Annotated in this window: 69 protein-coding genes and 2 other annotated features (1 of these 71 running past the window's edge); all 69 genes read right to left on the bottom strand. The window is 36.7% G+C overall.

The features are described 5' to 3' along the window. On the bottom strand, positions 1-669 hold the 5' portion of the coding sequence (locus CN946_RS19010; protein ID WP_098862531.1) for a sensor histidine kinase. It extends 585 nt beyond the left edge of the window; only the first 669 of its 1,254 coding nucleotides appear in the window; its start codon is at positions 667-669; its stop codon lies beyond the left edge, outside the window. A 174-nt stretch (positions 670-843) separates the two neighbouring features. Beyond that, on the bottom strand, positions 844-2,538 hold the full coding sequence (locus CN946_RS19005; protein ID WP_141546943.1) for an NAD-dependent malic enzyme: 1,695 nt from the start codon (positions 2,536-2,538) through the stop codon (positions 844-846). 226 nt (positions 2,539-2,764) lie between these two features. Continuing rightward, the gene (gene aspA, locus CN946_RS19000; protein WP_098862521.1) at positions 2,765-4,201 is read right to left on the bottom strand and encodes an aspartate ammonia-lyase; all 1,437 of its coding nucleotides are present in this window, start codon (positions 4,199-4,201) and stop codon (positions 2,765-2,767) included. 18 nt (positions 4,202-4,219) lie between these two features. Further along, positions 4,220-5,491 (bottom strand): cation:dicarboxylate symporter family transporter, encoded by a 1,272-nt coding sequence (locus CN946_RS18995; RefSeq protein ID WP_098862520.1) that lies wholly within the window; start codon positions 5,489-5,491, stop codon positions 4,220-4,222. Positions 5,492-5,871: 380 nt separating this feature from the next. Next, entirely contained in the window at positions 5,872-6,264 is a 393-nt protein-coding gene (gene rpsI / locus CN946_RS18990) for a 30S ribosomal protein S9 (RefSeq protein WP_056467505.1), read from the bottom strand. Positions 6,265-6,285: 21 nt separating this feature from the next. Beyond that, entirely contained in the window at positions 6,286-6,723 is a 438-nt protein-coding gene (gene rplM, locus CN946_RS18985) for a 50S ribosomal protein L13 (RefSeq protein WP_098428732.1), read from the bottom strand. A gap of 157 nt (positions 6,724-6,880) precedes the next feature. Continuing rightward, positions 6,881-7,624, bottom strand: a complete 744-nt coding sequence (gene truA / locus CN946_RS18980) for a tRNA pseudouridine(38-40) synthase TruA (RefSeq protein ID WP_098862519.1) — start codon at positions 7,622-7,624, stop codon at positions 6,881-6,883. 12 nt (positions 7,625-7,636) lie between these two features. Then, entirely contained in the window at positions 7,637-8,431 is a 795-nt protein-coding gene (gene cbiQ / locus CN946_RS18975) for a cobalt ECF transporter T component CbiQ (RefSeq protein WP_098862518.1), read from the bottom strand. Beyond that, the gene (locus CN946_RS18970; RefSeq protein ID WP_098862517.1) at positions 8,428-9,294 is read right to left on the bottom strand and encodes an energy-coupling factor ABC transporter ATP-binding protein; all 867 of its coding nucleotides are present in this window, start codon (positions 9,292-9,294) and stop codon (positions 8,428-8,430) included. Before CN946_RS18970 ends, cbiQ begins: the two co-directional genes overlap by 4 nt. Beyond that, complete coding sequence (locus CN946_RS18965; protein WP_098428736.1) at positions 9,270-10,112, bottom strand: energy-coupling factor ABC transporter ATP-binding protein; 843 nt, start codon at positions 10,110-10,112, stop codon at positions 9,270-9,272. The genes CN946_RS18970 and CN946_RS18965 overlap by 25 nt, the downstream gene beginning before the upstream one ends. A gap of 113 nt (positions 10,113-10,225) precedes the next feature. Further along, positions 10,226-10,588 (bottom strand): 50S ribosomal protein L17, encoded by a 363-nt coding sequence (gene rplQ / locus CN946_RS18960; RefSeq protein ID WP_056467487.1) that lies wholly within the window; start codon positions 10,586-10,588, stop codon positions 10,226-10,228. Between the two features lie 84 nt (positions 10,589-10,672). Then, entirely contained in the window at positions 10,673-11,617 is a 945-nt protein-coding gene (locus CN946_RS18955) for a DNA-directed RNA polymerase subunit alpha (RefSeq protein WP_056467484.1), read from the bottom strand. Positions 11,618-11,783: 166 nt separating this feature from the next. Beyond that, a complete protein-coding gene (rpsK, locus tag CN946_RS18950) occupies positions 11,784-12,173 on the bottom strand; it encodes a 30S ribosomal protein S11 (RefSeq protein ID WP_056467481.1) in 390 nt (129 codons plus the stop codon). Positions 12,174-12,202: 29 nt separating this feature from the next. Beyond that, the gene (rpsM, locus tag CN946_RS18945) at positions 12,203-12,568 is read right to left on the bottom strand and encodes a 30S ribosomal protein S13 (protein ID WP_098232302.1); all 366 of its coding nucleotides are present in this window, start codon (positions 12,566-12,568) and stop codon (positions 12,203-12,205) included. Between the two features lie 21 nt (positions 12,569-12,589). Continuing rightward, positions 12,590-12,703 (bottom strand): 50S ribosomal protein L36, encoded by a 114-nt coding sequence (rpmJ, locus tag CN946_RS18940; RefSeq protein ID WP_000868344.1) that lies wholly within the window; start codon positions 12,701-12,703, stop codon positions 12,590-12,592. Between the two features lie 38 nt (positions 12,704-12,741). Continuing rightward, the gene (gene infA / locus CN946_RS18935) at positions 12,742-12,960 is read right to left on the bottom strand and encodes a translation initiation factor IF-1 (RefSeq protein WP_056467475.1); all 219 of its coding nucleotides are present in this window, start codon (positions 12,958-12,960) and stop codon (positions 12,742-12,744) included. A gap of 226 nt (positions 12,961-13,186) precedes the next feature. Next, positions 13,187-13,837, bottom strand: coding sequence for an adenylate kinase (locus CN946_RS18930; protein WP_098862516.1), 651 nt, complete (start codon positions 13,835-13,837; stop codon positions 13,187-13,189). A gap of 49 nt (positions 13,838-13,886) precedes the next feature. Beyond that, positions 13,887-15,191: a preprotein translocase subunit SecY gene (gene secY / locus CN946_RS18925; RefSeq protein WP_098862515.1), complete on the bottom strand. Its 1,305-nt coding sequence runs from the start codon at positions 15,189-15,191 to the stop codon at positions 13,887-13,889. Between the two features lies 1 nt (position 15,192). Further along, a complete protein-coding gene (gene rplO, locus CN946_RS18920) occupies positions 15,193-15,633 on the bottom strand; it encodes a 50S ribosomal protein L15 (protein ID WP_056467467.1) in 441 nt (146 codons plus the stop codon). A 30-nt stretch (positions 15,634-15,663) separates the two neighbouring features. After that, entirely contained in the window at positions 15,664-15,846 is a 183-nt protein-coding gene (gene rpmD / locus CN946_RS18915; protein WP_056467464.1) for a 50S ribosomal protein L30, read from the bottom strand. A gap of 15 nt (positions 15,847-15,861) precedes the next feature. Next, positions 15,862-16,362 carry a 30S ribosomal protein S5 gene (rpsE, locus tag CN946_RS18910; protein WP_056467462.1) on the bottom strand — a complete coding sequence of 167 codons (501 nt, stop codon included), beginning with the start codon at positions 16,360-16,362 and terminating at the stop codon, positions 15,862-15,864. Between the two features lie 20 nt (positions 16,363-16,382). Next, positions 16,383-16,745, bottom strand: a complete 363-nt coding sequence (gene rplR / locus CN946_RS18905) for a 50S ribosomal protein L18 (protein WP_069033615.1) — start codon at positions 16,743-16,745, stop codon at positions 16,383-16,385. A gap of 33 nt (positions 16,746-16,778) precedes the next feature. Continuing rightward, on the bottom strand, positions 16,779-17,315 hold the full coding sequence (gene rplF / locus CN946_RS18900) for a 50S ribosomal protein L6 (protein WP_088014601.1): 537 nt from the start codon (positions 17,313-17,315) through the stop codon (positions 16,779-16,781). Between the two features lie 30 nt (positions 17,316-17,345). Then, positions 17,346-17,744 carry a 30S ribosomal protein S8 gene (gene rpsH / locus CN946_RS18895; protein ID WP_056467453.1) on the bottom strand — a complete coding sequence of 133 codons (399 nt, stop codon included), beginning with the start codon at positions 17,742-17,744 and terminating at the stop codon, positions 17,346-17,348. Between the two features lie 33 nt (positions 17,745-17,777). Next, positions 17,778-17,963, bottom strand: a complete 186-nt coding sequence (locus CN946_RS18890) for a type Z 30S ribosomal protein S14 (RefSeq protein ID WP_056467450.1) — start codon at positions 17,961-17,963, stop codon at positions 17,778-17,780. Positions 17,964-17,997: 34 nt separating this feature from the next. Further along, positions 17,998-18,537 (bottom strand): 50S ribosomal protein L5, encoded by a 540-nt coding sequence (gene rplE, locus CN946_RS18885; protein ID WP_069033613.1) that lies wholly within the window; start codon positions 18,535-18,537, stop codon positions 17,998-18,000. A 28-nt stretch (positions 18,538-18,565) separates the two neighbouring features. Continuing rightward, entirely contained in the window at positions 18,566-18,877 is a 312-nt protein-coding gene (rplX, locus tag CN946_RS18880; RefSeq protein ID WP_056467443.1) for a 50S ribosomal protein L24, read from the bottom strand. A gap of 56 nt (positions 18,878-18,933) precedes the next feature. Then, positions 18,934-19,302, bottom strand: a complete 369-nt coding sequence (rplN, locus tag CN946_RS18875; protein WP_056467440.1) for a 50S ribosomal protein L14 — start codon at positions 19,300-19,302, stop codon at positions 18,934-18,936. A gap of 46 nt (positions 19,303-19,348) precedes the next feature. Then, positions 19,349-19,612 carry a 30S ribosomal protein S17 gene (gene rpsQ, locus CN946_RS18870; RefSeq protein WP_098862514.1) on the bottom strand — a complete coding sequence of 88 codons (264 nt, stop codon included), beginning with the start codon at positions 19,610-19,612 and terminating at the stop codon, positions 19,349-19,351. A 21-nt stretch (positions 19,613-19,633) separates the two neighbouring features. Then, entirely contained in the window at positions 19,634-19,834 is a 201-nt protein-coding gene (gene rpmC, locus CN946_RS18865) for a 50S ribosomal protein L29 (RefSeq protein ID WP_056467434.1), read from the bottom strand. Continuing rightward, positions 19,824-20,258, bottom strand: a complete 435-nt coding sequence (gene rplP, locus CN946_RS18860; RefSeq protein WP_056467431.1) for a 50S ribosomal protein L16 — start codon at positions 20,256-20,258, stop codon at positions 19,824-19,826. Before rplP ends, rpmC begins: the two co-directional genes overlap by 11 nt. Positions 20,259-20,260: 2 nt before the next feature. Next, complete coding sequence (gene rpsC, locus CN946_RS18855) at positions 20,261-20,920, bottom strand: 30S ribosomal protein S3 (RefSeq protein WP_056467428.1); 660 nt, start codon at positions 20,918-20,920, stop codon at positions 20,261-20,263. Positions 20,921-20,923: 3 nt separating this feature from the next. Beyond that, complete coding sequence (gene rplV, locus CN946_RS18850; protein WP_056467425.1) at positions 20,924-21,265, bottom strand: 50S ribosomal protein L22; 342 nt, start codon at positions 21,263-21,265, stop codon at positions 20,924-20,926. 17 nt (positions 21,266-21,282) lie between these two features. Continuing rightward, on the bottom strand, positions 21,283-21,561 hold the full coding sequence (rpsS, locus tag CN946_RS18845) for a 30S ribosomal protein S19 (RefSeq protein WP_069033610.1): 279 nt from the start codon (positions 21,559-21,561) through the stop codon (positions 21,283-21,285). A gap of 57 nt (positions 21,562-21,618) precedes the next feature. Then, the gene (gene rplB, locus CN946_RS18840) at positions 21,619-22,449 is read right to left on the bottom strand and encodes a 50S ribosomal protein L2 (protein WP_056467419.1); all 831 of its coding nucleotides are present in this window, start codon (positions 22,447-22,449) and stop codon (positions 21,619-21,621) included. Positions 22,450-22,480: 31 nt separating this feature from the next. Then, positions 22,481-22,771, bottom strand: a complete 291-nt coding sequence (gene rplW, locus CN946_RS18835; protein WP_056467416.1) for a 50S ribosomal protein L23 — start codon at positions 22,769-22,771, stop codon at positions 22,481-22,483. Continuing rightward, entirely contained in the window at positions 22,771-23,394 is a 624-nt protein-coding gene (gene rplD, locus CN946_RS18830; protein ID WP_056467413.1) for a 50S ribosomal protein L4, read from the bottom strand. The genes rplW and rplD overlap by 1 nt, the downstream gene beginning before the upstream one ends. 27 nt (positions 23,395-23,421) lie before the next feature. Continuing rightward, on the bottom strand, positions 23,422-24,051 hold the full coding sequence (gene rplC, locus CN946_RS18825) for a 50S ribosomal protein L3 (RefSeq protein ID WP_098862513.1): 630 nt from the start codon (positions 24,049-24,051) through the stop codon (positions 23,422-23,424). Between the two features lie 33 nt (positions 24,052-24,084). Continuing rightward, positions 24,085-24,393, bottom strand: a complete 309-nt coding sequence (gene rpsJ / locus CN946_RS18820; protein WP_088003795.1) for a 30S ribosomal protein S10 — start codon at positions 24,391-24,393, stop codon at positions 24,085-24,087. A gap of 337 nt (positions 24,394-24,730) precedes the next feature. Continuing rightward, positions 24,731-25,918: an elongation factor Tu gene (gene tuf / locus CN946_RS18815; RefSeq protein ID WP_097978201.1), complete on the bottom strand. Its 1,188-nt coding sequence runs from the start codon at positions 25,916-25,918 to the stop codon at positions 24,731-24,733. Between the two features lie 121 nt (positions 25,919-26,039). Beyond that, entirely contained in the window at positions 26,040-28,118 is a 2,079-nt protein-coding gene (gene fusA / locus CN946_RS18810; protein ID WP_098862512.1) for an elongation factor G, read from the bottom strand. 235 nt (positions 28,119-28,353) lie between these two features. Continuing rightward, positions 28,354-28,824 carry a 30S ribosomal protein S7 gene (rpsG, locus tag CN946_RS18805; RefSeq protein ID WP_056467395.1) on the bottom strand — a complete coding sequence of 157 codons (471 nt, stop codon included), beginning with the start codon at positions 28,822-28,824 and terminating at the stop codon, positions 28,354-28,356. A gap of 32 nt (positions 28,825-28,856) precedes the next feature. Then, positions 28,857-29,279 (bottom strand): 30S ribosomal protein S12, encoded by a 423-nt coding sequence (rpsL, locus tag CN946_RS18800; protein WP_056467392.1) that lies wholly within the window; start codon positions 29,277-29,279, stop codon positions 28,857-28,859. A 246-nt stretch (positions 29,280-29,525) separates the two neighbouring features. After that, positions 29,526-33,134: a DNA-directed RNA polymerase subunit beta' gene (rpoC, locus tag CN946_RS18795; protein WP_098862511.1), complete on the bottom strand. Its 3,609-nt coding sequence runs from the start codon at positions 33,132-33,134 to the stop codon at positions 29,526-29,528. 46 nt (positions 33,135-33,180) lie between these two features. Continuing rightward, positions 33,181-36,711: a DNA-directed RNA polymerase subunit beta gene (gene rpoB / locus CN946_RS18790; protein WP_098862510.1), complete on the bottom strand. Its 3,531-nt coding sequence runs from the start codon at positions 36,709-36,711 to the stop codon at positions 33,181-33,183. Between the two features lie 244 nt (positions 36,712-36,955). Next, positions 36,956-37,555, bottom strand: a complete 600-nt coding sequence (locus tag CN946_RS18785; RefSeq protein WP_098862509.1) for a class I SAM-dependent methyltransferase — start codon at positions 37,553-37,555, stop codon at positions 36,956-36,958. Positions 37,556-37,664: 109 nt separating this feature from the next. Next, entirely contained in the window at positions 37,665-38,024 is a 360-nt protein-coding gene (gene rplL / locus CN946_RS18780; RefSeq protein WP_069033604.1) for a 50S ribosomal protein L7/L12, read from the bottom strand. 56 nt (positions 38,025-38,080) lie between these two features. Then, positions 38,081-38,581 carry a 50S ribosomal protein L10 gene (rplJ, locus tag CN946_RS18775; RefSeq protein ID WP_069033603.1) on the bottom strand — a complete coding sequence of 167 codons (501 nt, stop codon included), beginning with the start codon at positions 38,579-38,581 and terminating at the stop codon, positions 38,081-38,083. A gap of 43 nt (positions 38,582-38,624) precedes the next feature. Beyond that, positions 38,625-38,760: a sequence feature (ribosomal protein L10 leader region), on the bottom strand. A 54-nt stretch (positions 38,761-38,814) separates the two neighbouring features. Then, entirely contained in the window at positions 38,815-39,504 is a 690-nt protein-coding gene (gene rplA, locus CN946_RS18770; protein WP_056467376.1) for a 50S ribosomal protein L1, read from the bottom strand. Between the two features lie 115 nt (positions 39,505-39,619). Beyond that, positions 39,620-40,045, bottom strand: a complete 426-nt coding sequence (gene rplK / locus CN946_RS18765; RefSeq protein ID WP_056467373.1) for a 50S ribosomal protein L11 — start codon at positions 40,043-40,045, stop codon at positions 39,620-39,622. A gap of 169 nt (positions 40,046-40,214) precedes the next feature. Next, positions 40,215-40,748: a transcription termination/antitermination protein NusG gene (gene nusG, locus CN946_RS18760; RefSeq protein WP_097978206.1), complete on the bottom strand. Its 534-nt coding sequence runs from the start codon at positions 40,746-40,748 to the stop codon at positions 40,215-40,217. A 114-nt stretch (positions 40,749-40,862) separates the two neighbouring features. Further along, the gene (gene secE, locus CN946_RS18755) at positions 40,863-41,060 is read right to left on the bottom strand and encodes a preprotein translocase subunit SecE (RefSeq protein WP_235832964.1); all 198 of its coding nucleotides are present in this window, start codon (positions 41,058-41,060) and stop codon (positions 40,863-40,865) included. Positions 41,061-41,172: 112 nt separating this feature from the next. After that, the gene (gene rpmG, locus CN946_RS18750; RefSeq protein WP_082459366.1) at positions 41,173-41,319 is read right to left on the bottom strand and encodes a 50S ribosomal protein L33; all 147 of its coding nucleotides are present in this window, start codon (positions 41,317-41,319) and stop codon (positions 41,173-41,175) included. 134 nt (positions 41,320-41,453) lie between these two features. Next, the gene (sigH, locus tag CN946_RS18745; protein ID WP_056467364.1) at positions 41,454-42,104 is read right to left on the bottom strand and encodes an RNA polymerase sporulation sigma factor SigH; all 651 of its coding nucleotides are present in this window, start codon (positions 42,102-42,104) and stop codon (positions 41,454-41,456) included. 65 nt (positions 42,105-42,169) lie between these two features. Then, positions 42,170-42,649, bottom strand: a complete 480-nt coding sequence (locus tag CN946_RS18740; RefSeq protein WP_483295406.1) for an NYN domain-containing protein — start codon at positions 42,647-42,649, stop codon at positions 42,170-42,172. A 34-nt stretch (positions 42,650-42,683) separates the two neighbouring features. Beyond that, positions 42,684-43,427 (bottom strand): 23S rRNA (guanosine(2251)-2'-O)-methyltransferase RlmB, encoded by a 744-nt coding sequence (gene rlmB / locus CN946_RS18735; RefSeq protein ID WP_098428746.1) that lies wholly within the window; start codon positions 43,425-43,427, stop codon positions 42,684-42,686. Between the two features lies 1 nt (position 43,428). Continuing rightward, entirely contained in the window at positions 43,429-43,845 is a 417-nt protein-coding gene (locus tag CN946_RS18730) for a Mini-ribonuclease 3 (RefSeq protein WP_098862506.1), read from the bottom strand. 4 nt (positions 43,846-43,849) lie between these two features. Next, the gene (gene cysS / locus CN946_RS18725) at positions 43,850-45,250 is read right to left on the bottom strand and encodes a cysteine--tRNA ligase (protein ID WP_098862505.1); all 1,401 of its coding nucleotides are present in this window, start codon (positions 45,248-45,250) and stop codon (positions 43,850-43,852) included. 4 nt (positions 45,251-45,254) lie between these two features. Beyond that, entirely contained in the window at positions 45,255-45,893 is a 639-nt protein-coding gene (gene cysE, locus CN946_RS18720; protein ID WP_098862504.1) for a serine O-acetyltransferase, read from the bottom strand. Between the two features lie 83 nt (positions 45,894-45,976). Beyond that, positions 45,977-46,196, bottom strand: a binding site (T-box leader). 42 nt (positions 46,197-46,238) lie between these two features. Continuing rightward, on the bottom strand, positions 46,239-47,699 hold the full coding sequence (gene gltX, locus CN946_RS18715) for a glutamate--tRNA ligase (protein WP_098862503.1): 1,461 nt from the start codon (positions 47,697-47,699) through the stop codon (positions 46,239-46,241). A gap of 42 nt (positions 47,700-47,741) precedes the next feature. Next, positions 47,742-48,221: a 2-C-methyl-D-erythritol 2,4-cyclodiphosphate synthase gene (gene ispF / locus CN946_RS18710; RefSeq protein ID WP_098862502.1), complete on the bottom strand. Its 480-nt coding sequence runs from the start codon at positions 48,219-48,221 to the stop codon at positions 47,742-47,744. Between the two features lie 11 nt (positions 48,222-48,232). After that, on the bottom strand, positions 48,233-48,919 hold the full coding sequence (ispD, locus tag CN946_RS18705; protein WP_098862501.1) for a 2-C-methyl-D-erythritol 4-phosphate cytidylyltransferase: 687 nt from the start codon (positions 48,917-48,919) through the stop codon (positions 48,233-48,235). Between the two features lie 20 nt (positions 48,920-48,939). Continuing rightward, positions 48,940-50,010, bottom strand: a complete 1,071-nt coding sequence (locus tag CN946_RS18700; RefSeq protein WP_098862500.1) for a PIN/TRAM domain-containing protein — start codon at positions 50,008-50,010, stop codon at positions 48,940-48,942. A gap of 49 nt (positions 50,011-50,059) precedes the next feature. Then, a complete protein-coding gene (gene disA / locus CN946_RS18695) occupies positions 50,060-51,133 on the bottom strand; it encodes a DNA integrity scanning diadenylate cyclase DisA (RefSeq protein ID WP_098862499.1) in 1,074 nt (357 codons plus the stop codon). Positions 51,134-51,135: 2 nt separating this feature from the next. Beyond that, positions 51,136-52,515 (bottom strand): DNA repair protein RadA, encoded by a 1,380-nt coding sequence (gene radA / locus CN946_RS18690; protein ID WP_098862498.1) that lies wholly within the window; start codon positions 52,513-52,515, stop codon positions 51,136-51,138. A gap of 179 nt (positions 52,516-52,694) precedes the next feature. After that, positions 52,695-55,136 carry an ATP-dependent protease ATP-binding subunit ClpC gene (gene clpC, locus CN946_RS18685; RefSeq protein ID WP_098862497.1) on the bottom strand — a complete coding sequence of 814 codons (2,442 nt, stop codon included), beginning with the start codon at positions 55,134-55,136 and terminating at the stop codon, positions 52,695-52,697. A gap of 20 nt (positions 55,137-55,156) precedes the next feature. Further along, the gene (mcsB, locus tag CN946_RS18680) at positions 55,157-56,224 is read right to left on the bottom strand and encodes a protein-arginine kinase McsB (RefSeq protein WP_069033590.1); all 1,068 of its coding nucleotides are present in this window, start codon (positions 56,222-56,224) and stop codon (positions 55,157-55,159) included. A gap of 5 nt (positions 56,225-56,229) precedes the next feature. Beyond that, positions 56,230-56,778, bottom strand: a complete 549-nt coding sequence (gene mcsA / locus CN946_RS18675; protein WP_098862496.1) for a protein-arginine kinase activator protein McsA — start codon at positions 56,776-56,778, stop codon at positions 56,230-56,232. Between the two features lie 19 nt (positions 56,779-56,797). Next, entirely contained in the window at positions 56,798-57,259 is a 462-nt protein-coding gene (locus tag CN946_RS18670; RefSeq protein WP_098862495.1) for a CtsR family transcriptional regulator, read from the bottom strand. Positions 57,260-57,671 lie beyond the last annotated feature (412 nt).

Below are 57,671 nucleotides of genomic sequence, written 5' to 3'. Positions count from 1 at the left end.
TTTTTCAATTGGAACTCCTAAATCCTGTTTGTACTTACTCATGTCTCGATATAAATTGTAGGATTCTTTTGTTATTGTTTCGGCATTTTGTAATGTCTTTTTCAAATAAACAGACTCTACATACAAATTGGATAAATGCATAAGCATATTTTCATTTTCTTTACGAGTTTGTGATTCCTTCAGTTTTAGCTCGTAAAGTTTCATCATATTGATAAACGCTAATACAAAGAAGCTTCTAAATACCGCAATAATAATAATTTTGTTTAACTCTTCGACTGTAAGTGAAGAACCCATTCCATATAGTTGAAGTATTAATTCGATTAAACTAGAAGTGATTTCAATCGTAATACCGAAGATTCCTATTAGTAAAGGATGCTGATTTCGATTCACCTTCAGTAAATAGAATAAAACGGAATATGAAAAATAATATAAAAAAGTAGGAAATCTAACCGAAAAAGATGAAGCAAGATTAAAATCGGTCAATACTAACCAATCTAGTCCAACACGGAATACAAAGACAGATATGCCTATTAACAGCCCTATTAAAACAGAATGATAATTCCTAAAATACAATAAAGAAAAGAAAAAAATTGGGGTTCCAAAACTAACGCGAAATATATTATCAAATGGATGAAAGTTCAGTTCACCCGCTATTGGAACTATAACCATAAGTGCAATAACAATCCAGAAATCTTTCCCTTGCAGTCCTTTAGATTTCAAATCCGCCACTTCCTGATTTTTGCTACTAGTATATCGCCTTGTTGTTATTAACACAATGATCCTCCATACTACTAAATTTCATAAGAAAATACAGCTTGATCATACAAGCTGTATTTTTTATTTTTATATAGTGACCAATTCTTTTGTAGCTTTAACCGGTCGATATGCAGGATCCCACATTGCGTTTCGTACTGCTTGCTCAATATCGTCGTGTACAACTCGAGCTACTCCATCAGCTACTGCTGCTTTAGCTACTTCAATCGCAACTACTTCAGAAATAGTTCGTAGATTCTCGATTTGAGGAAGTAAAGGTGCACCTAACTTACTTACATCGATCATTTCCGCTACAGCTTCTGCAGCCGCTGCAAACATTCCATCAGTAATAATACTAGCGCGTGAAACATTTGTTCCAAGTCCTAAGCCTGGGAAAATAAGCGCGTTATTTGATTGACCAATTACATAAACCGTTTTGTTAAATGTTACTGGAGCAAAAGGACTTCCTGTTGCTACCAATGCTCTTCCTTCAGTCCACTTGATTAAATCAGAAGGTTTTGCTTCTGCAAGTGGTGTAGGATTTGACATCGGTAAAATTACAGGTCTTTCAACATGTGCTGCCATATCTTTTATAATCTCTTCTGTGAATGCACCGGCAACAGTTGAAGTACCAATTAAGATCGTAGGATGAACTTGGCTTACAACTTCTGCTAGGCTTGCACCTGAGTTATTTTCCTCGATTGGGCGTGCATACGGTTGTTGGAAGTCGAACAACCCTTCCATATCCTCTGCAAGCAATCCATTTCGGTCAATACACCAGAATCTGCGGTTTGCTAATTCGAATGACAGGCCTTCACGTACCATTGCATCACGTACTTGATCTGCGATTCCAATACCCGCCGCTCCTGCACCGAATACAACTACACGATGTTCACTTAAAGGAATACCAGATGCATTCACTGCTGCTAACACAGCGGCAAGTGATACTGCTCCTGTGCCTTGAATATCATCATTGAAAGTACAAACATGGTGACGATATTTATCTAATATGTTTCGTGCATTTTTAGAGCTGAAATCCTCCCAATGAAGTAAAGCATTTGGGAATTTTTCAACAGCAGTTGTTACAAACTTATCAATGAATGCATCATATCGATTATCGCGAACGCGAGGATGACGGTTTCCAACATAAAATGGATTATTTAGTAGCTCTTCACGATCAGTACCAACATCTAAAACGACTGGTAATACACGTGCTGGATCAATACCTGCCGCAGCTGTATATACCGCTAATTTGCCGATTGCGATATTAATACCACCAACTCCCCAGTCACCAATTCCTAATATTCCTTCACCGTCAGTAATAACGATTAAATCAATTTCATCTGCATTTGCGCCATAATGATCAAATGCTTGTTCAATACCATCTTCTTCATTAATAGAAAGATACAAACCACGAGGTCTTCTATATTCATTACTATAACGTTGAATTGCTAAACCAACTGTTGGTGTATAAACAACTGGAAGCATTTCAGGTAAGTGATCTGTTAGTACTCGATAAAATAATGTTTCATTACGATCATGTAAAGCTGATAATGCAACATTTTTATGCAAATCAGTAGGTTGTGACGAGAATTGCGCGTAAGCCCGTTTAGCTTGCTCCTCCAGCGTCAGTACAGCTGGCGGTAATAATCCTGTTAAACCTAATTCTTTTCGTTCCTCTTGAGTAAATGCAACTCCTTTATTAAGCATTGGTACACCTAATAATTCGGCACCTCGCAAGGTAGTCTCCACTTCTCCATTCGAACCTACCTTGAATTTATGCATATAATCCCATCCCTTATCTATCTTTTTATTTTTATCTTTTTTAGTTAAGCAAAAAAGGGCTTTTCGCCCTTACTTTGTAATAATTAATTATCAGACTGATTGAAAACGAATTTTCTTTCAATGTACATGGCCCGATGCGGTGCTAAAGTTACATACATGGCGGTATAAGCACCGCAAACAGGCTAAGCAACATAGAAAGTGAGCGTTTATCAGCAGACTGACTGTTTTATTGACGTTCTAAAAGAACTGCACCAGCAATACCAGGGTGAGTCATTTCAAATGGATCTAAAATTAAATCAAGCTCTTCTTCAGATAATACGTCATATTTTAAGCAAAGTTCACGAATTGGCTTTCCTGTTAAAATTGCTTCTCTTGCTATTCTCGCAGCAACTTCATAACCGATATGTGGATTAACCGCTGTGATTAGACCAACGCTCTTTTCTACATATTCTTTCATTCTGTCTTCATTTGCTTCAATTCCTTTTAAACAATTATCAGTAAATGCACGGAATCCATTATTCATAATGTTAATTGATTGAAGTAAATTAAATACAAGAACTGGCTCCATAACGTTTAATTCTAATTGTCCCGCTTCAGAAGCTAAACAAATTGTATGATCATTACCGATTACTTGGAATGCAATTTGGTTAATTACTTCAGCCATTACAGGATTTACTTTTCCTGGCATAATAGATGAACCCGGTTGACGCGCTGGTAATGAAATTTCCCCAAGACCTGCACGAGGACCAGAAGCCATTAAACGTAAATCGTTTGCAATTTTAGACATATTCATCATACAAACTTTAAGAGCACCAGATACCTCTGTGTAAGCATCAGTATTTTGAGTAGCATCAACAAGATGCTCAGCTCCAACAAGTGATAATCCGCTTATTTCAGCAAGTTGCTTAACAACTAGTTCAATGTAGCGAGGATCTGCATTTAAACCTGTTCCAACCGCTGTAGCTCCCATATTTACTTCATATAAGTGCTGACGAGATTGTTCGATACGTTTTATATCACGTCCAAGTACTCGAGAATATGCTTCGAATTCTTGTCCTAAACGAATTGGTACTGCATCTTGTAAGTGAGTACGGCCCATCTTAATTACATGGTCAAATTCTTTTGCCTTTAAGTCAAATACATCACGCATATAATTCATTGTGTTTAATAATTTATCTAACATATTTAAAGTCGCGATATGAATTGCAGTTGGGAATGCATCATTTGTAGATTGCGACATATTTACATGAGTATTTGGACTAATGCAGAAATAGTCACCTTTTTCTTTATCTAGTATTTCAAGCGCACGATTTGCAATAACCTCATTTGCATTCATATTCATTGATGTTCCTGCGCCACCTTGAATCGGATCAACAATGAACTGATCATGCCATTTGCCCTCAATAATTTCTTGAGCTGCCTCTGCAATCGCTTTACCATTTCCCTCATAAAGACGTTTTGTTTCCACGTTAGCAAGTGCTGCTGCCTTCTTTACAATCGCTAAAGCTTTAATAAGCTCTTCGTGAATTTTATAACCAGTAATAGGAAAATTCTCAACTGCGCGCAATGTTTGGACACCATAGTAGGCATCTGCTGGAATTTCTTTTTCCCCTAAAAAATCTTTTTCAATGCGTATGTTTGGTTTAATTTCAGTAGCCGCCATTTGTTTTTTCTCCCATCTTTACGCAACTTTTGATTCCTTAATAGAATCAATATATTGTTGCGCCTTCTCTTTATCGTATTCGCCTTCCCATTTCGCCATCGTAATGGCTGCTAACGAGTTTCCTAATACATTTACTGCAGAACGAACCATATCTAAAATACGATCAATACCTGCAATTAATGCGATACCTTCTAAAGGTAATCCCATTGAACCTAGTGTAGCCAGTACAACTACGAACGATGCACCAGGGACACCAGCCATACCCTTTGATGTAAGCATTAGTACAAATAATAATGTTACCTGCTCCATAAATGACATGTGAATATTGTACATCTGAGCAACAAATAATGCAGCAAGCGCTTGGTAAATCGCTGAACCCGTTAAGTTAAACGAGTACCCTGTCGGTATAACAAAAGATACTATTGCTTTTGGACAACCCATCTCTTCCATTTTTTTCATGATATTTGGAAGTACTGCTTCAGAACTTGCTGTTGTAAATGACAGAATCAGTTCTTCCTTTAAGATCTTCATAAGTGTAAAAATATTCGTCCCTGTCATTTTAGCATTAATACCTAAAATAACAATAGCAAAAAATGCCACAGTTATATAAACAGCTAAAACAAGTTTACCAAGTGGTAATAAAGTACTCACACCAAACTTTGCAACTGTTACAGCAATCAATGCAAAAACCCCAAACGGAGCAGTTTTCATAACTTGATTTGTAACCCAAAACATCGCTTCTAATACGCCTTCAAAAAATCCAAGAACTGGCTTTCCTTTATCTCCTATCGCTGCTACTCCTAAACCAAATAGAACAGAGAAGAAAATAATCGGCAATAAATCACCTTGTGCCATTGATTCAAACACATTTTTCGGGAAAATATGAACAATTGTTTCTGCAAAACCACTTTGTTGTGTTGCAGTTGCTGTTTGTTCATATGCAGAAATATCACCTTTTTGCAGATGACTCATATCTACGCCTTTACCTGGGTGGAATAAATTCGCTGCAAGTAATCCAATTCCAAGCGCAATCGTCGTAATGATTTCAAAATAAAGAAGTGTTTTTCCACCAAGTTTTCCTAGCTTCTTTATATCCCCTACACCTGCTACAGCTACTACTAGAGCTGAAATGACAATTGGCATAACGATCATTTTAATTAAATGAATAAAGATATCACCAATCGGTTGAATATAAGATATTGCCTTTTCATTTCCGTATACTAAAGCTCCTACAACAATACCTAATATAAGAGCAACAAAGATTTGCGTAGCTAATCCAAATTTCTTCATATAAATCCCCCTTGTTAACGCTTTCAAACATATAAATGAAATACATAACTAATTCTATATGCAAACCTACAAAACAATACAAAAACCTACAAACACTTTTAAAATAATTATAAAAAGTTTCAAAAACGTTAAATGGTCGAACGGATTGAACAAGGAGTAGGTCAAAAGAAAAAGTAGCTCGTGTAATAAAGCCCCTTCATTTTGAAATAATACCAGACATACAAAAATGTCTGTCCATAATCAAGGGAAAGATAGGAAAAAGGAAGTATAGTATGGGGAAGAATTGAAAATAGAGGAATTTACGCATAATGAAATAAACCCACAAAATAAAAAACTCCTGTCCACAAAGTGGAGAGGAGTTTTGAACGTATAAATAAAAATTAACGTTTTGAGAACTGAGGAGCTCTACGTGCACCTTTAAGACCGTATTTTTTACGTTCTTTCATACGTGCATCACGAGTTAATAATCCAGCGCGTTTTAAAGTTCCGCGGTATTCAGGATCAACTTGTAATAATGCTCTTGAGATACCGTGACGAATTGCACCAGCTTGACCAGTGTATCCACCACCGTTAACGTTTACTAAGATATCATAGCTACCTAATGTTTCAGTTGCAACAAGTGGTTGTTTAACAACTTCTCTTAATGCAGCGAATGGGATGTAATCTTCAAAATCACGACCGTTAATGATAACGCGTCCTTCGCCAGGAACTAAACGTACACGAGCTACTGAGCTTTTACGACGTCCTGTGCCATAGTATTGTACTTGTGCCATGTGAATGCCCTCCTTTTATAATTATCCGCGAAGTTCGAAAACTTCTGGTTTTTGTGCTTGGTGTGGATGCTCGTTACCAGCATACACGTGTAATTTTTTAATTTGAGCACGTCCAAGACGTCCTTTTGGAAGCATACCTTTAACAGCTAACTCAAGCATTTTAACTGGGTAGTTAGTACGCATTTCTAAAGCTGTACGCTCTTTTAAACCACCAGCATACATTGTATGACGGTAGTAAATTTTATCGTTTAATTTGTTTCCTGTTAAATGAACTTTCTCAGCATTGATGATGATTACGTTATCACCTGTATCAACGTGTGGTGTGAAAGTTGGTTTGTGCTTACCGCGAAGTAAAGTAGCTACTTCAGTTGCAAGACGACCTAAAGTTTTTCCTTCAGCGTCTACAACGAACCACTTACGTTCAACTTCGCTAGCTTTTGCCATATAAGTTGTGCGCATTCTATTTTCCTCCTAATACAATATACATAAAGTAAAATTGTTTTTATTGTTTATCTTTAACACGACTGGTTCCGGGGCTAATCGTGGTTCTTAAAACAATACCGTATTTAATATTAAACTTTATACCTTCTAATGTCAAGCAAATGTTACACCAGGATTAGTTGTTATAATCAACTTTCCATAAAAACAGCCCATTAGGCGGTGAAGTCTTGCCAGCCTTGGCTCGATTACGTGCTAATAATGCGTTTTTTACACTTTTTACATCACGCTTTCCTTGCCCTACTTCAATTAATGTTCCAACAATTATTCTTACCATATTATAAAGAAAACCATTTCCTTCAAGAGCAATGACAATCCCCTGATCTGTTTTATTAATACTTCCTTTATAAATCGTTCGTACTTTGTCCTTAATATCCGTATTTGATGCACAAAAGGAACTAAAATCATGTGTACCTAGTAAGCAATCTAATGCTTCTTGCATTTTAACAATATTTAGATCAAAAGGGAAAAAATAATGATGATTTCTAGAAAAAACATTTTCGTCTTTTTCATTCCAAATAAAATAACGGTATTCTTTCCGAACGACGTCAAATCTAGAATGAAAATTATCATCGACGATCTCTACATTTCTCACATTAATATCTTTAGGTAATTGTGCATTTAATGCTCTCTTCCATTGCTCTGGTTGAAGGTCATATTCACTATCAAAATGAATTACTTGTCCTACTGCGTGTACACCTGTATCTGTCCTACCAGATGCATGGATTCTTATTGGATTACCTTTGTGCATTTTAGTTAGAACCTTCTCAAAATCTGTTTGGACTGTTCTCTGATTAGGTTGAACTTGGTATCCATTAAATTGTGTGCCATCATATGAAATTATACATTTAATTCGATTCATAACTTATCTCCATTACTTACGTAAAAACAATAATAGTAAAAATAATATCAGTAATACAACAAAACATGCTGTATCCCGTAAATGCCACTTCATAATACGAAACTTTGTTCTTCCATCTCCGCCTTGGTATCCTCTGGCTTCCATCGCAACTGCTAAGTCTTCAGCTCGTTTAAATGAATGAATAAATAATGGAACAAGTAAAGAAACTAATGCTTTTAACCGGTCTTTTATAGGTCCTGAAGAGAAATCCACTCCTCGAGACGACTGTGCCTTCATAATCTTTTCAGTCTCTTCCATAAGCGTTGGAATAAATCGTAGTGAAATTGACATCATTAAAGCCATTTCATGCACAGGTAGACCAAACCTTTTAAATGGGTTAAATAATGACTCAAGTCCATCGGTGATTTCGATTGGATTTGTTGTTAATGTCAGTAAAGTGGTAATTGAAACTAAAAGAAAAAATCTCAAAGATATATAAATACCTTGAATAATTCCTTCTTTATGAATGTCGACCCATCCAAAATGATAAATTAGTGGTCCCTCTTTATTTGTAAAAACATGCAATAAAAACGTAAAAACTGCTAACAACCAGATTGCTCTTAATCCTTTTAAATAATAATTAAGAGGTACTCTTGATAGCAATACAATTACAATTGAAAATAAAAATAAAATACCGTATGTTATAAAATTATTTGCTAAGAAAACGATACAAATAAAAATGAACATTGTAAGAAGTTTTGATCTAGCATCTAGACGATGAATAAGTGAATCGATTGGAATATATTTTCCGATAATTAGACTATTCATTTTGTTTCCCCATTATAAAGATTCGCTATATAATTAGCGAGTTGTTCGATTGTTAAACTTGTAGCTTTTTCATTAATGCCTAATTTTTGATTTAGTTCTTGGTGGAACTTTAAAGAAAGTGGAATTTGTAATCCAATTTCCTCTAACTCCCTTTCATATGAGAATACTTCTAAAGGGCTTCCCTTTAAATATGTAGTCCCTTTTTGAAGCACATGGATCGTATCTGCATATCTCGCTGCATCTTCCATGCTATGCGTCACCAAAATGATCGTCAGGCCCTTTTCTTTATGCAATTCGTAAAACATATCCATTAACGCCTTTTGTCCACTAGGATCAAGACCAGCAGTTGGTTCATCCAAAACTAAAACTTCTGGTTCCATTGCTAAAACACCTGCAATTGCAACCCTTCTCATTTGACCACCACTTAATTCAAATGGTGACTTCATTAAATATTCTTCACTTAAGCCTACTTTTTCAATTAAATCTTTAGCTCTTTTTTTTGCTTCATCCTCAGATACACCAAAATTCATTGGACCAAAGCAAATATCTTTCTCTACAGTTTCTTCAAATAATTGCTGCTCAGGAAACTGAAAAACTAATCCTACTTTTTTTCTTAATGATTTTAAATTCTTGTTTTTCTTATCTGATAAAAGGGTAATATCGTCTATTTTAGCGATGCCCTCTGTTGGTTGTAAGAGGCCATTTAAATGTTGCAGAAAAGTAGATTTACCTGAGCCAGTGTGACCAATTACAGCATAATATGAGCCATCTGGTATCGTAACATCAATATCATAAAGAGCACGATGCTCAAAAGGTGTCTTCGGCTGATAAGTATAGCCTACTTTTTCAAAAGTAATTTGCATAATTCGCTCACCAAGCTTTCTTGCTCTAGATGGTCTTGTCTCAAAGGTAAACCTTTTTCGATTAATAAACTAGAAAGGTTATTTGTAAAAGGAGATGCTAATCCAAGCGACTCTAAAGAAAACTCTGTTTTTAAAAGCTCTTCTGGAGTTACGCTTTGAACTAAATGACCATCATGCATAATTAAAATACGGTCTGCATGTATTGCTTCTTCTATATCATGAGTAATTGAAATAACAGTCATATTAATGTCTTTATGTAAATCACGAATTGTCTCGATTACTTCTTTTCTACCGAAAGGATCTAACATCGAAGTAGCTTCATCTAATATTAATATACTTGGTTGAATTGCTAATGCCCCTGCTATTGCTACTCTTTGTTTTTGGCCACCAGAAAGAGAGTGTGGCTCATGGAGTACAAATTCATTCATATTGACGATGTTTAAAACTTCTTCAATTCGACGATCCATTTCTTTTTTCTCAATTCCATGGTTTTCTAATCCAAATGCAATATCGTCTATTACTGTCGTACCTACAAACTGATTATCAGGATTTTGAAATACCATCGCTATTTTCTTTCGCACGTCCCAAATTGTTTTTTCTGACAAGCTAATTTCCTCATCAATTACAATTTGGCCTTCTTCGGGTAATATTAGTCCATTTAAAAGTTTAGCTAATGTTGACTTTCCAGATCCGTTTCGACCTACAATAGCGATCCATTCATTTTCTTTTATATTAAATGATACAGAATGAACTGCATTTGATTGTGCCTGTGGATATTTAAAAGAGATGTTATCTACTTTAATACTATCTTTTCTCATTTGTTCACCTATAATTTCTCATTGTTTATAGATATATAATAGTCTAAAAGTAAACAGAAAAAAAGGGCAACGACATGTTTACAAGAAACGTCGAGCCCTTTTGTATTCGAATATTAAACTAATTCGATAACAACCATTGGTGCAGCGTCTCCACGACGAGGACCAATTTTTGCGATACGAGTGTATCCACCTTGGCGCTCAGTGTAACGAGGAGCGATGTCAGCAAATAATTTTTGTAAAGCGTCTTGACCGTTTTCAGCGTTAGCAACTTCATTACGGATGTAAGCAGCAGCTAGACGACGAGCGTGTAAGTCTCCACGTTTACCTAAAGTAATCATTTTTTCAACAACTGAACGTAACTCCTTCGCACGAGTCTCAGTTGTTTGAATACGTTCGTTGATAATTAAATCAGTAGCTAAGTCACGTAACATAGCTTTACGTTGTGAGCTAGTACGTCCTAATTTTCTGTATCCCATTTCTAGTTCCCTCCTTTGTAAGTAGTATCAAAATTGGGTCATATAGACATGAAGAGAACGCCTCTCCCTTTATCGAAGCTACAATCAGTCTTCTTTACGTAGGCCAAGACCTAACTCTTCTAACTTATGTTTTACTTCTTCTAAAGACTTACGACCTAAGTTACGTACTTTCATCATGTCTTCTTCTGTCTTATTCGCAAGCTCTTGTACAGTATTAATACCAGCTCGCTTTAAGCAGTTATATGAACGAACAGAAAGATCAAGTTCTTCAATCGTCATTTCAAGGACTTTATCTTTTTGATCTTCTTCTTTTTCGACCATGATTTCTGCATTTTTAGCTTCGTCAGTTAAACCTACAAAAATGTTTAAGTGTTCAGTAAGAATTTTTGAACCTAGTGCGATAGCATCCTTTGGTCCAATACTTCCGTCAGTCCAAACATCAAGTGTTAACTTATCGAAATTTGAAACCTGTCCCACACGTGTATTTTCAACTTGGTATGTGACACGAGACACTGGAGTGTAAATCGAGTCGATAGGAATAACACCTATTGCTTGATCCTCTCTTTTGTTACCATCTGCAGGGATGTATCCACGTCCACGTCTAGCAGTTAGACGCATACGTAAATGAGCATCTTTAGCAAGAGTTGCAATATGAAGATCTGGATTTAGAACTTCAACATCGCTATCATGCGTAATATCGGCTGCAGTAATTGGCCCTTCACCGCGTACATCAATTTCTAATGTTTTTTCTTCGTCTGAATAAATTTTCAGAGCAAGTTTTTTAACATTAAGGATAATTGTTGTAACGTCTTCTACAACACCTTCAACTGTAGAGAACTCATGTAACACACCATCAATTTGAATAGCAGTTACAGCGGCACCAGGAAGTGAGGATAAAAGGATACGACGTAAGGAGTTACCTAGCGTTGTACCATATCCACGCTCAAGTGGTTCAATAACGAATTTACCATATTTGGAATCGTCACTGATCTCAACCGTTTCGATTTTCGGCTTTTCGATTTCAATCATTTTTTAAACCCTCCTTCAAAACGTCGAAACCCTCGGTTAGACCAAGCTAACCGAAAGTCCCTATTAGGCAGTTCCTAATTGTGCACAACAAGAGATGTCTGTTAATATTTGCCAAACATATATCATAATCCATTATAGACAATTTTTGAAAACTTATACAGACAAATTATACACGACGACGTTTTGGTGGACGGCATCCGTTATGTGGAACTGGAGTAACGTCTCTGATAGCAGTTACTTCAAGACCAGCAGCTTGAAGAGCACGGATAGCAGCCTCACGACCAGCACCCGGACCTTTAACAGTTACGTCAAGAGTTTTTAAACCGTGTTCCATAGAAGCTTTAGCAGCAGTTTCAGCAGCCATTTGTGCAGCGAATGGAGTAGATTTACGAGATCCTTTGAAACCTAATGATCCAGCGCTTGACCAAGAAATTGCGTTACCATGAACATCAGTGATTGTTACGATTGTGTTATTGAAAGTTGAACGAATATGAGCTGTACCAGCTTCAATATTCTTTTTCACACGACGTTTACGTACATTTGTTTTACGTGCCATGTTGAATACCCTCCTTTACTTAAAAAATATTATTTCTTCTTGTTCGCTACTGTGCGGCGTGGGCCTTTACGAGTACGAGCATTATTTTTAGTGTTTTGACCACGAACAGGTAAGCTACGACGGTGGCGAATACCACGATATGAACCGATTTCGATTAGACGTTTAATGTTTAAAGAAACTTCACGACGAAGATCCCCTTCAACTTTCAACTTGTCGATTAATTCACGAATTTTACCTAATTCTTCTTCTGTTAAATCACGTACACGAGTGTCTTCTGAAATACCAGCATCAGCTAAGATTTTTTCAGAAGTTGCACGACCGATTCCGTATACATAAGTTAAAGAAACAACCACGCGTTTGTCGCGAGGAATATCTACACCAGCAATACGAGCCATTCTAGTGCACCTCCTTTTTTATTAACCTTGTTTTTGTTTATGTTTTGGATTTTCACAAATTACCATTACTTTACCACGTCTGCGGATAACTTTACATTTTTCACAGATTGGTTTTACTGATGGTCTCACTTTCATGATTTCAACCTCCTTGTAGATTACGGAGTGCATATTTATTATTTAAAACGGTACGTAATACGGCCACGAGTTAAATCATATGGAGATAGTTCTACAGTAACTTTGTCACCTGGAAGAATACGAATGAAGTTCATACGAATTTTACCAGAAACGTGTGCAAGAACTACATGACCATTTTCCAATTCAACCTTGAACATCGCATTCGGAAGTGTTTCCGTAACGGTACCTTCAATTTCAATTACATCATCTTTCGCCATTAGGGCATTCTCCTTTCTTCAAATCAGTAGCTTGCTTGTAGGCAAAAATACGCTTAGGAACATTAAGCCAAAGTGCTCTGATATGTTGGAGATTTTTGGCCTACTAAAGACCTATATTATATCAATCGTTCCAAGCAAAGCTATGTTTAAGCTTTTATAACAGTATCAGTTTTGACGAAACAACAATACGTCATACACAAGGAACGACGATCTTATCGTTCAATTATTAAACTAACTCTTTTAAAAGATTATCAATGTCGTTGAAGACTTTAGTAATCTCTTGTTCACCTTCAATTGTTTTTACATAACCAAGATTATTGTAGAAATCAAGTAAAGGCTGAGTTTGTTTGATATTTACTTCAAGGCGATTTGCAACTGTTTCTTCATTATCATCCGCACGTTGATAAAGTTCTCCGCCACATTTTGGGCAAACACCCTCTTCAACAGGTGGATTGAAAATTAAATGATAAGTTGCTCCACACTCTTTGCAAATACGACGACCTGTTAAACGTTCAATTAAAAGTTGTTGGTCTACATGAATGTTTAACACGAAGTCAATTTTACGATTCATTACTTTCAGAGTCTCTTCTAGTGCTTCAGCCTGCGCAACTGTTCTAGGAAAACCATCCAGTAAAAAACCACTTTGGCAATCATCTTTAGCTAATCGTTCACGTACAATACCAATTGTTACCTCATCGGGAACAAGATGACCTTGATCCATAAACGATTTTGCTTGAAGACCTAGTTCAGTGCCGTCTTTAATCGCTGCACGGAACATATCACCAGTAGATATATGAGGAATGCCGTATTTTTCGACAATTTTCTCAGCTTGTGTGCCTTTGCCTGCACCAGGAAGCCCCATAAGAATTAAATTCATGGTTAATCCTCCTCAAAATTAGGTGAGCAATAGGGAATTAATCATATCCCTATGCTCGTTCTTTAATAAAGCCTTTGTAGTTTCTCTTAACAAGCTGACTTTCTAATTGTTTCATTGTTTCAAGCGCAACTCCGACTACGATTAGTAAACTTGTTCCTCCAATTTGAGCTGAAGGTGGTAAGTTCGCAACTTTACCAAATACAATTGGTAATAAAGCGATGACAGCTAAGAAAATTGCTCCTACGAAAGTTAAACGATATAAGACTTTAATGATATATTCTTGAGTGCTCTTACCTGGGCGAATACCCGGGATGTAGCCACCTTGCTTCTGAAGATTTTCAGCCATTTGCTCTGGGTTTGCCTGAACAAAAGTATAAAAATATGTGAAAGCAACGATCAAGATTAAATAAAATGCCATACCCCATGGATTGTTATACGTAAAGTGCGTTTTAATCCATTCAGTCACATTGTTACTTGGTAAGAACGATGCAATTGTTGATGGAGTAATTAAAAATGAAACAGCGAAGATTACCGGAATAACCCCAGCGCCATTTACTTTTAATGGCAAGTGAGTAGATTGTCCTCCGACATAACTATTATTACCATTGTTACGTTTAGCATATTGAATTGGAATTTTACGATTAGCTTGTTGAATATAAATTACAGCTACGATTACTAATAGTAAAACTAAAACCACTAGGCCAACTTTCACGATGTTTAAGAATAGCGCGTCACCAGCACCTTTAAATTGTTGCTGATAGACTTGACTCATTGTATTAGGCATAGCAGCAACTATACCGCCAAAGATGATAACTGATATACCGTTCCCTACACCTTTAGCAGTAATCTGCTCACCTAACCACAATAAGAAAGATGTTCCAGCTGTTAGTACAATTGCTATATAAAGATAGGTTGACCAACCTGGATTTTCAATTAACATTCCGCCAGTAATATTGTTCATACTGATTGATAATCCAATTGCTTCTACAAAACCAAGAATAATTGTGATGTATCTAGTCAGTTGAGTCAATTTACGTCGACCAATCTCACCTTGCTTCGACCATTCAGTTAACTTCGGAACAACGTCCATTTGAAGTAACTGAATAATGATTGAAGCAGTAATGTACGGCATTATACCCATTGCAAAAATCGAGAACTGTTTAAGAGCTCCTCCACCGAATGTGTTTAGAACACCAAAGATGCTTGAGCTATCTTGTGATGCTAATACATCGGCGTTGACGTTTGGAACAGGTATAAACGTTCCAATACGAAATACAATTAACATTAATAACGTAAAGAATATTTTTTTTCTAATATCTGCAATGCGCATAAAGTTGGAGATTGTCCGGAACATTTTAGATCACCTCAGCATTTCCACCAGCTGCTTCGATTGCCTCTACCGCAGAAGATGAGAACTTGTGAGCTTTAACAGTAAGTTTAACTTCTAACTTACCTTTACCTAAAATCTTAATACCAGCTAATTCTTTACGAACGATACCAGTTTCGATCAGTAACTCAGGAGTTACTTCAGTTCCGTTTTCGAAGCGATTTAACGTTTCAACATTAACGATTGCGTAATCTTTACGGTTGATGTTAGTGAAACCACGTTTTGGTAAACGACGGAATAAAGGAGTTTGACCACCTTCAAATCCAAGACGAACACCGCCACCTGAACGAGCGTTTTGTCCTTTATGACCTTTACCAGCAGTTTTACCAGTACCTGAACCAATACCACGACCGATACGTTTAGATACTTTACGAGAACCTTCTGTAGGTTTTAATTCATGAAGTTTCATTAGGGCACCTCCTTACTTATTCATGTTCAATTAAATTTCTTTTACAGATACAAGGTGAGAAACTTTGTTAATCATCCCACGCATTGCAGCGTTATCTTGTTTAACAACAGTTTGGTTTGTTTTAGTAATACCTAAAGCACGAACTGTTGCGATTTGATCTTGTTTACGACCAATTACACTGCGAGTAAGGGTAATTTCTAACTGTTTAGCCATCGTTATCCCTCCTTATTAACCTAGTAATTCTTCTACAGATTTACCACGTAGTTTTGCAACTTCATCCGCACGTTTTAAGTTACTTAAACCTTCGATAGTAGCACGTACAATGTTTACTGGTGTGTTAGAACCAAGAGATTTAGATAAAATATCATGTACCCCAGCAAGTTCTAATACCGCACGAACAGGACCTCCAGCGATAACTCCAGTACCTTCAGAAGCAGGTTTTAAGAATACTTCACCAGCTCCAAAACGACCAGTAATTACGTGAGGAATTGTAGTTCCAACGATTGGTACGTTAATTAGGTTTTTCTTAGCATCTTCAACAGCTTTACGAATAGCATCAGGTACTTCTTGAGCTTTACCAGTACCAAAACCTACATGACCGTTTTTGTCACCAACAACTACTAATGCTGCAAAGCGGAAACGACGTCCACCTTTTACAACTTTAGCAACACGGTTGATCGTAACTAAGCGTTCTTCAAGCTCTAATTTATTAGGATCAATGCGACGCATGTATGTCCCTCCTTCTTTTATTAAAATTGTAAACCAGCTTCACGAGCAGCTTCAGCTAAAGCTTTTACGCGACCATGATATAAGTAACCACCGCGGTCGAATACAACTACAGAAACACCTTTTTCAGTAGCGCGTTTTGCAACTAAACTACCAACTAATGTTGCTGCTTCGATATTGCCAGTACCATTTAAAGTTAATTCTTTATCTAAAGTTGATGCACTTGCTAATGTTACACCATTAACATCATCAATGATTTGAGCATAGATATGGTTGTTTGAACGGTAAACGTTTAAACGTGGACGTTCTTGAGTACCAGATAATTTAGTACGAACACGAGCATGTCTTTTTTTACGTACTGCATTTTTATCAGCCTTAAAGATCATCTTGGTCACTCCTTTCTCTTATCTAGTTATAGATTACTTCGCAGTTTTACCTTCTTTACGACGAACCATTTCGCCTTCGTAACGAATACCTTTACCTTTGTAAGGCTCTGGTGGACGTACTTGACGGATGTAAGCAGCAAGAGCGCCTACACGTTCTTTGTCGATACCTTTAATACTGATTTTAGTATTTGAAGGTACTTCGATTTCAACACCTTTTTCAGGAGTGATCTCAACTGGGTGAGAATAACCAACAGCTAGAACAAGTTTGTCACCTGTTTTAGTTGCACGGTAACCAACCCCAACTAATTCAAGGTTACGAGTATAACCATTAGTTACACCTTCAACCATGTTACCTAAGATAGCACGAGTTGTACCATGAAGAGCACGGTGCTCTTTGTTATCAGTTGGACGTGCAACTGATAATACGTTCTCGTTAACTTCGATTGTCATATCAGGGCTAAAAGTACGAGTTAACTCACCTTTAGGTCCTTTTACTGTAATAGTATTGTTGTTATTAGTAAGAGTAACTCCAGCAGGAATTACAAGTTCTTTTTTACCAACACGAGACATTCACTACACCTCCATTCTCTCTGTGTTATATTACCAAACGTATGCTAAGATTTCGCCACCAGTTTTTGCTTGACGAGCTTCTTTATCTGTCATTACACCTTTAGATGTTGAAACAATAGCAACACCTAAACCGTTAAGTACGCGAGGTACTTCGTCAGCTTTCGCGTATACACGTAAGCCAGGCTTAGAGATTCTTTTTAATCCAGTGATAACACGTTCGTTGTTCACACCATATTTTAAGAAAATACGGATGATACCTTGTTTATCATCTTCAATGTACTCAACGTCACGGATGAAACCTTCACGTTTTAGAATTTCAGCAACTTCTTTCTTTAGGTTAGAACCTGGGAATTCTAATTTCTCGTGACGTACCATGTTCGCATTACGAATGCGAGTAAGCATATCTGCAATAGGATCTGTCATGACCATGTTCAGATAACCTCCTTCCTAATATCTATAGAATTACCAACTAGCTTTTTTAACGCCAGGGATTTGTCCTTTATAAGCAAGTTCACGGAAACAAATACGGCAAAGTTTAAATTTACGTAATACTGAGTGTGGACGTCCGCAACGTTCGCAACGTGTATACTCTTGTACTTTAAATTTCTGAGCACGTTTTTGTTTCGCAATCATTGATTTTTTAGCCACGTTTTCGCCTCCTCTTCTTTAGCGCTGGCTTTCATTATTTTTGAAAAGGCATTCCGAATAATGTTAGCATTTCACGAGCTTCTTCATCAGTATTTGCAGTAGTTACAATAACGATGTCCATACCACGTACTTTGTTTACTTTATCATAATCGATCTCTGGGAAGATTAATTGCTCTTTAACACCTAAAGTGTAGTTTCCACGGCCATCGAATGCTTTTTTAGAGATTCCACGGAAGTCACGTACACGAGGTAATGTTACAGAAACTAATTTCTCAAAGAATTCGTACATACGCTCACCGCGTAATGTAACTTTAGCACCGATAGGCATTCCTTCACGAAGACGGAATTGTGCGATTGATTTTTTAGCTCTAGTTACCACAGGTTTTTGACCTGCGATTAAAGTTAATTCCTCAACAGCAGTATCTAATGCTTTTGAATTTGAAACAGCCTCACCAACACCCATGTTGATGACGATCTTTTCAATTTTTGGCACTTGCATAACTGATTTATAGTTAAACTTGCTCACTAGAGCAGGAGTGATTTCATTTTGATATTTCTCGACTAGGCGGTTCATTCAGTTGACCTCCTTTCATAAATTTCTATTATTTATCAAGTAATTCGCCTGATTTTTTTGCAATACGTACTTTTTTACCATCCACTAATTGGTAACCTACGCGTGTAGGTACTCCAGTTTTTGGATCTAATGCCATAACATTAGAAACATGGATTGGTGCTTCTTTCTCGATGATGCCACCTTGTGGGTTAGCTTGAGTAGGTTTTGAGTGTTTTTTAATGATGTTAACACCTTCAACTAGTACGCGGTTATTCTTTGGAAAAGCAGCAAGGATAACACCTTGTTTTCCTTTGTCTTTACCAGAGATAACTTGAACTTTATCACCTTTTTTTACATGCATCTTCTTCGTGCACCTCCTTAATAAGGCTTTCTGAAGTATTTATTAAAGTACATTAATTAAAGTACTTCTGGAGCTAATGATACGATTTTCATGAAGTTGCTATCACGTAATTCACGTGCAACTGGTCCGAAAATACGAGTACCACGTGGGCTCTTATCATCTTTAATGATAACAGCTGCGTTTTCATCAAATTTGATGTAAGTACCGTCTGGACGACGAACACCGCGTTTCGTACGAACGATAACGGCTTTAACTACATCACCTTTTTTAACAACGCCACCTGGTGTTGCTTGTTTTACTGTACATACGATGATATCACCGATGTTAGCAGTTTTACGGCCTGAACCACCTAATACTTTAATAGTAAGTAATTCACGTGCACCTGAATTGTCAGCAACTTTTAAACGAGTTTCTTGTTGGATCATGTCAAATTGACCTCCTTTCGGATTGAGAATGATATCCGATCATCTATTAGATAATAACAGCTTCTTCTACGATTTCAACTAAACGGAAACGTTTTGTAGCTGATAATGGACGAGTCTCCATGATTTTTACGATATCGCCAACTTTTGCAGTGTTTAGCTCATCGTGCGTTTTATATTTCTTAGAATATTTAACGCGTTTTCCGTATAGTTTATGTGTTTTATAAGTCTCAACTACAACAGTAATTGTCTTATCCATCTTATCAGAAACTACACGTCCTGTGTAAACTTTACGTTGGTTACGTTCGCTCACTGGGCAAACCTCCCCTCATTATTAATTATTAGAGTTAATTTCTCTTTCACGAACTACAGTTTTCATACGAGCAATTGCTTTACGAACCTCGCGGATACGAGCAGTGTTCTCTAATTGTCCTGTAGCTAATTGGAAACGAAGATTGAATAACTCTTCTTTAAGAGATTTCACTTTTAGTTCAATTTCAGCAGTGGTAAGATCGCGAATCTCATTAGTTTTCATTAGAATCACCACCATTGTCTTCACGTTTTACAAACTTACATTTAACTGGTAATTTGTGAGCTGCTAAGCGTAGTGCTTCACGAGCTACTTCTTCAGATACACCAGCGATTTCGAACATAATTTTTCCTGGTTTAACGACTGCTACCCAACCTTCTGGAGCACCTTTACCGCTACCCATACGAACCTCAAGAGGTTTAGCTGTGTAAGGCTTAGAAGGGAAGATTTTAATCCATACTTTACCGCCACGTTTCATGTAACGAGTCATTGCACGACGCGCTGCTTCAATTTGACGGTTAGTAATCCAAGAAGCTTCAGTTGATTGTAAACCGAATTCACCGAATGCAATTTCAGTACCACCTTTGGCACGTCCACGCATTTTTCCACGATGCTCTCTTCTATATTTAACACGTTTAGGCATTAACATAATTAATTTCCTCCTTCCTCAGAAGCTTTCTTTTTTGTAGGAAGAACTTCACCTTTGTAGATCCATACTTTTACGCCAAGTTTACCGTATGTTGTATCTGCTTCTGCAGTTGCATAGTCGATGTCTGCACGTAATGTATGAAGTGGCACTGTACCTTCGCTATATGATTCAGAACGAGCGATATCTGCTCCGCCAAGACGACCAGAAACTTGTGTTTTGATTCCTAATGCACCAGCACGCATAGCACGTTGAAGTACTTGCTTTTGAGCACGACGGAAAGAAACACGATTTTCTAATTGGCGAGCGATGTTTTCAGCTACTAATTTAGCATCAAGATCTGCTCTTTTAATTTCGATGATGTTGATATGAACACGTTTGCCAGTAAGGTTGTTTAAAGCTTTACGAAGAGCTTCAACTTCCGAACCACCTTTACCGATTACCATACCTGGTTTTGCAGTGTGAACAGTAATGTTTACACGGTTAGCAGCTCTTTCGATTTCTACTTTAGAAACAGCAGAATCTTTTAAACGAGTGCTGATGTACTCACGAATTTTGATATCTTCATGTAAAAGATCAGCGTAATCTTTTTCAGCGTACCATTTAGATTCCCAATCTTTAATAATACCAACACGAAGTCCGACTGGATTTACCTTTTGTCCCATCGATTATCCCTCCTTCTTCTCTGATACCACGATTGTAATGTGGCTTGTGCGTTTGTTGATTGCGCTAGCACGTCCTTGTGCACGAGGGCGGAAACGTTTTAAAGTAGCACCTTCATCAACGAATACTTTTTCGATGTATAAGTTATTAACATCCATATCATAGTTATGCTCTGCGTTAGCAATAGCAGATTTTAATAATTTTTCTACAACAGGAGAAGCAGTTTTTGGTGTGTGTCGAAGGATTGCGATCGCTTCGCCAACTTGTTTACCTCGGATTAAATCGACTACTAGACGAACTTTACGAGGAGCGATACGAACTGTTCTCAGTACAGCTTTAGCTTGCATTGGAGTGCCTCCTCTCATTATCTTCTAGTTTTCTTGTCATCCGCATCGTGACCTTTATAAGTACGAGTTGGAGCAAATTCACCAAGTTTGTGACCTACCATATCTTCCGATACATATACAGGTACGTGTTTACGACCATCGTATACTGCAATAGTATGTCCGATAAATTGTGGGAAAATAGTCGAACGACGTGACCAAGTTTTAACAACTTGCTTAGAGTCAGTCTCGTTTAATTTCTCAACTTTAGCTAATAAGTGATCATCAATAAATGGACCTTTTTTCAGGCTGCGTCCCATTGTGGTACCTCCCTTCGTGATTGACCTACGGTTCTAGTGAACCGTAGCACAATCGCGTTATTTTTTACGACGACGAACGATAAACTTGTCTGACGCTTTGTTTTTCTTACGAGTTTTGTAACCAAGAGTTGGTTTACCCCATGGAGACATTGGTGATTTACGTCCGATTGGAGAGCGTCCTTCACCACCACCGTGTGGGTGATCAACTGGGTTCATTACAGATCCACGTACAGTTGGGCGTTTACCCATCCAACGAGAACGACCTGCTTTACCGATGTTAATAAGTTCGTGATGTTCGTTACCAACTTGACCTACTGTCGCGCGGCAAGTTGCTAAAATCATACGTACTTCACCAGAGTTTAAACGAACTAGTACATAACGATCTTCTTTACCTAATACTTGAGCAGAAGTACCAGCTGAACGTACTAATTGTCCTCCACGACCTGGTTTTAACTCGATGTTGTGGATTGTAGTACCTACTGGAATGTTTACAAGTGGTAAAGCGTTACCTACTTTAATATCTGCTTCAGGACCTGAAACGATTTCCATTCCTACTACTAAGTTTTTAGGAGCTAGGATGTAACGTTTTTCTCCATCAGCGTAGTTAATTAACGCAATGTTTGCAGAACGGTTTGGATCGTACTCGATTGTAGCAACGCGTCCTGGTATACCATCTTTATCTCGTTTGAAATCGATGATACGGTATTGACGTTTGTGTCCACCACCTTGGTGACGAACAGTAATTTTACCTTGGTTATTACGGCCAGCTTTTTTACTAAGTGGAGCTAATAATGATTTTTCTGGTTTATCAGTAGTGATCTCAGCAAAATCATTAGTAGTCATACCACGGCGACCGTTAGTGGTTGGTTTATACTTTTTGATTCCCATCGTAATTTCCCTCCTTTTCTAGTAGTTAGTATTAAACGCCTTCGAATAATGTAATTTCTTGGCTATCAGCAGTTAATTTAACGATTGCTTTTCTACGACGGTTTGTGTAACCAGCATGTTTACCCATACGTTTAAACTTACCTTTGTAGTTCATTACGTTAACTTTTTCTACTTTAACACCGAAGATTGCTTCAACAGCATCTTTAACTTCAGTTTTATTAGCTCTTACATCTACTTCAAAAGTGTATTTTTTTTCAGCGATTGCTTCCATAGAAGCTTCAGTGATAACTGGGCGTTTGATAATATCACGAGGATCCTTCATTACGCAAGCACCTCCTCTACTTTTTCCACCGCAGCTTTAGTCATGATTAATGTATCATGATGTAAAACGTCGATTACGTTTACTTCATTTGCTGCAAGTACTGTGATTCCAGGGATATTGCGAGCAGATAAAGCTACGTTTTCATTTAAGTCAGCTGTTACGATTAAAACTTTCTTAGCAACTGATAAGCCAGTTAAAACAGTAACCATATCTTTTGTTTTTGGTGCGTTTAACGCTAAATCTTCAAGAACTAGCATGCTTTGTTCTAATACTTTAGTAGATAAAGCAGATTTAATCGCTAAGCGACGTACTTTTTTAGGTAATTTATAAGAGTATGATCTTGGAGCTGGACCGAATACGATACCACCACCACGCCATTGTGGAGAACGGATTGAACCTTGACGAGCACGGCCAGTTCCTTTTTGTCTCCATGGTTTGCGACCACCACCACGTACTTCAGAACGTGTTTTAACTTTGTGAGTACCTTGACGTAAAGATGCACGTTGCATCATTACAGCATCAAATAAAGCGTGTTCGTTTGGAGCGATTCCGAATACAGCATCAGCTAATTCGATTTCTCCTACTTGAGCACCTGTTTGATTAAACATAGTAACTTTAGGCATTTTATTTCCTCCTTTCTTCTAAATTAATTATTTAGATTTAACCGCAGTACGGATTGTTACGTAAGATTTTTTAGAACCTGGTACATTACCTTTTACTAAAAGTAAGTTACGTTCAACGTCAACTTTAACGATTTGAAGGTTTTGTACAGTTACTTTTTCTCCACCCATTTGACCAGGTAAAGCTTTGTTTTTGAATACACGGTTCGGAGCAACAGGACCCATTGAACCTGGACGACGGTGGTAACGAGAACCGTGAGACATTGGTCCACGAGATTGTCCGTGGCGCTTAATGCTACCTTGGAATCCTTTACCTTTTGAAGTTCCAGTTACATCAACGATGTCACCATTTGCAAAAATATCTACTTTGACTTCTTGACCAACTTCATAAGCTGATACATCAGCGTTGCGAAGTTCACGAACGAAGCGCTTAGGTGCAGTGTTTGCCTTAGCAGAGTGCCCTTTTTCTGGTTTGTTAGCTAATTTTTCACGTTTGTCAGCGAAACCGATTTGGATAGCTTCGTAGCTATCAGTTTCAGTAGTTTTCTTTTGTAAAACCACGTTTGGAGTAGCTTCGATTACAGTTACTGGAATTAACTCGCCGTTTTCAGCAAATACTTGTGTCATACCGATCTTTTTCCCTAAGATTCCTTTAGTCATAAGTCACACCTCCTGAATTTATATATAATTTTATTAAAGTTTGATTTCAATATCAACGCCAGATGGTAAATCTAGTCTCATTAATGAATCAACTGTTTGTGGAGTTGGATTCACGATATCGATTAAACGTTTGTGAGTGCGCATTTCGAATTGCTCACGAGAATCTTTGTATTTATGAACCGCACGAAGGATCGTGTAAATTGATTTCTCAGTTGGTAACGGAATCGGACCAGATACAGAAGCACCAGAACGTTTCGCTGTTTCAACGATTTTCTCTGCAGATTGATCTAAAATACGGTGATCATAAGCTTTTAAACGAATACGAATTTTTTCTTTTGCCATAATTTTCCCTCCTTTTTCGCCTATTTAAATAATAGACATACTCCGTGGAAATTTCCTTACACTCGCCATGGCAAAGCGGCCGGGTGTATCAGCAACCTTCCACTTCTACGCAGTCAAAGACCAACATCATCTATTATACATAAAAAATAATGCTATTGCAAGCATTTGTTATAAGTTTAAATAAATAATGTTCTCGTCGTCTTCAGTACTTAGTTATTATATTATCTTCAATTATTAAAATCAAGCAAGAATCAGTTTTAATGCATATTTTAAATATTTCCATTTTACTTATAAAAAAAAGCTTAGAAGAAAAGATCTTCTAAGCTTTTAAGTTTAATTATTCAACGATTGTAGCAACTACGCCAGCGCCTACAGTACGTCCACCCTCACGGATAGAGAACTTAGTTCCTTCTTCAACAGCGATTGCGTTGATTAACTCAACAGTCATTTCGATGTTGTCGCCAGGCATAACCATTTCAACGCCTTCTGGTAATTGGATGATTCCAGTTACATCAGTTGTACGGAAATAGAATTGTGGACGGTAGTTAGCGAAGAATGGAGTATGACGTCCACCTTCTTCTTTAGATAAAACGTAAACTTCAGCTTTAAACTTAGTGTGTTGTTTAACTGAACCTGGTTTAGCTAAAACTTGACCACGTTGGATATCGTCACGAGCAACCCCACGAAGAAGTGCACCGATGTTATCTCCAGCTTCTGCTTGATCAAGAAGTTTACGGAACATTTCAACACCTGTTACAGTAGTTGATTTTGGCTCTTCAACAAGACCAACGATCTCTACTACGTCACCAACTTTAACGATACCACGCTCAACACGACCAGTAGCAACTGTTCCACGACCAGTGATTGAGAATACGTCCTCAACTGGCATTAAGAAAGGCTTGTCAGTTTCACGAGCTGGTGTTGGGATGTAAGTATCAACTTCAGCCATTAATTCATGAATTTTAGCTTCCCACTCAGCATCTCCTTCAAGAGCTTTAAGCGCAGAACCTTTGATTACTGGAATGTCATCGCCTGGGAAATCGTATTCTGATAATAGATCACGAATTTCCATTTCAACTAATTCAAGTAATTCTTCATCGTCAACCATGTCACATTTGTTCATGAATACTACGATGTAAGGTACACCTACTTGACGAGATAAAAGAATGTGCTCACGAGTTTGAGGCATTGGACCATCAGCAGCAGATACTACTAAGATACCACCGTCCATTTGAGCAGCACCAGTGATCATGTTTTTAACATAGTCAGCGTGACCTGGGCAGTCAACGTGTGCATAATGACGAGTTTCTGTTTCGTACTCAACGTGTGCAGTAGAGATTGTGATTCCACGTTCTCTTTCTTCTGGAGCTCCGTCGATTTGATCGTAAGCGCGAGCTTCAGCTCCACCTACTTTAGCTAATACAGTTGTAATAGCAGCAGTTAATGTAGTTTTACCATGGTCAACGTGTCCGATTGTACCAATGTTAACGTGTGGTTTTACACGTTCGAATTTAGCTTTACCCATTGTAAAAATCCTCCTTATAATTAAGAAAATTAATTTTTAGTTTTATTATTATGCTACAAAGGGTGAGACACCCTTTGTAACTAACATAAATAGTTATACATGATGAGAACTAAATAATCAATTACTCACCTTTATATTTTTTGATAATCTCTTCAGAAATTGATTTTGGTACATCTTCGTAATGGTCAAATACCATTGAGAACGTTCCACGACCTTGTGTGTTAGAACGTAATGAAGTTGCATAACCAAACATTTCAGAAAGAGGAACCATTGCACGTACTACTTGAGCGTTACCGCGAGCTTCCATACCTTCAACGCGTCCACGACGAGAAGTAATATCACCCATGATATCTCCTAAGTATTCCTCAGGGATAACAACTTCTACTTTCATTAATGGTTCAAGTAGAACTGGGTTACATTTCTTAACAGCATTTTTAAGAGCTAATGAAGCAGCTACTTTAAACGCCATCTCGTTTGAGTCAACATCATGGTAAGATCCATCGAATAATTTCGCTTTAATGTCGATTAGTGGGAAACCAGCTAATACACCATTTTTAAGAGAATCTTCAAGACCTGCAGCTACAGCTGGGATGTATTCACGAGGAACAACACCACCAACGATTGCGTTTTCAAATTCGAAGCCTTTTCCTTCTTCGTTTGGTGAGAATTCAATCCAAACGTGTCCGAATTGTCCACGTCCACCTGATTGACGAACGAATTTACCTTCTACTTGTGCAGAAGAACGGAAAGTTTCACGGTATGCTACTTGAGGAGCACCAACGTTAGCTTCAACTTTGAATTCACGACGCATACGGTCAACGATGATATCAAGGTGAAGCTCACCCATACCAGCGATGATTACTTGACCAGTTTCTTGGTCAGTATGTGCACGGAAAGTTGGATCTTCTTCAGTTAATTTTACTAACGCTTGACCCATTTTATCTTGGTCAGCTTTAGATTTTGGCTCAATCGCAATTGAGATAACTGGATCAGGGAATTCCATAGACTCAAGAATTACTAAATTCTTTTCATCACATAAAGTATCACCAGTTGTAGTATCTTTAAGACCTACAGCTGCAGCGATATCTCCAGCGTATACTTTCGAAATCTCTTGACGAGAGTTAGCATGCATTTGTAGGATACGACCTACACGCTCACGCTTACCTTTTGTAGAGTTTTGAACGTATGAACCAGATTCTAACGTACCTGAGTATACTCGGAAGAACGTTAATTTACCAACATAAGGATCAGTCATGATTTTGAATGCTAATGCTGCGAAAGGCTCTTCATCACTTGAAGGAACGATTTTCTCTTCTTCAGTATCAGGTAAAGTTCCTTTGATAGCTGGTACATCTAATGGAGATGGTAGGTAATCAATTACTGCATCAAGCATTAATTGAACACCTTTGTTTTTGAAAGCAGAACCACATACTACTGGGTAGAATTGTACTGAACATGTAGCTGTACGAATAGCAGCTTTTAATTCAGCAAGTGTGATTTCTTCACCTTCAAGGTATTTCATCATTAATTCTTCATCTAGCTCAGCTACCGCTTCGATTAAACGACCACGGTATTCTTCAGCTAGTTCTTGATATTCTTCTGGAATTTCAATTGTTTCAATGTCAGTTCCTAAGTCATTATTGTACTTAATAGCTTTCATTTCAACTAGGTCAACGATTCCCCAGAAGTTATCTTCAGCACCCATCGCTAATTGGATTGGGTGTGCGTTAGCTTGTAAACGGTCATGTAACGTACCTACAGAGTATAAGAAATCCGCGCCGATTTTATCCATTTTGTTAACGAATACTACACGTGGAACTCCGTAAGTAGTTGCTTGGCGCCAAACTGTTTCAGTTTGAGGCTCAACACCTGATTGAGCATCAAGTACTGCTACTGCGCCATCAAGTACACGTAGAGAACGTTCAACTTCTACAGTGAAGTCTACGTGACCTGGAGTATCAATGATATTTACACGGTGGTTATTCCACTGAGCTGTTGTAGCAGCAGATGTGATAGTGATACCACGCTCTTGCTCTTGCTCCATCCAGTCCATTTGTGAAGCTCCTTCATGAGTTTCACCAATTTTGTGAATACGACCTGTGTAATAAAGGATACGCTCTGTTGTTGTTGTTTTACCAGCATCAATATGAGCCATGATCCCGATATTACGAGTGTTATTTAAGGAGAACTCTCTAGTCATCAGGGTTCTTTCTCCCTTCCAGTATTAGTTAGGATTTTTTAGTACAAGAAAAAGTTATTCCTATACATACTTCATGTTATTAAGTTAAGCAAGCACTACAAGCAAGGAACTATTATGTCATCCTAAATTATGTAATCCGACGTTCACCTATTTAATCTAGCAAGCTAAATTAAAAATAGGTGAACGACTTAACCAACATTCATTATGTGCAGAAATAACTATATTGCTTTTAATCTTACCAACGGTAGTGAGCAAACGCTTTGTTCGCTTCTGCCATTTTGTGTGTATCTTCACGTTTCTTAACTGCAGAACCTGAGTTGTTAGCTGCATCAAGAATTTCATTAGCTAAACGCTCTTCCATCGTTTTTTCTCCACGAAGACGAGCATAGTTAACTAACCAGCGAAGACCTAAAGTTGTACGGCGCTCAGGGCGAACCTCAACTGGTACTTGGTAGTTTGAACCACCAACACGACGAGCTCTAACTTCTAGAACTGGCATGATATTTTTAAGAGCTGCTTCGAATACTTCCATTGGTTCTTTACCAGAACGTTCTTGGATTAATTCAAATGCTCCGTATAAGATAGCTTGAGACTTTCCTCTTTTTCCGTCAATCATCATTTTGTTGATTAAACGAGAAACTAATTTTGAATTATAAAGTGGATCTGGCAATACATCTCTTTTTGCAACAGGACCTTTACGTGGCATGTTATTTCCTCCTTTCGGCTAGTTGTTATTTATTACTTCTTAGCTGCTTTTGGTCTCTTAGTTCCATATTTAGAACGACCTTGCATACGCTTGTCAACACCTGCAGTATCTAATGCACCACGAACGATATGGTAACGTACCCCCGGTAAATCTTTTACACGTCCACCACGGATAAGAACAACACTGTGTTCTTGTAAGTTGTGTCCGATACCTGGGATATAAGCAGTTACCTCGATTTGGTTAGTTAAACGTACACGAGCATATTTACGTAATGCTGAGTTCGGTTTCTTAGGAGTCATAGTACCAACACGAGTACAAACACCACGTTTTTGTGGAGCTGATAAATCAGTTGATTTTTTCTTTAATGAGTTGAAACCTTTATTTAATGCTGGTGATTTTGATTTCCATACTTTAGAAGTACGTCCATTACGCACTAACTGGTTAATAGTAGGCATGAGTTTTCCTCCCTTCAAATATTTATAAGACCACACATCCAGGTGGTTCATAATAAGTTGAAAACAAAGTTTTTGCAAGAAGGAAGAAGCCCTCCTTCTCACAAAAACAGTTTTAACCTGTATATTCCTAAATTAGCCCCGGATCTAACCTGCTTAGATTAGCAGTGCTATTGTCTAGGAGCAACCTTGAATATAATATCATTTTTCATCAAATGATGTCAACTCAAGTTGTAAAATATTTTAAGATTATTTTTCAACTAATACTTCTTCGTTCATTTCAACTGATTCAGTTAAATCTTTAACAAGATCTACTTTACGGTATCTGTTCATACCAGTACCAGCTGGAACCAACTTACCTATAATAACATTCTCTTTTAATCCTAGCAACTCATCACGTTTTCCTTTAATCGCAGCGTCTGTTAATACACGCGTTGTTTCTTGGAATGATGCAGCAGAAAGGAATGAGTCTGTTTCTAATGACGCTTTTGTAATACCTAGTAATAATGGGCGCGCAGTAGCTGGTTGTTTACCTGCAAATAAAGCTTCTTTATTCGCTTCAGTAAACTGGTGTAGTTCTAATAATGTACCAGGTAGTAAAGTAGTCTCACCTGCATCCATTACACGAACTTTCTTCAGCATTTGACGTACCATTACCTCTACGTGTTTGTCACCAATTTCTACCCCTTGCATACGGTATACTTTTTGTACTTCACGTAATAAGTATTCTTGAACAGCGTTTGTACCTTTTACTTTTAACAGTTCTTTCGGATCGATTGAACCTTCAGTCATTACTTGACCACGTTCAATTGATTCACCTTCTTGAACTTTTAGTCTAGCGCCATAAGGAACTGGGTAGTTTCTAGATTCTACTGAGCCTTGAACAATAATTTCTTGTTTATCTTTAGCGTCAGTAGAAATTGAAATAATACCATCAATTTCAGAAATAACCGCTTGACCTTTAGGATTACGTGCTTCAAATAGCTCTTGAATACGAGGTAAACCTTGAGTAATATCGTCTCCTGCTACCCCACCTGTATGGAATGTACGCATCGTTAACTGTGTACCTGGTTCACCAATTGATTGTGCAGCGATAATACCTACTGCCTCACCAACTTCAACCTCAGCACCTGTAGCTAAGTTACGGCCATAACATTTTTTACATACTCCATGGTTAGTATTACATGTGAACGCAGAACGGATATTAACTTCTTCAATACCAGCATCGATAATTTCACGAGCTAAGTCTTCTGTAATTAAATCGTTTTCTTGAGCAAGTAATACACCTGTTTCTGGGTGACGTATAGTTGAACGTAAATGACGACCAACTAAACGATCGTATAATCCCTCAATAATTTCGTTACCTTCTTTAATTGCTTTAACGTGTAATCCACGGTCAGTACCACAATCATCTTGACGAACGATTACATCTTGTGCAACGTCAACTAGACGACGAGTTAAGTAACCTGAATCGGCTGTTTTTAGTGCTGTATCGGCAAGACCTTTACGTGCACCGTGTGTAGAGATGAAGTATTCAAGTACCGTTAGACCTTCACGGAATGAAGATTTGATTGGTAACTCAATAATACGACCAGCCGGGTTGGCCATCAGACCACGCATACCAGCAAGCTGAGTAAAGTTTGATGCGTTACCACGGGCACCAGAGTCACTCATCATAAAGATTGGGTTGCGTTTATTTAGGGAAGCCATCAGTTTGCCTTGAATAACATCCTTTGCATCACTCCAAATTGCAATTACACGATCGTAACGCTCATCTTCTGTGATTAAACCACGGCGGAATTGTTTTAGAACTTTATCTACTTTTTCTTGAGCTTCAGCAATAATTAACTGCTTCTCAGGTAATACGATGATATCGGATACACCAACTGTAATACCAGCTTTAGTAGAGTGTCTAAATCCAAGATCCTTCATGCGGTCTAGCATTTTTGACGTTTCAGTAATTTTGAAACGTTTAAATACTTCAGCAATGATATTTCCAAGTATTTTCTTTTTGAAAGGAGCAATTTCTTCTCTACTTTCAATAATTTCTTTAATGTTCGAACCTTTAGCTACAAAATACATCTGAGGAGTTTCCTTCTCAAGGTTACTCTGAGTAGGTTCATTAATATACGGGAACGACGTAGGTAAGATTTCATTGAAGATTAACTTACCAACCGTTGTGATTAATAATGAATTTTTTTGTTCTTCAGTAAATGTTTCGTTATTTAATGAATTTGCTGCAACAGCAACACGAGAATGTAAATGTACATAGCCATTTTGGTATGCAATTAACGCCTCATTGATATCTTTAAATACCATACCTTCACCGACAGCGCCTGCACGCTCAAGAGTTAAGTAATAGTTACCTAATACCATATCTTGAGATGGTGTAACTACTGGTTTACCATCTTTCGGGTTCAGGATGTTTTGTGCTGCAAGCATTAAAATACGAGCTTCTGCTTGTGCTTCACTTGATAACGGTACGTGAACAGCCATTTGGTCACCATCAAAATCGGCATTGTATGCAGTACATACAAGTGGATGTAGACGGATTGCACGGCCTTCTACTAATGTAGGTTCGAACGCTTGGATACCAAGTCTGTGTAGAGTTGGGGCACGGTTTAGTAACACGGGATGCTCACGAATAACTGATTCTAATACATCCCAAATCTCAGGGTGTAAACGCTCAATTTTACGTTTTGCAGACTTAATATTATGTGCTAAGCCACGCTCTACTAATTCTTTCATCACGAATGGCTTGAATAATTCAATTGCCATTTCTTTTGGTAATCCACATTGATACATTTGTAAGTTAGGTCCTACAACAATAACCGAACGGCCAGAGTAGTCAACACGTTTACCAAGTAAGTTTTGACGGAAACGTCCTTGCTTACCTTTAAGCATGTGAGAAAGAGATTTCAATGGACGGTTACCTGGTCCAGTAACTGGACGGCCACGGCGACCATTGTCGATTAACGCATCAACTGCTTCTTGAAGCATACGTTTTTCGTTTTGTACGATGATGCTTGGTGCACCAAGGTCTAATAAACGTTTTAAACGGTTGTTACGGTTAATTACACGACGATATAAATCGTTTAAATCTGAAGTTGCAAAACGTCCACCATCTAATTGAACCATTGGTCGTAATTCAGGTGGGATTACTGGTAGCACATCTAAGATCATCCAAGAAGGCTCATTACCAGAGTTACGGAATGCTTCTAAAACTTCTAAACGTTTAATTGCTCTTGTACGACGTTGACCTTGAGCAGTTTTTAACTCTTCTTTTAATGAATCAACATCTTTTTCAAGATTAATATCGCTTAATAATTTTTTAATTGCTTCAGCACCCATAGATGCTTGGAAAGTTTGACCGTAACGCTCACGATAAGCACGGAACTCTTTCTCAGATAGCAATTGTTTCTTTTCTAAAGGAGTATCTCCAGCTTCTGTTACTACGTAAGAAGCAAAGTAGATTACTTCTTCCAGAGCACGAGGGGACATGTCTAAAACAAGTCCCATTCGGCTTGGAATACCTTTGAAATACCAAATATGTGATACTGGTGCAGCTAATTCGATGTGACCCATACGCTCACGACGTACCTTTGCACGAGTTACTTCAACTCCACAACGATCACAAACTACACCTTTATAACGTACACGTTTATATTTTCCGCAGTGACATTCCCAATCTTTCGTAGGACCGAAAATGCGTTCACAGAAAAGACCATCTTTTTCAGGTTTTAATGTACGGTAGTTAATTGTTTCAGGTTTTTTAATTTCCCCGTATGACCACGAGCGAATTTTGTCAGGCGATGCAAGTCCGATCTTCATATACTCGAAATTGTTTACATCTATCAAGGGGCCTACCTCCCTTTCTGTCCTAAGGTTTTACCCTATATAATACTTATTCTTTTACGTATTCAATATCCATCGCTAAATGTTCTGAAGATTGATCATCATCATCTTCAGTATCACGCATTTCAATTTCTTGATCTGTAGCAGACATCATTTTAACATCCATACCTAGAGATTGTAATTCCTTAATCAATACTTTGAATGATTCTGGAACACCTGGTTCTGGTACATTTTCACCTTTAACGATTGCTTCATATGTTTTCACACGGCCAACAACGTCATCAGATTTAACTGTTAAGATCTCTTGTAATGTATAAGCAGCACCGTATGCTTCAAGTGCCCAAACCTCCATCTCACCAAAACGCTGTCCACCAAATTGTGCTTTACCACCAAGTGGTTGTTGCGTAACAAGTGAGTACGGTCCTGTTGAACGAGCATGTAACTTGTCGTCAACCATGTGTGCAAGTTTGATCATATACATGACACCTACAGATACACGGTTATCGAAAGGCTCACCACTACGTCCATCATATAGTACAGTTTTTGCATCACGTGCCATACCAGCTTCTTCAATTGTTCCCCAAACATCTTCCTCACGTGCTCCGTCAAATACTGGAGAAGCAACATGAATACCAAGATATCTTGCAGCCATACCTAAGTGTAGCTCTAATACCTGACCGATGTTCATACGAGAAGGTACACCTAATGGGTTTAACATGATATCAACTGGCGTTCCATCAGGTAAGAATGGCATATCTTCTTCTGGTAAAATACGAGAGATAACCCCTTTATTACCATGTCGTCCAGCCATTTTATCCCCTTCAGAGATTTTACGTTTCTGAACGATATAAACACGAACAAGTTGGTTTACTCCTGGTGGTAATTCATCACCGTTTTCACGAGTGAATACTTTCACATCAAGAATAATTCCGCCTCCACCATGTGGAACACGTAATGAGGTATCACGAACTTCACGAGCTTTTTCACCGAAGATTGCATGTAGAAGACGTTCTTCAGCAGTTAATTCAGTTACACCTTTAGGCGTTACTTTACCAACTAATAAATCTCCATCTTTTACTTCAGCACCAATTCGGATAATTCCACGCTCATCAAGATTTTTAAGTGCATCTTCACCAACGTTTGGAATATCACGAGTGATTTCTTCAGGTCCTAATTTTGTATCACGAGCTTCTGATTCATATTCTTCAATATGAACTGAAGTGTAAACATCTTCTTTAACTAGACGGCGACTCATAATGATCGCATCCTCGTAGTTGTAACCATCCCATGTCATGAATGCTACTAATACGTTACGTCCTAGTGCTAATTCACCTTTTTCCATCGAAGGTCCATCTGCAAGAATTTCGCCTTTTACTACTTGGTCACCAACACTTACGATTGGGCGTTGGTTATAACAAGTACCTTGGTTAGAACGTACGAATTTTAACATACGATATTTATCAAGGTCACCTTTAACTTTTTGTCCATCTACTTCTAAGTAGCGACGTACCCAAACTTCTTTCGCTTCAACACGTTCAACGATACCTGGGTGTTTACAAATTACTGCAGCACCTGAGTCTTTTGCTGAAACGTATTCCATACCTGTACCTACGATTGGAGATTCAGGGTTTAATAATGGTACTGCTTGACGTTGCATGTTCGCTCCCATTAGAGCACGGTTCGAGTCATCGTTCTCTAAGAAAGGAATACATGCTGTCGCAGCTGATACTACTTGTTTAGGAGATACATCCATGTAGTCAATACGTTCACGTTTAACAACTGTGTTATCTCCACGGAAACGAGCTACTACATCTTCATCTAAGAAGCTTCCGTCTTCACCTAAACGAGCATTCGCTTGGGCTACAACGTATAAATCCTCTTCATCAGCAGTTAAATAGTCAATTTTATCAGTTAGACGACCTGTTTCAGGGTCAACTCGACGATAAGGAGTTTCAATGAAACCAAATTGATTTACTTTTGCATAAGAAGAAAGTGAGTTAATTAATCCGATGTTCGGTCCCTCAGGCGTTTCAATCGGACACATACGGCCATAGTGAGAGTAATGAACGTCACGCACTTCAAATCCTGCACGTTCACGTGTTAAACCACCTGGTCCAAGTGCTGATAGTCTTCGCTTATGAGTTAATTCAGCAAGAGGATTTGTTTGGTCCATGAATTGAGATAGCTGTGAACTACCAAAGAATTCTTTAATTGAAGCAATTACAGGGCGAATATTAATTAATGCCTGCGGAGTAACTGCGTTTGTATCTTGAATTGACATACGTTCACGTACAACACGTTCCATACGAGATAGACCGATACGGAATTGGTTTTGAAGTAATTCACCAACTGAACGTAAACGACGATTTCCTAAATGGTCAATATCGTCAGTGTCACCTACGTTATGTAGCAGGTTAAAGAAGTAAGAAATTGAAGAGATAATGTCCGCAGGTGAAATATTTTTCACACTTTTGCTTACATTGGCATTTCCAATAACTTGAATAACTTGTTCACCATCTTCTACAGGAGCGTAAATTTTAATAGATTGTAAAGTAATCTCATCTTCTAATACGCCAGCAGCAGGGTGAGCAACTTTTTCACCAATATTCTTTTCTAAGAATGGAATAATACGATCTAACGTACGGCGATCAAGAGTTGTCCCTTTTTCTACAATAATTTCACCAGTTTCTGGATCCACTAATGTTTCTGCAATACGTTGGTTAAATAGTCTATTTTTAATGTGTAATTTTTTATTTATTTTGTAGCGTCCAACGCTAGCTAAGTCATAACGCTTCGGATCAAAGAAGCGAGTAATTAATAGGTTTTTAGCGTTTTCTACTGTAGGTGGTTCACCTGGACGTAATCTTTCATAGATTTCAAGAAGCGCCTTTTCAGTGCTATCTGTGTTATCTTTTTCAAGAGTATTACGTAGGTATTCGTTTTCGCCTAATAAGTCTAGAATCTCTTGGTCTGTACCAAACCCAAGCGAACGTAGTAGTACCGTTACAGGTAATTTTCTTGTACGGTCAATACGTACATAAACTACATCCTTCGCGTCCGTTTCGTACTCTAACCAAGCACCACGGTTCGGAATAACTGTAGCCGTAAAACCTTTTTTACCATTTTTGTCGATCTTTCCACTATAGTACACACTTGGAGAACGTACTAATTGTGAAACGATTACACGTTCAGCACCATTAATAATGAATGTGCCTGTGTCCGTCATCAGTGGGAAATCCCCCATGAAAACGTCTTGCTCCTTAACTTCGCCAGTTTCCTTATTTAATAGGCGAACTTTCACTCGAAGTGGAGCAGCGTAGTTTACGTCACGCTCTTTCGATTCTTCTACAACATACTTCGGCTCACCTAAACTGTAATCAATGAATTCTAATGATAGATTACCTGTGAAATCCTCAATTGGTGAAATGTCTTGGAACATTTCTCTCAAACCTTCATCTAAGAACCATTGGTAGGATGCTGTTTGAATTTCAATTAAATTAGGTAACTCTAAAACTTCACTGATACGAGCATAACTTCTGCGTTGGCGGTGTCGTCCATATTGAACTAGTTGACCTGTCAACATATTCACCCCTTAAATAAGAGTATTTAAAACAAAAAAATAGTAACAAATAAGCAGAAAACATCCCTTACTTGTTAAACAAAAAATAAAATGGTTTCAAAATGAAAACCATTTATTAAACTCAACGACAGTCATTTTACTATCATTTCCAAAGAATATAGAAATATACCCACTTTCAAAAAATCATTTTTGAAAATAAATATATATTGGCATTTAATAATACTATCACAAGCAAAAATTGCAGTCAATCTTTTTTACTTTTTATGATATAATATCCTTTATCTTTTTTTACTACCTCAACCTCGTCGAAAGTTTCTTTTAATAAATCAAGAGCAGATGGCGCCCCTTGCTTCTTTTTAATAACTACCCAAAGCTCTCCACCAGGGAGTAATTTATCATGAGCACTTTTTAAAATCTCATGAACAACACTTTTCCCGGCACGAATTGGCGGATTTGTTAAAATTGCCGCATATTCACCAGCAACATTTTCATAGATACTACTTTCATAGATTTTCACATTATCTATTTTATTTACATCCGCATTTTCTTTTGCTAATTCTATCGCTCTTAAATTCACATCAACCATTTCCACCGTTCGACTAGAATCATCTTTTGCGATTGATAATCCTATTGGACCGTATCCACATCCAACGTCTAAAATATTACCTTCAACTTCTGGAAATGTGAATGTGTTAATTAAAACACGGGATCCAAAATCAACTTCATTCCTAGAAAAAACACCTGAATCAGATTGGAACTTCAAATCATTCCCTCTCAGAGTAAATGAAAATACCTTTTTATCAGTTTTACTATTCGGTTGATTTGTAAAATAATGATCTGCCATTAAAAATCCTTCTTCCATATATATACTTATCAACAGTCTTTCCAAAAGTAACCCCATATGTACAAAAAAAGCTCGCATAAATGCGAGCTTTTCTAAAAACTTTTAGAAATTACTTAACTTCTACGTTAGCGCCAACTTCTTCAAGTTTAGCTTTCATTTCTTCAGCTTCTTCTTTGCTGATTCCTTCTTTAATTGCTTTAGGAGTGTTGTCAACTAATTCTTTAGCTTCTTTTAATCCTAAACCAGTTAATTCACGAACAACTTTGATTACTTTGATTTTTTGGTCGCCAGGGCTAGCTAATACTAAATCAAATTCAGTTTGCTCAGCAGCAGCTTCTACAGCGCCACCCATCATAGCTACAGGAGCAGCAGCAGTTACGCCGAACTCTTCTTCGATTGCTTTTACTAAGTCATTTAATTCTAATACAGTCATGTTTTTAACTGCTTCAATGATTTGTTCTTTAGTCATTGTTAATTTCCTCCTTGTTTATACCTTTAAATTATATATTTTAAGCGATCTTGGCATTAAGCGCCTTGTTCTTCTTTTTGTTCTGCAACTGCTTTAGTTGCAAGAGCGAAGTTGCGGATTGGTGCTTGTAGCACGCTAAGCAACATAGAAAGTAAACCTTCGCGAGATGGAAGTTCAGCAAGAGCTTTAACTTCTTCAACAGTAGCAACGTTTCCTTCGATTACACCAGCTTTAATTTCTAAAGCTTCGTGTTTTTTAGCGAAATCGTTGATTACTTTAGCAGGAGCAATTACATCCTCCGTACTAAACGCGATAGCGTTTGGACCAGTTAATGATTCGTTTAAACCAGCTAAGCCAGCCTCTTCAGCAGCACGACGAGTTAAAGTGTTTTTGTAAACTTTGAACTCAACGCCAGCTTCACGTAATTGCTTACGTAATTCAGTTACTTCAGCAACATTTAAACCACGGTAGTCTACAACAATTGTTGATTTACTATCACGTAATTTAGCAGCTACTTCAGATACAACTTGTTTTTTAGCTTCTAATACTGCGCTCATTTATTACACCTCCTGTGGATTTTTGTGTGTATACCGCAAAAGTGTAACCATAGCAAAACCTCCACGAACTTTTCAAAAAAAGACATGGAGGTTGTATATGCACGAATTTATCAGTTATACACCTCGGTAGGATATTAAGCATAAGCACCTACTGTCTACGGTAGTCTATTTAATTAGCAAGACAATCTCCATTATAGAGAGTTCTTGTCGAATTGTCAACTTTGTTTTTTATCTTAGAAACTAGCTGGATCTACTTTGATACCAGGGCCCATAGTTGAAGTGATTGCTACGTTCTTCATGTATGTTCCTTTAGCAGCAGCAGGTTTAACTTTTACCATTGTTTCAAAGATTGTTGTAAAGTTTTCTACTAACTTTTCGTTTTCGAAAGATACTTTACCGATTGGTACGTGAATGTTACCTGCTTTATCAACACGGTATTCAACTTTACCAGCTTTGATTTCGTTAACAGCTTTTGTTACGTCAAATGTAACTGTACCTGTTTTCGGGTTTGGCATTAAACCTTTAGGTCCTAATACACGTCCTAATTTACCAACTTCAGCCATCATGTCTGGAGTTGCTACTACTACATCAAAATCGAACCAACCTTGTTGGATTTTGTTAATCATGTCAGCATCGCCTACGAAATCAGCACCAGCAGCTTCAGCTTCTTTAGCTTTTTCACCTTTAGCGAATACTAATACACGTTGTACTTTACCAGTACCGTGTGGAAGAACTACTGCACCACGAATTTGTTGGTCAGCTTTCTTTGGATCTACTCCTAAACGGAATGCTACTTCAACTGTTGCATCGAAGTTAACAGTTGTAGTCTTTTTAACAAGTTCAACAGCTTCGTTTACTGCGTAAACAGCTGTACGATCTACTAATTTAATAGCTTCTTGGTATTTTTTACCTTTGTTAGCCATGTTTTATTCCTCCTAATGTGGTTTTAACGGATTTTCCTCCCACGAATAAAGGTTGCGATAAAACACATCAAATGATGTTCGCAACCTCCTCAATCACACCTTATTGAAGATGGGATTAGTCTTCAATAACGATACCCATACTACGTGCAGTACCTTCTACCATACGCATTGCAGCTTCAACAGAAGCAGCATTTAAGTCAGGCATTTTTTGTTCAGCAATCTCACGCACTTTATCGCGTTTAACTGTTGCTACTTTTTTACGATTTGGTTCACCAGAACCAGACTCGATACCAGCCGCTACTTTAAGAAGTACAGCAGCAGGAGGAGTTTTCGTAATAAATGTAAACGAACGATCTTCGAATACAGTGATTTCAACAGGAATAATTAGACCAGCTTGGTCAGCTGTACGAGCGTTGAACTCTTTACAGAATCCCATGATGTTAACACCTGCTTGTCCTAATGCAGGACCAACTGGTGGTGCTGGGTTTGCTTTTCCTGCAGGAATTTGCAATTTTACCATTTTAATTACTTTTTTAGCCACGAGACACACCTCCTTAAGTCCGTGATGTGGTGACGGGTTTTTACACCCTCCCACTCATATCGTTTTGCATTTGCATGCATATTCTTATACAGAAGTTAATATCATCTTTTCGATGCATATTGACCTTTAAAAGTCTAACATTTTCAAATTAAAAATGCAAGGTCTTGTATTATAATTTTTCAATAAGGTGTAAATCCAGTTCTACCGGTGTTTCTTTATTAAAGAATTCTACTAACACAGTCACTTTTTTCTTTTCGAAGTCAATTTCTTTAATTGATCCAGTATAATTCGCAAATGGACCTTCTTTTAATCGAACAACTTCATTTACATCTAAATCAAAATCAATTGTTTGTTCATCTAGACCCATATGTTTTAGAATATGAGTAATTTCTTCTTCTAAAAGTGGGGTTGGTTTTGAACCAGATCCTGCTGAGCCAACGAAACCAGTTACTCCCGGTGTATTTCGAACTACATACCAAGAATCGTCAGTCATGACTAGTTCAACTAACACATAACCCGGAAACACTTTACGTTTCGTTACTTTCTCTTTACCGTTCTTCATTTCCACTTCTGATTCTTCTGGAACTATTACACGGAAAATTTTATCCTGCATTCCCATTGTTTCAACACGTTTTTCTAAATTCGCTTTTACTTTATTCTCATATCCTGAGTAAGTATGAACTACATACCATCTTTTTTCCATGTTAGAGGACTACTTGTCCTTCCCTCCCCGGTCAACTTTCTTTGCAAATTAAAAAACCCGTCACCGGGCTTTTTTTTAAACATTATCACTCATTATAGCACAATTAGTTTTAACTTATTCAAGAATAAGTCGAATTAGTTTAGAAAGTCCTGTGTCAATTACAGCGAAGAATACTACAAAGAATAAAACTGTAGCTAATACTGTAACTGTTGAATTAACTAATTCTTTACGTTTAGGCCATGAAACTTTTTTCATTTCACTTTTTACTTCGCGAAAAAACTTACCGATACGACCCACAGATGCAACCCCCATATATACTAGTTTAGAGATTTACGAAACGTCCGCCTTGTCCAAAAAATAGTGCATGATCTTTAACTTATATACTGAATAAGGACATTCGCAATTATCATTTATCTTACTTCATTTATTTTGTTTCTTTATGTGTAGTATGCTCATTGCACGTTTTACAAAACTTTTTCATCTCCAAACGTTCTACAGAAGAGGAATTCTTCATCGTGGAGTAATTTCTATTATTGCAATTAGCGCACGACAGGACAACTTTTTTTCTCATGGTGACACCAACCTAATTCATCTATAATTATCCATTTAGAATGTACCATGTGAAATATAAACTGTCAAATTCATTTCTAAACCCTTGTATTCCTATATAATATTAAGAATTACAAATGGATTTCTTTGATCTAATTAAACTGATAGTTCTCTAATTTCCATATATCTTTCAAGCTTTCTTTTTACTCGTTGGAGAGCATTATCAATCGATTTTACATGTCTGTTTAACTCTTCTGATATTTCTTGGTAAGATCGACCATCTAAATAGAGTGATAATACTTTTCTTTCTAAATCGCTTAATAATTCAGACATTTTAAGCTCTATGTCCACATTTTCTTCTTGATTGATAACAAGTTCCTCTGGATCCATGTTTTTTGTTTCTGTTAAAACATCCAGTAATGTACGATCAGATTCCTCATCATAAATAGGCTTGTCCAATGAAACATAAGAATTTAATGGTATGTGCTTTTGTCTAGTCGCTGTTTTAATTGCTGTAATAATCTGTCTTGTAATGCATAATTCTGCAAACGCCTTGAAGGACGAAAGTTTATCTTCCTTGTAATCACGAATTGCTTTGTATAATCCAATCATACCTTCTTGAATGATGTCTTCACGGTCAGCTCCTATTAGGAAATAAGACCTAGATTTTGCTTTAACGAAATTTCGGTACTTTTGAATTAAAAATGTTAGTGCCTCTTGATCTCCCTCTCGAACATATTCGAGAATTACCTCATCTTCTAAAGGGCCATACTCTATCATTAGCTTCAATTCCTGTTCAACGTTCAAAATTAGCACCTCCGACCAAACAATTTAATTAAATTATACAGCACAAAGAAGAAGGAAACAATAAGTCATCGTTCCCCTCTTCGCCATTTTTCTAAAATTTCTGTTTGTTTCGAATTTAAAGTCTTACTAATCGTCAGTCTTTGATCAGGTATTTCACTAATTCGACTACTTATCATTTTTTTATTTTGAGTAACCGATCGATAAAGTTCCATTGCAGGTATACGAAGTGCACCTTGTCCAAATATTTGCCATTGCTCAGTAAAGTCAGATGTCGCAACATAAATATGATGGTTAACATGACGGAGCTCAATTGCAAGTTTTTCAATTTTTTCATCAGCCGTCTGGTTTTTTCGAGTAAAAATCACTTCGACCTTTGAATTCTTGTCGACCTTTTCGATTCCATTTACAAAATGAGCATCAAATACAACAATTATATACATCCCTGTGTATGCCTTATACTCAGCAAGTTGAGTAATTAGATAATCACGTGATTTATCAAAGTCAATTTCTCGAATTTTTCTAAGATTCGGCCAAGCTCCAATCATGTTATAACCATCTACAATAAGAATCTCTTTCTTTTTATGATCCAAGCGGGTGTCTCTTACGATGTATTTCATACATTAATAGACTAGCCGCAACAGACGCATTTAAAGATGTAACTTTACCGACCATTGGTAATTTAATTAGGAAATCACATTTTTCCTTTAAGATCCTGCTCATGCCTTTACCTTCGCTACCAATAATTAACCCAAGAGAAATTTGGCCATCCATGTTTCGATAGTCATCAGCACCTTTTGCATCTGTACCAAAAATCCAAACTCCTCTTTCTTTTAATTCATCTATAGTTCTTGCTAAGTTCGTTACTCGAGCTACTGGAATGTATTCAATTGCTCCAGTAGAAGCTTTAGCAACCGCTGAAGTTAAACCTACCGCTCTTCTCTTTGGAATAATGATTCCATGAGCACCAACTGCATCTGCAGTTCTCATAATTGAGCCTAAATTATGAGGATCTTCAATTTCATCAAGAATTAAGAAGAACGGCTGTTCATTTCGACTACTCGCAACTTCAAATAAATCATCAAGTTCCACATATTCATATGCAGCTACTTGTGCTACTACACCTTGGTGGTTTCCCTTAACCATTCCATCTAATTTCTTGTTTGGTGCTGTTTGAACTATCACTTTGTTTTGGTTAGCTAATTCTAAAAGTTTATGGATTTGACCTTTATTTGCTCCTTCGCTAACCCAAATTTTATTTATATCACGACCTGAACGTATTGCTTCCATAACTGGATTACGTCCAATAATAAATTCCTCAGACATATTATGCTCCTTTATCATTCTCAATAATTTGAATCGCAAAATCTACAATTGTATTGAGTCTATCTTCATTTTTTAATAAATAATGGTACCCAATTAACGCTTCCATTGCGGTTGCGTATCGATATGTTTGTACATCAGTATTTTTTGGTACAGTTCCTGACTTTGCATTACGGCCCCTTTTAACGACCGCAACTTCTTCATCTGACAGTATCTCAGTAAAAAGCATTTCTCTAATTACTTTAGCTTGTCCTTTCGCAGAAACAAATCTTGTTGCTGCTCGGTGAAGTTGATTAGGTCTTACTGTCCCTTTTTCAAGGAGGTGATGACGTACATAAATTTCATATACAGCATCACCTATATAAGCAAGTGCTAAACTGTTTAGTTGTTTAGCATCAATTTTTTGGTTACTTTCAATCATGAAGTTATCCTCTTTTCCAGCGAATACCTTGCGGAGTATCTTCAACGATTATATTCATTTCTTTTAATTGATCACGAATTTGGTCCGCTAATGCAAAATCACGATTTTTACGTGCGTCTGTACGTTTTTGAATCAATGCTTCGATTTCATCATCTAACATTGCTTCTTCTTTAACTAGTGTTATGCCTAGAACATTTGATAATTCATCAAAAGTTGCTACTAATTGATTTAATACATTTGTAGAAGTATGTGTTTCTAGTAAATATTGATTTGCCAATTTAGCTAATTGATATAAAACAGAAATTGCATTAGCTGTATTAAAGTCATCATCCATTACTTTTGTGAAGACGGTTTTTTCATCTGCTATTTCTTTTAACCACTTATTGTCATCTTCTGTTAAATTAGTACTTCTTTCTAAACGATGCTTACTATTTTGATATGCCGTTTTAATACGTTCAAAACCATTTCTAGCTTCTTGTAAAAGTTCATCACTATAGTTAATTGGGTGACGATAATGCACTGATAACATGAAGAAACGTAATAACATAGGATCAACGATTTTTATAATGTCATGTACTAATACAAAGTTACCTAATGACTTAGACATTTTTTCGTTGTCGATATTGATGTATCCATTATGCATCCAATAATTTGAAAAAGTTTTCCCGCTTAAAGCTTCTGACTGAGCGATTTCATTCTCATGGTGTGGAAATGATAAATCTTGACCACCTGCATGTATATCAATTGTTTCTCCAAGGTATTTCTTCGCCATTGCTGAGCATTCAATATGCCATCCTGGTCTACCTTTCCCCCATGGACTTTCCCAGAATATTTCACCTGGTTTAGCTGCTTTCCATAGGGCAAAATCTAATGGATCTTCTTTCTTTTCGCCAACTTCAATTCTTTCACCAATTCGAAGGTCTTCAATTGATTGGTGTGAAAGTTTACCGTAACCATCAAATTCCTTAGTTTTGAAGTAAACATCACCTTCGGATTCATATGCATAACCTTTTTTTACTAGCTCATCGATAAACTCAATAATAATATCCATATTATCCATTACACGAGGATGATTCGTCGCTGTTTTGCAACCTAGTTCTTGAACATCTTCAAAATATGCATTAATAAAACGATCTGCTATAGTTGGAACATCTGAGCCTAATTCATTTGCTGCTTTAATTAACTTATCATCAACATCAGTGAAATTTGAAACATAGTTTACTTCGTATCCACGATATTCAAAATAGCGTCTTACTGTATCAAAAACAATAGCAGGTCTTGCATTACCAATGTGAATATAGTTATATACAGTAGGTCCACATACATACATTTTGACCTTACCTTCTTCTATCGGCTTAAAATCTTCTTTATTCCTTGTTAATGTATTATAAATTTGAATTGCCATAGTTTTACTTCCTTTCAGATATACTCATTAAACTTCTTAGCTCTTCTAATTCCGATTCTAGTTGTAGTAATCGATCTGCTACTGGGTCAGGTAGATCACAGTGATCAAATTGATTATTTACTCTAATTCCATCTTGAACAACTATCTTACCAGGTATACCAACAACCGTAGTATTATTTGGAACATCCTTTAGTACAACTGAATTTGCACCGATTTTTGCATTTTCTCCGATTGTGATTGATCCTAGAACTTTTGCTCCCGTAGCTACTAGTACCCCACTCAATAAGGTTGGATGTCGCTTACCTTTTTCCTTACCGGTTCCACCTAATGTTACCCCTTGATAAATCGTAACATCATCACCTATTTCACATGTTTCTCCAATTACGACTCCTGCTCCATGATCGATAAAAAATCGTCTACCAATTTTCGCCCCTGGGTGAATCTCGATTCCTGTTAAAAAACGAGCAAACTGTGAAATACTTCTTGCAATAAAGTGCCATTTTTTCCGATAGAAATAATGAGCAAATCGATAAAGCCATAATGCATGTAAACCAGCATACGTAAGAATAACTTCTAAATAGCTAGTAGCGGCTGGGTCGCGTTCAAATATCGTCGCTACATCTTCCTTCATGTACTTTAGCATCTTCATTTCCCCTTAAAGAATTTATTAAGAATTTGATTTTTTTCTCTATAAAAAATAAAAAGCGTCCCAGTGTACATAACATACACAGAGACGCTTTATGCGCGGTTCCACTCTGTTTAGATAAAATAAATTTATCTCAACTCATGTAATGTAACGGTTTCCACCGCCCTAGCCTACTAAAACGTATTTTTCGGCTAAGGACTCAAGGGGGCACTTCCATGACTAGCGTTAAAATCACTTTCACCAATGTGATTCTCTCTGGGTAACGAGTAGCCATTTACTTTTCCCTATCAACATTTTACCTATATGAATATTACTTATATATATTACAAATTAATCAAAATGTTAACCAATTATTTGTTGTAAACGAGCAATAACTTTTTCTTTTCCTAATAAAGTCATCGCTGCTGGTAATTCAGGACCATGACATTGACCAGTTGTTGCAACACGAATTGGCATAAATAACTTTTTGCCTTTTTGTCCAGTTGACTTTTGAACTGATTTCATTGCAGCTTTAATTGAATCAACTGTAAATTCTTCAGAAGCTTTAAGTTCATCAACTAATGCTGAAAGTACTTCCTTCACTTGCTCTTCAGAAATAACAGCTTGCTCTTCTTCACCGAATGTTAATACTTCTTTGAAGAATAAGCTTGATAATTCTACTATTTCAGCACCAAAGCTCATTTGGTCTTGATATAAAGCTACTAGATTTGTAACCCACAGATTTTCGTCTGCAGTGCGTTCTTCATTTACAAAACCAGCTTTAATTAGATGTGGTAAAGAAATTTCTACCACTTTTTCTAATGGTTGCTCTTTAATATATCGGTTGTTAATCCAAGTTAATTTTTGCTTATCAAACATAGCAGGAGCAGAACTTAAACGACTTGGATCGAAATTCTTAATAAATTCATCCTTGCTGAAAATTTCTTCTTCACCAACTGGTGACCAACCAAGAAGAGCAATAAAGTTAAATAATGCTTCTGGTAAGTAACCAAGATTTTGATATTGTTCAATAAATTGTAATACAGATTCGTCACGTTTTGAAAGCTTTTTACGATTTTCATTCACAATTACTGCCATATGACCAAAATCTGGAGCATCCCAATTTAATGCACGATATACCATTATTTGTTTAGGCGTATTAGAAATATGCTCTTCCCCGCGCAGTACGTGACTAATCTTCATTAATGCATCGTCAACTACTACCGCGTAGTTATAAGTAGCGATTCCGTTCTTTTTAACAAGAACCCAGTCACCGATATCTTTTGATTCAAATTTAATATTTCCACGAACGATATCTTCCCACTCATACGTATCGTTTGCTGGTACTGCAAAACGAATAGTGTGCTCTGCACTTGCTGCTTCTTTAACAGCTCTTTCTTCAGCTGTTAAATGACGGCATTTTCCGCTATAACGTGTAGTTGGATGACCAGCCGCTAATTGCACTTCACGTTCCGCTGCAAGCTCTTCCTCTGTACAATAGCACTTGTATGCATGACCATTCTCAATTAATTCATTAGCATATTGTTTGTATAAGTCTAGTCTTTCTAGCTGACGATAAGGACCGTACTCGCCACCTTTATCTGGACCTTCATCCCAATCAATACCCAACCAGTGTAAATATTTCGCTTGGCTTTCTTCGCCACCTTCAACATTACGTTCGATATCAGTATCTTCAATACGTAATACCATATCACCGTTAAAATGCTTAGCAAATAAATATACGTATAATGCTGTACGTGCATTTCCAATATGTAAATGACCTGTCGGACTAGGTGCATAACGAACTCTTACTCTATTTGACATTTATAGACACTCTCCACTGAATAATTAATATACTTTATTAGTTTAAGCCTTCTTTTGTAACAATACAACCGCTTGGGATGCAATTCCTTCTTTTCTTCCTGTAAAACCTAATTTTTCAGTTGTTGTTGCTTTAACATTAATACAATCAGATGTCGTTTCAAGCAGTTCTGCAATTCGCTCTCTCATTAATTGGATATATGGTGCCATTTTAGGCGCTTGAGCAATAATCGTACAATCCGCGTTAACTAAATCATAGCCTTTATCCTTAACAATATGAAATACGTGTTGAAGTAGTTTTGCTGAATCAGCATCTTTAAAAGCTGGATCTGTATCCGGAAAATGTCTACCTATATCTCCTTCACCAATAGCCCCTAGTAATGCATCCGATATTGTATGAAGAAGAACATCGGCATCAGAATGACCTAATAAACCTAATTCGTATGGGATCTCAATACCACCAATAATTAATGGGCGATTTTCTGCAAAAGCGTGAACATCAAACCCTTGTCCAATTCTAAACATGTAAACACCTTCTAACCTCTATATTGTTCATAGATTGTTTCAGCAAAAAACAAATCTTCTTTAGTTGTTACTTTAATATTGTTATAATCTCCATTTACTACAAAAACTTTACTTCTGTTCCATTCAACTAAGCTAGCATCATCAGTTCCTAAATAACCATTTTCGATCGCTTTTTGATGAGCTTCCATTAGGCATTTGTATGTAAAAGCTTGGGGAGTCTGTACTCCCCAAAGTATAGAACGATCGATTGTCTCAACGACTTCTTGATCAATAACTTTCTTTATTGTATCTTTCAGTGGAACAGCACAGATGACTGCCTCATGTTCATTCATCTTTTCAAGAATCCGCTCAATCACTGCATTTGTTACAAAAGGTCTCGCCCCATCGTGTACTAAAATAAAACTTTCAGTATCCTTAATTGAAACTAAACCATTATAAACACTTTCTTGCCTTTCTGCTCCACCTTTTACATAGGTTATTTTATTTTGAATAAAGCTTGGCAAATTTAAAGTTTCAAAGAACTGTTTTTCAGATTCTTTAATCGGTAAGATAATCTCATTGCAACGATGATCTTCGCCAAATACTTTTAAAGTTAATTCAATAATTGGCGAGCTAATTATTTTTAGAAATAATTTATTATAGCCTGCACCCATTCGAGAGCCAGAACCCGCTGCTGGAATGATGACCTTATATTGCATTTTACGTATACCCCTCTAACTTACTTTACTTTTGCAAAAATCATGCGACCAGCAGAAGTTTGTAGTACGCTCGTAACGACAGTCTCTACTCGTTTACCAATTGATTCTTTACCGTCTTCTACAACGATCATTGTACCATCATCTAAATATGCAACACCTTGTAATTTTTCTTTACCTTCTTTTACTACAAAAGCAGTTAATACTTCCCCAGGTAATACTACTGGTTTAATTGCATTTGCTAGATCGTTAATATTCCAAACTTTAATTTGCTGAAGTTCACTTACTTTATTTAAATTAAAGTCATTTGTCACTAAAATACCATTTTTTAATTTAGTAAGCTTTACTAATTTGGCATCTACTTCAGGAACATCTTCAAAATCCCCTTCGTAGATTTCAACTTTCATAGCTAGCTCTTTTTGAATTCTATTTAGAATATCTAATCCTCTTCGTCCTCTATTTCGTTTTAACGTATCTGAGGAATCAGCTATATATTGTAATTCTGCTAATACAAATTGTGGAATCACAATTGTTCCTTCTATGAATCCAGTTTGGCATATATCAGCAATACGACCATCAATGATTACACTAGTATCTAAAATTTTAACTGGAATATCGAATGATGAATCTTGCTCTTCAGCAGTCTTTTTCTTGGCTTTTGAAGATAAAGTAAATAAACTCAATAATTCTTCTCTCTTTTTAATCCCAACTTGAAAACCTAAATATCCTAATAAAATCGTAACAACTATTTGAATAATTGATGAAACATACTGTAATCTAATTGAGTCAATTGGCAATGAAATAAGAAATGCCAGAATAAGTCCAAAAACAAGTCCTAAACTACCAAACAAAATCATTGAAATAGGAGCTTTTAATAATTTCTCCTCAATATACTTGATAAACGTTACTGTTGGATCAACTAACCAAAGCGATAAAATAAAAAAGATCACTGCTCCACTTAAAGCTTGCACATAAGAATTATGCAAAATATTAGGTAACTCTGTTTTTAACAGTTTATCTAATAGTGGAAAAAGTACTAAACCTAAAGTACTTCCGACAAAAATATAAATAACTTGAACGATCCTCTTTATCAATTCGCCACCTCCTTTAAATAAATAATAACTCTATCTTAGACGAAATAACTTAGTTATGTCTATTGATAAACAGTTGCTCCTGAATTCGTTTTAATCCTTCTTTGATTTTTTTTGCACGAATTTCACCGATTCCATCAACATCATCTAACTCAGCAAGAGTAGCTTTATAGATCCCTTTAAGGTGCTTAAATCGCTGTGTTAAATTTTCGATCACTAGCGGCGGTAGTCTAGAAATTTTCATCAACATACGATATCCTCTAGGTTCTACCATTTCTTCAAGATTTGTGTTATTCGGATAACCTAGCAATTTAATAATGGCATGGTCCTCTAACAATTCTTCATTTGCCAGTTCTTGGAGTTTTTGCAAAATATTTTTAGGATCTTGTTCCTTACTATAATGATAATCCTTTATTAAAAGTAATGCCTCCTCCTCAAGGTCCGAAATGATCTCAATTAACTGTAATTCAATCAGTCTTCCTTCATCACCAAGTTCAATTACATAGTTATTAATTTCATTTTTAATTCGAAGAACCATTTCAACACTATGTAAGACATTTACAACTTCAAATAATGTAACTAGCTCTTCAAATTCTAAAATACTAAGTGAAGTAATCCCTTGATTCCACACAATTTTATATTTTTCAAGAGTCTGAATCGCCTGATTAGCTTTTGTTAAAATTACGCCAATATCTCGCAGTGTATAGCGCAAATTACCTTTATATAAGGTAATAACATTACGTCTTTGCGAAATAGCAATTACTAAGTTTCCTGTCTGTCTTGATACTCGTTCTGCAGTCCTATGACGCATACCAGTTTCTTTTGTAAAGATTGATTGATCTGGTATCAATTGTGCATTTGCTAACAGGATTTTTGACCCTGTTTCATTTAAAATGAGCGCTCCATCCATTTTTGCTAATTCATATAAGCTAGCTGGAGAGAAAGGGTCATTAATATGAAAACCACCGTCGACCATTTCTTTTGTTTCATCATTAAAGCCAAGTACAATTAGTCCACCAGTCTGTGCTCTAAGTACATTATCAATGCCATCACGCAATGGTGTACCTGGAGCGATCATTTCTAAAACTGGCAACATTGATTTAGCTTTTTGTTTTTGATCCTCCATCTCTACCCTCCTAACACGTATTTTAATGCTTCATGTACTGTATTAATACCTATTATTTCCATTCCTTCAGGAAAACTCCATCCTCCAATATTTTTTGATGGAATTATTGCTCTTTTAAATCCAAGTTTAGCTGCTTCTTGTACTCTTTGCTCTATTCTAGATACCCTACGAACTTCTCCTGTTAAACCGATCTCACCAATTACTACATCTGTTGGATTAGTAGGTTTATCTTGAAAGCTTGATGCTATACTTACTGCAACAGCTAAGTCTACAGCAGGCTCATCTAACTTCAGTCCTCCGGCAACCTTTAAATAAGCATCTTGATTTTGTAATAAAAGGCCCATTCTCTTTTCTAATACAGCCATAATTAACGATACTCTATTATGATCTATACCAGTTGCCATTCGCCTTGCATTTCCAAAGCTCGTTGGAGAGACAAGTGCTTGTAGTTCAACTAGTACAGGTCTAGTACCTTCCATAGAAGCAACAACAGTTGAACCTGCTACTCCAAAAGGTCTCTCTTCTAAGAATATTTCCGATGGATTCAGCACTTCCACTAATCCTAACTCTTTCATCTCAAAAATACCAGTTTCATTAGTAGATCCAAAACGATTTTTAACTGCCCTTAATATTCGATATGTATGATGCCTTTCACCCTCAAAATATAACACCGCATCTACCATATGTTCCAGTAAACGTGGACCTGCAATTGATCCTTCTTTTGTTACATGTCCTACTATAAAGATCGGGATCCCTTTAGTTTTCGCGAATTTCATTAATTCTGAAGTACACTCTCGTACTTGTGATACACTACCAGGAGCAGATGTTACTTCTTGTAAATAGATTGTTTGAATCGAATCAATTACAACAAAATCAGGAGCCATCTCATCCATATATCGAGCAATATGAGACAAATCTGTCTCGGATAAAACATATAAGTTTTGTGTAGCAACACCTAGTCGTTCTGCTCTTAATTTTATTTGCTTCTGAGATTCTTCACCTGAAACATATAAAACTTTATGATCCTTTTTAGCCAATTGTGAGGAAACCTGTAAGAGCATCGTCGACTTACCAATTCCCGGGTCACCACCAATTAATACTAATGAACCTAAAACGATACCGCCACCTAAAACCCGGTTAAACTCATCGAAAGAAGTTTCAATACGAGTTTCAGTGCCAATTTCCACTTCCATAATTGAAATTGGTTTCGTTCCTTCTACTGTAGCATTTGTATTAAATGTTAGCCTTCTTGAACTAGCAGGTTGTTCTATAAACTCAACCATTGTATTCCACTCGTTACATGCAGGACACTTTCCAATCCACTTTACTGACTCATATCCACAAGATTGACAAACGAATTTCGTTTTATTTTTTTTAGCCATATGTATAGTACCTCTTTTGTTACTATGATTTTCTATATTAATAGAGTATGTATTCTAAGTCTATCCTAACGCTTTTTTGATATAAGAAAAAGGGCTTCACGCCCTTTTTCACAAATTAGATAACTTTACAATTAATTTGTTCACTTATCCTTCATAAAAGGTATGAACTTTGTAATTGCTTATTGATTTACAGTTTCAGCCTCTGATTTTATCAAATATTCGTTATCTTTTACATCAAGAATAACTTTTCGGCCTTTTTCAACATTACCTTTTAATAATTCTTCGGATAAACGATCCTCTACTTGTTTTTGAATTGCTCTTCTTAATGGACGAGCTCCGTATTCAGCATCGAATCCTTCATCTGAAATTTTATCAATTGCTGCATCTGATAATTCTAGTTCAATTTCTTGTTCTTTTAAACGCTTCGTTAAGCTATTAACCATTAAGTGAACAATTTCTTTAATATGTTTCTTCTCTAATGAATGGAAGACGATTGTTTCATCGATACGGTTTAGGAATTCAGGACGGAATGCTTTTTTCAGTTCCTCTAATACTTTTCCCTTCATATCTTTGTAATCTTTTTCCCCATCATTAATATTGAATCCAACATATTTATTTGTTTTTAAAGCACTTGCTCCGACGTTTGATGTCATGATTACAAGTGTATTTCTAAAGTCAACTGTGCGGCCTTTTGAATCAGTTAATCGACCGTCTTCTAATACTTGAAGTAGGATATTAAATACGTCTGGATGAGCTTTCTCAATTTCATCTAATAGAATTACCGAGTAAGGTTTACGTCTAACTTTCTCAGTCAATTGACCACCTTCATCATATCCTACATATCCTGGAGGTGCTCCTACTAAACGAGATGTTGCGTGTTTTTCCATATACTCCGACATATCAATACGAATCATCGCATCTTCATCGCCGAAAATTGTTTCAGCTAATGCTCGAGCCAACTCTGTTTTACCTACCCCTGTAGGACCTAAGAAAATAAATGAACCAATTGGACGTTTTGGATCTTTTAATCCAGCTCTTGCACGTCTTACAGCTTTCGAAACTGCAACTACTGCTTCTTCTTGACCAATTACTCGTTTATGAAGAACACTTTCCATATTTAACAGTTTATCTGCCTCTGTTTGAGCAAGTTTTGTAACTGGAATATTCGTCCATGATGATACAACATTCGCTATATCCTCTACAGTTACTTCAGAATTTTCTTTGCCTTGTTTCTCTTTCCATTGACGTTTCGTATCTTCTAATTGTTCACGTAATCTTTGTTCTGAGTCTCTTAATGATGCTGCTTTTTCAAATTCCTGACTTTGAACAGCTGCATCTTTCTCTTTACGAACTTCCTCTAATTTTAATTCTAATTCTTTTAAATTTGGCGGTGTTGTAAAGCTACGTAGTCGTACTTTAGAACCTGCCTCATCAATAACATCAATTGCTTTATCCGGTAAGAAACGGTCTGTAATATATCGATCAGATAGTTTTACAGCTTCAATAATTGATTGATCAGAAATTGATACTCTATGATGTGCCTCATAACGGTCACGTAAACCTTGAAGAATTTGAATTGACTCGTCTACACTCGGCTGATCAACTTGAATTGGTTGGAAACGACGCTCTAACGCAGCATCTTTTTCGATATATTTACGGTATTCATCAATTGTTGTTGCACCGATGCATTGTAGTTCACCACGTGCTAATGATGGCTTTAAGATGTTAGATGCATCAATTGCACCTTCCGCTCCACCTGCACCAATTAATGTATGAAGTTCATCAATAAAAAGAATAATATTACCAGCTTGACGAATTTCGTCCATTACCTTTTTCAGACGATCTTCAAATTCACCACGGTACTTAGTTCCAGCTACAACAGTACCCATATCAAGTGTCATTACTCGTTTATCTCTTAAAATCTCTGGTACTTCATTATTAACAATTTGTTGAGCTAATCCTTCTGCAATAGCTGTTTTACCTACACCAGGCTCACCAATTAATACTGGATTGTTCTTAGTGCGTCGGCTTAACACTTCAATTACTCGCTGAATTTCTTTGCCACGTCCGATTACAGGATCTAAGCGACCCTCTCTAGCTGATACAGTTAAATCACGAGCTAAGCTGTCTAATGTCGGTGTGTTTGCTTGATTAGCAGATCCATTTTGATGATTAGACGAGCTTTCATTACTACCTAATAATTGAAGAACTTGTTGACGAGCTTTATTTAAGCTAACACCAAGATTATTTAATACTCTTGCTGCTACGCCTTCTCCTTCTCGAATTAATCCTAAAAGGATGTGTTCTGTTCCTACATATGAATGCCCTAATTTACGAGCCTCATCCATTGATAATTCAATCACTTTTTTAGCTCTAGGAGTGTAGTGTACTGTTTGAGCAACTCCCTGGCCACGTCCTATTAATGTTTCTACTTCTTGTTGTACTTTTTCTGGGCTTAATCCAAGAGCAAGTAATGCTTTAGCAGCAATCCCTTCTCCTTCTCGAACAAGTCCTAGTAAAATATGTTCTGTACCTATATTTGAGTGTCCAATTCGGATTGCCTCTTCTTGAGAAAGAGCTAATACTTTTTGAGCACGTTCTGTAAATCGACCAAACATCATAATTGGTTCCTCCCATATAATTAGTTATTTTTATTAGATAGTCTTTCGCGTATTAGTGATGCTCTTTTAATATCCCTTTCTTCGGGAGTAAGCTGATCACCGACATACTGTTGTAAAATACCTGGTTGAGTTAATATCATTAATTCATGTAAAAAGTTTTTAGATAAACCATCAATTAAACCTAAATCAATTCCTAATTGTACATCCGATAAACACTTAGCACTTTCCTTTGTTTCTATTATTCTTCCGTATTTCAATGTACCTAAAGAACGAAAGACTCGATCTTCTAAAAGAATTAAAGAAGTTCTGGCAAGTGCATCTCTTGCTGATTTCTCGTGTTTGATCAGTTGTTGAACAATTGTCGTTAAATCTTCTATTATTTCTTCTTCCGATTTCCCTAATGTTATTTGATTCGAAATCTGAAAGATATTACCTAATGCTTCGCTACCTTCACCATAAATTCCTCTTACTACTAAACCAAGTTGATTAATAGTAGGGATTAAACGGTTAAATTGTTTCGTGATGACTAGTGCTGGAAGATGCATCATCACTGATGCCCTTAATCCGGTACCAACGTTAGTAGGACAACTGGTTAAATAACCAATTGTTTCATCAAAAGCATATTCAAGCTGACTCTCTATATAATTATCAATATGATTCGCTTGAGTAAGTGCCTCTCTAAGTTGTAAACCTGGAAATAGAGCTTGAATTCTTAAATGGTCTTCTTCATTGATCATAATGCTAATTTGTTCATCCTGAGATAAAATACATGCACCATGTACCGACTCTTGAACTAAATTAGGACTTATTAAGTGTTTTTCAATTAATACTCTTTTCTCTACTGGTTCTAACTTATTAATTTCAATATATTCAAAAGGTCCGTTTGGTAAAGCTGTACTACCTTCAAAATAATGTTTAACTAAATGACAAATTTCTTTAGCCTTGTCTTGACTAAGTAAAGTTGGATACAAATATGCACTGAAATTTCTAGCTAACCTAATACGACTACTTAAAACGATATCATCATCTGGACCTTCTTGTTTCATCCATGGACTGATGGCCTCATTAATAATTCGATTAATAGACATGTAACTTACTCCACCTCCTTTTGAAGGGCTTGTAAATCTTTTTCAATTTCACGAATTTCATCCCGTATCTTAATTGCTTGCTCAAAATCTTCTTTATCAATAAAATTTTGCATTTGAGATTTCAAGTCTTGTAGCTTCCTTTTCAAGGAGATCGCCCCATTAATCTTTTGAGGTATTTTCCCTGTATGCGATACATTACCACTATGAATTCTTTTAACAATTGGTTTCATCTGATCCATAAATGTTTCATAACAAGTAGAACAACCTAAACGTCCAATTTTAGTAAATTTTTGAAAAGTCATCCTACATCTAGGACATTCAATTTGGGAATCTTGATGAAATTTATTTTTCTTCATTTCATAAATACCAGTATTACCTTTAAACAATCCAGCTAACAAATCATTTACAGAATAACCACCTATTTCAGAAAAAATATGTTTATTGTTCGATTCATTTGAGCATTTCTCACATAAGTGAATATCTGTTTTCTCACCATTAATAATTTTAGAATAGTGTAATGTTGCCGGACGTTCTTGACATTCTTGACAAATCATTGTGGGCAACCTCCATATTCTATTTATACTTCAAACTTCTTAGCATTGCCTTAAACATTCTTGCTCTTAACTCGTCTCGATAAGGTAAATTAACCATTATTACTGAACGATCTAATACACTTAACATCATTTTTGCTTCTCGCCCAGTAATTACATTTTTTTCAAGTAGTAGACGAATATAGTCCTCTGAGCTAGACTGTGCAATATTATGAGTAAAGCTACTTAATATTTGATCAATCACGCTCGCTTTATCATGAAATTGCACTTTAATAATTCGAATATACCCGCCACCACCACGTTTACTTTCTACTACATATCCTCTTTCTAATGTGAATCTAGTATTAATTACATAATTTATTTGAGAAGGTACACAATCGAATTTATTCGCTATTTCACTTCTTTTTATCTCGACATAATCTTTATCGGATATGTCAAAGTAGTGCATTAGATATTGTTCAATAATATCTGATATATTCTTCATCTATTTACCACCTTTACTGACTTTGACTATCTTTGACTATTATTATATTCCTTTCATGAAAAATTTCAACTATTATCTCTTTACCATTTTTTCCAAACGATACAGCTCTTAATCTTTTTTTACATATTAAGAATTGTATAAATTGGTAGCCTAGAAGAAAAATTGACGTATTTTTCATTTTTTGGTATTAAATATAAGTGCTATATCCTCTCTGTCTTTGCCTAAAGGTTCGCCAATTGGCGATTTTTCTTTATCAGTATATATATATATGTTATACAATTCTTTTAAGAAGCTTTTTTTTCCTTTTTACTTTTATTAAAAAAATATTAACTTGATCTATTTCATTTGAGTAATTTTAGGTAACAAAAAAAACATCAGCTAATAGCTGATGTTTTTGATTACCAGGCGACGT

Source organism: Bacillus sp. AFS053548 (genome assembly GCF_002575105.1).
Taxonomy (GTDB): domain Bacteria; phylum Bacillota; class Bacilli; order Bacillales; family Bacillaceae_G; genus Gottfriedia.
The sequence above is the reverse complement of the archived record's forward strand: the minus strand, read 5'-3'. Positions and strand labels throughout refer to the sequence as shown.

Coding starts and splice junctions, on each gene's coding strand:
- rplQ (WP_056467487.1), bottom strand. CDS start 10,588: ATGGGATACAGAAAATTAGGACGTACTAGCTCACAACGTAAAGCTATG.
- rpmJ (WP_000868344.1), bottom strand. CDS start 12,703: ATGAAAGTGAGACCATCAGTAAAACCAATCTGTGAAAAATGTAAAGTT.
- rplF (WP_088014601.1), bottom strand. CDS start 17,315: ATGTCTCGTGTTGGTAAAAAAGAACTTGTAATTCCTGCTGGAGTTACT.
- cysE (WP_098862504.1), bottom strand. CDS start 45,893: ATGCTAAAGTACATGAAGGAAGATGTAGCGACGATATTTGAACGCGAC.
- rpsG (WP_056467395.1), bottom strand. CDS start 28,824: ATGCCACGTAAAGGTCCTGTTGCAAAAAGAGATGTATTGCCAGATCCA.
- CN946_RS18955 (WP_056467484.1), bottom strand. CDS start 11,617: ATGATTGAAATCGAAAAGCCGAAAATCGAAACGGTTGAGATCAGTGAC.
- rpmD (WP_056467464.1), bottom strand. CDS start 15,846: ATGGCTAAACAGTTAGAAATTACCCTTACTCGCAGTGTAATTGGTCGT.
- rplO (WP_056467467.1), bottom strand. CDS start 15,633: ATGAAACTTCATGAATTAAAACCTACAGAAGGTTCTCGTAAAGTATCT.
- CN946_RS18995 (WP_098862520.1), bottom strand. CDS start 5,491: ATGAAGAAATTTGGATTAGCTACGCAAATCTTTGTTGCTCTTATATTA.
- secY (WP_098862515.1), bottom strand. CDS start 15,191: ATGTTCCGGACAATCTCCAACTTTATGCGCATTGCAGATATTAGAAAA.
- CN946_RS19005 (WP_141546943.1), bottom strand. CDS start 2,538: ATGCATAAATTCAAGGTAGGTTCGAATGGAGAAGTGGAGACTACCTTG.
- fusA (WP_098862512.1), bottom strand. CDS start 28,118: ATGACTAGAGAGTTCTCCTTAAATAACACTCGTAATATCGGGATCATG.
- rplN (WP_056467440.1), bottom strand. CDS start 19,302: ATGATCCAACAAGAAACTCGTTTAAAAGTTGCTGACAATTCAGGTGCA.
- rpsC (WP_056467428.1), bottom strand. CDS start 20,920: ATGGGACAAAAGGTAAATCCAGTCGGACTTCGTGTTGGTATTATTAAA.
- rplJ (WP_069033603.1), bottom strand. CDS start 38,581: ATGAGCGCAGTATTAGAAGCTAAAAAACAAGTTGTATCTGAAGTAGCT.
- rplM (WP_098428732.1), bottom strand. CDS start 6,723: ATGCGCACAACTTATATGGCAAAAGCTAGCGAAGTTGAACGTAAGTGG.
- rplL (WP_069033604.1), bottom strand. CDS start 38,024: ATGACTAAAGAACAAATCATTGAAGCAGTTAAAAACATGACTGTATTA.
- rpsH (WP_056467453.1), bottom strand. CDS start 17,744: ATGGTCATGACAGATCCTATTGCAGATATGCTTACTCGCATTCGTAAT.
- rplR (WP_069033615.1), bottom strand. CDS start 16,745: ATGATCTTTAAGGCTGATAAAAATGCAGTACGTAAAAAAAGACATGCT.
- rpmG (WP_082459366.1), bottom strand. CDS start 41,319: ATGAGAAAAAAAGTTGTCCTGTCGTGCGCTAATTGCAATAATAGAAAT.
- rplC (WP_098862513.1), bottom strand. CDS start 24,051: ATGACTAAAGGAATCTTAGGGAAAAAGATCGGTATGACACAAGTATTT.
- ispF (WP_098862502.1), bottom strand. CDS start 48,221: ATGTTTAGAATTGGACAAGGGTTTGATGTTCACGCTTTTGCAGAAAAT.
- rpmC (WP_056467434.1), bottom strand. CDS start 19,834: ATGAAAACTAATGAGATTCGCGATCTTACCACTGCTGAAATTGAACTA.
- truA (WP_098862519.1), bottom strand. CDS start 7,624: ATGAATCGAATTAAATGTATAATTTCATATGATGGCACACAATTTAAT.
- nusG (WP_097978206.1), bottom strand. CDS start 40,748: ATGGAAAAAAGATGGTATGTAGTTCATACTTACTCAGGATATGAGAAT.
- rpsM (WP_098232302.1), bottom strand. CDS start 12,568: ATGGCTCGTATTGCTGGTGTAGATATTCCTCGCGACAAACGCGTGGTT.
- clpC (WP_098862497.1), bottom strand. CDS start 55,136: ATGATGTTTGGTCGATTTACAGAACGTGCTCAAAAAGTATTAGCTCTT.
- rplA (WP_056467376.1), bottom strand. CDS start 39,504: ATGGCTAACAAAGGTAAAAAATACCAAGAAGCTATTAAATTAGTAGAT.
- rplE (WP_069033613.1), bottom strand. CDS start 18,537: ATGAACCGCCTAGTCGAGAAATATCAAAATGAAATCACTCCTGCTCTA.
- rpsJ (WP_088003795.1), bottom strand. CDS start 24,393: ATGGCAAAAGAAAAAATTCGTATTCGTTTAAAAGCTTATGATCACCGT.
- rplW (WP_056467416.1), bottom strand. CDS start 22,771: ATGAAGGATCCTCGTGATATTATCAAACGCCCAGTTATCACTGAAGCT.
- CN946_RS18730 (WP_098862506.1), bottom strand. CDS start 43,845: ATGATTGAAAGTAACCAAAAAATTGATGCTAAACAACTAAACAGTTTA.
- mcsA (WP_098862496.1), bottom strand. CDS start 56,778: ATGATTTGTCAAGAATGTCAAGAACGTCCGGCAACATTACACTATTCT.
- rpsE (WP_056467462.1), bottom strand. CDS start 16,362: ATGCGTCGCATTGATCCTAATAAATTAGAGCTTGAAGAACGCTTAGTT.
- rplD (WP_056467413.1), bottom strand. CDS start 23,394: ATGCCTAAAGTTACTATGTTTAATCAAACAGGTGCTCAAGTAGGAGAA.
- rplX (WP_056467443.1), bottom strand. CDS start 18,877: ATGCATGTAAAAAAAGGTGATAAAGTTCAAGTTATCTCTGGTAAAGAC.
- aspA (WP_098862521.1), bottom strand. CDS start 4,201: ATGGCGGCTACTGAAATTAAACCAAACATACGCATTGAAAAAGATTTT.
- CN946_RS18965 (WP_098428736.1), bottom strand. CDS start 10,112: ATGAGAAAAGATAGTATTAAAGTAGATAACATCTCTTTTAAATATCCA.
- cysS (WP_098862505.1), bottom strand. CDS start 45,250: ATGGCAATTCAAATTTATAATACATTAACAAGGAATAAAGAAGATTTT.
- radA (WP_098862498.1), bottom strand. CDS start 52,515: ATGGCTAAAAAAAATAAAACGAAATTCGTTTGTCAATCTTGTGGATAT.
- CN946_RS18785 (WP_098862509.1), bottom strand. CDS start 37,555: ATGGCAGATCATTATTTTACAAATCAACCGAATAGTAAAACTGATAAA.
- rplB (WP_056467419.1), bottom strand. CDS start 22,449: ATGGGAATCAAAAAGTATAAACCAACCACTAACGGTCGCCGTGGTATG.
- ispD (WP_098862501.1), bottom strand. CDS start 48,919: ATGCAATATAAGGTCATCATTCCAGCAGCGGGTTCTGGCTCTCGAATG.
- CN946_RS18930 (WP_098862516.1), bottom strand. CDS start 13,837: ATGAATTTAATTCTTATGGGGCTTCCTGGTGCAGGCAAAGGCACACAA.
- disA (WP_098862499.1), bottom strand. CDS start 51,133: ATGGAGGATCAAAAACAAAAAGCTAAATCAATGTTGCCAGTTTTAGAA.
- rpsL (WP_056467392.1), bottom strand. CDS start 29,279: ATGCCTACTATTAACCAGTTAGTGCGTAATGGACGTACTTCTAAAGTA.
- tuf (WP_097978201.1), bottom strand. CDS start 25,918: ATGGGTAAAGCTAAATTCGAACGTGTAAAACCACACGTTAACATTGGT.
- rpsS (WP_069033610.1), bottom strand. CDS start 21,561: ATGGGACGCAGCCTGAAAAAAGGTCCATTTATTGATGATCACTTATTA.
- CN946_RS18740 (WP_483295406.1), bottom strand. CDS start 42,649: ATGATTGGAGCTTGGCCGAATCTTAGAAAAATTCGAGAAATTGACTTT.
- gltX (WP_098862503.1), bottom strand. CDS start 47,699: ATGTCAAATAGAGTAAGAGTTCGTTATGCACCTAGTCCGACAGGTCAT.
- cbiQ (WP_098862518.1), bottom strand. CDS start 8,431: ATGAATAGTCTAATTATCGGAAAATATATTCCAATCGATTCACTTATT.
- mcsB (WP_069033590.1), bottom strand. CDS start 56,224: ATGTCTATTAATCGAATTATTAATGAGGCCATCAGTCCATGGATGAAA.
- rpsK (WP_056467481.1), bottom strand. CDS start 12,173: ATGGCACGTAAAACAAATGTACGTAAACGTCGTGTGAAAAAGAATATT.
- CN946_RS18970 (WP_098862517.1), bottom strand. CDS start 9,294: ATGCAAATTACTTTTGAAAAAGTAGGCTATACTTATCAGCCGAAGACA.
- rpsI (WP_056467505.1), bottom strand. CDS start 6,264: ATGGCACAAGTACAATACTATGGCACAGGACGTCGTAAAAGCTCAGTA.
- rplP (WP_056467431.1), bottom strand. CDS start 20,258: ATGTTAATGCCTAAACGTGTTAAATATAGAAGAGAGCATCGTGGAAAA.
- infA (WP_056467475.1), bottom strand. CDS start 12,960: ATGGCGAAAGATGATGTAATTGAAATTGAAGGTACCGTTACGGAAACA.
- rlmB (WP_098428746.1), bottom strand. CDS start 43,427: ATGTCTGAGGAATTTATTATTGGACGTAATCCAGTTATGGAAGCAATA.
- secE (WP_235832964.1), bottom strand. CDS start 41,060: ATGGGGGTTGCATCTGTGGGTCGTATCGGTAAGTTTTTTCGCGAAGTA.
- rplV (WP_056467425.1), bottom strand. CDS start 21,265: ATGCAAGCTAAAGCTGTACTGAGAACAGTTCGTATCGCTCCTCGTAAA.
- CN946_RS18670 (WP_098862495.1), bottom strand. CDS start 57,259: ATGAAGAATATATCAGATATTATTGAACAATATCTAATGCACTACTTT.